Annotated in this window: 41 protein-coding genes and 1 pseudogene; 27 read left to right on the forward strand and 15 right to left on the reverse strand. The window is 67.3% G+C overall.

Annotated elements, in window-relative coordinates:
- Positions 1-153: 153 nt before the first annotated feature.
- From ACVOLJ_RS15090 to ACVOLJ_RS15105, 4 genes and pseudogenes are all read right to left on the reverse strand, one after another.
- Positions 154-534: pseudogene (locus ACVOLJ_RS15090) on the reverse strand (hypothetical protein); the annotation flags it as partial.
- A 108-nt stretch (positions 535-642) separates the two neighbouring features.
- Positions 643-1671, reverse strand: a complete 1029-nt coding sequence (gene adhP, locus ACVOLJ_RS15095) for an alcohol dehydrogenase AdhP (protein WP_475281052.1) — start codon at positions 1669-1671, stop codon at positions 643-645.
- A 131-nt stretch (positions 1672-1802) separates the two neighbouring features.
- Positions 1803-2441 (reverse strand): bifunctional 4-hydroxy-2-oxoglutarate aldolase/2-dehydro-3-deoxy-phosphogluconate aldolase, encoded by a 639-nt coding sequence (eda, locus tag ACVOLJ_RS15100; RefSeq protein ID WP_481564468.1) that lies wholly within the window; start codon positions 2439-2441, stop codon positions 1803-1805.
- Positions 2428-3447 (reverse strand): sugar kinase, encoded by a 1020-nt coding sequence (locus ACVOLJ_RS15105; RefSeq protein WP_475281054.1) that lies wholly within the window; start codon positions 3445-3447, stop codon positions 2428-2430. Before ACVOLJ_RS15105 ends, eda begins: the two co-directional genes overlap by 14 nt.
- A 286-nt stretch (positions 3448-3733) precedes the next feature.
- Here ACVOLJ_RS15105 and ACVOLJ_RS15110 point away from each other — a divergent pair, with 286 nt between their 5' ends.
- Together ACVOLJ_RS15110 and ACVOLJ_RS15115 are read left to right on the forward strand one after the other, a co-directional pair.
- Positions 3734-6496, forward strand: coding sequence for a TonB-dependent receptor (locus ACVOLJ_RS15110; protein WP_481564469.1), 2763 nt, complete (start codon positions 3734-3736; stop codon positions 6494-6496).
- 135 nt (positions 6497-6631) lie between these two features.
- A complete protein-coding gene (locus tag ACVOLJ_RS15115; protein ID WP_481564470.1) occupies positions 6632-10429 on the forward strand; it encodes a LamG-like jellyroll fold domain-containing protein in 3798 nt (1265 codons plus the stop codon).
- 37 nt (positions 10430-10466) lie between these two features.
- Here the strand turns inward: ACVOLJ_RS15115 and ACVOLJ_RS15120 are convergent, their stop codons facing one another.
- Genes ACVOLJ_RS15120 through ACVOLJ_RS15130 form a run of 3 tightly spaced genes read right to left on the reverse strand, consistent with a single transcriptional unit; the run spans position 10467 to position 13690 of the window.
- Positions 10467-11054 carry a cysteine dioxygenase family protein gene (locus ACVOLJ_RS15120; RefSeq protein ID WP_481564471.1) on the reverse strand — a complete coding sequence of 196 codons (588 nt, stop codon included), beginning with the start codon at positions 11052-11054 and terminating at the stop codon, positions 10467-10469.
- Positions 11055-11105: 51 nt separating this feature from the next.
- The gene (locus tag ACVOLJ_RS15125) at positions 11106-12728 is read right to left on the reverse strand and encodes a carboxylesterase/lipase family protein (RefSeq protein ID WP_481564472.1); all 1623 of its coding nucleotides are present in this window, start codon (positions 12726-12728) and stop codon (positions 11106-11108) included.
- A complete protein-coding gene (locus ACVOLJ_RS15130; protein ID WP_481564483.1) occupies positions 12725-13690 on the reverse strand; it encodes an alpha/beta hydrolase in 966 nt (321 codons plus the stop codon). Before ACVOLJ_RS15130 ends, ACVOLJ_RS15125 begins: the two co-directional genes overlap by 4 nt.
- 174 nt (positions 13691-13864) lie before the next feature.
- On the opposite strand from ACVOLJ_RS15130, the gene ACVOLJ_RS15135 reads away from it, so the two are divergent.
- The 9 genes from ACVOLJ_RS15135 (at position 13865) to ACVOLJ_RS15175 (ending at position 23355) form a co-directional block, all read left to right on the forward strand.
- The gene (locus ACVOLJ_RS15135; protein ID WP_475281060.1) at positions 13865-14692 is read left to right on the forward strand and encodes a 2-keto-4-pentenoate hydratase; all 828 of its coding nucleotides are present in this window, start codon (positions 13865-13867) and stop codon (positions 14690-14692) included.
- Between the two features lie 39 nt (positions 14693-14731).
- Complete coding sequence (locus ACVOLJ_RS15140; RefSeq protein ID WP_475281061.1) at positions 14732-15736, forward strand: TRAP transporter substrate-binding protein; 1005 nt, start codon at positions 14732-14734, stop codon at positions 15734-15736.
- A 10-nt stretch (positions 15737-15746) separates the two neighbouring features.
- Entirely contained in the window at positions 15747-16280 is a 534-nt protein-coding gene (locus ACVOLJ_RS15145; protein ID WP_475281062.1) for a TRAP transporter small permease, read from the forward strand.
- Between the two features lie 3 nt (positions 16281-16283).
- Positions 16284-17567, forward strand: a complete 1284-nt coding sequence (locus ACVOLJ_RS15150) for a TRAP transporter large permease (RefSeq protein ID WP_475281063.1) — start codon at positions 16284-16286, stop codon at positions 17565-17567.
- A 17-nt stretch (positions 17568-17584) separates the two neighbouring features.
- Positions 17585-19174 (forward strand): family 43 glycosylhydrolase, encoded by a 1590-nt coding sequence (locus ACVOLJ_RS15155; RefSeq protein ID WP_481564473.1) that lies wholly within the window; start codon positions 17585-17587, stop codon positions 19172-19174.
- Between the two features lie 38 nt (positions 19175-19212).
- Entirely contained in the window at positions 19213-20271 is a 1059-nt protein-coding gene (locus tag ACVOLJ_RS15160) for a LacI family DNA-binding transcriptional regulator (protein ID WP_100461729.1), read from the forward strand.
- 199 nt (positions 20272-20470) lie between these two features.
- Positions 20471-21319, forward strand: a complete 849-nt coding sequence (gene kduI, locus ACVOLJ_RS15165; protein ID WP_481564474.1) for a 5-dehydro-4-deoxy-D-glucuronate isomerase — start codon at positions 20471-20473, stop codon at positions 21317-21319.
- A gap of 81 nt (positions 21320-21400) precedes the next feature.
- On the forward strand, positions 21401-22156 hold the full coding sequence (gene kduD / locus ACVOLJ_RS15170) for a 2-dehydro-3-deoxy-D-gluconate 5-dehydrogenase KduD (RefSeq protein ID WP_475281067.1): 756 nt from the start codon (positions 21401-21403) through the stop codon (positions 22154-22156).
- Between the two features lie 101 nt (positions 22157-22257).
- Positions 22258-23355 carry a GDSL-type esterase/lipase family protein gene (locus ACVOLJ_RS15175; RefSeq protein ID WP_475281068.1) on the forward strand — a complete coding sequence of 366 codons (1098 nt, stop codon included), beginning with the start codon at positions 22258-22260 and terminating at the stop codon, positions 23353-23355.
- A gap of 29 nt (positions 23356-23384) precedes the next feature.
- Here ACVOLJ_RS15175 and ACVOLJ_RS15180 read toward each other — a convergent pair whose 3' ends face one another.
- Together ACVOLJ_RS15180 and phhA are read right to left on the reverse strand one after the other, a co-directional pair.
- Complete coding sequence (locus ACVOLJ_RS15180; RefSeq protein WP_481564475.1) at positions 23385-24035, reverse strand: DMP19 family protein; 651 nt, start codon at positions 24033-24035, stop codon at positions 23385-23387.
- A 31-nt stretch (positions 24036-24066) separates the two neighbouring features.
- Entirely contained in the window at positions 24067-24960 is an 894-nt protein-coding gene (gene phhA, locus ACVOLJ_RS15185) for a phenylalanine 4-monooxygenase (protein WP_475281070.1), read from the reverse strand.
- A 125-nt stretch (positions 24961-25085) separates the two neighbouring features.
- On the opposite strand from phhA, the gene ACVOLJ_RS15190 reads away from it, so the two are divergent.
- The 4 genes from ACVOLJ_RS15190 to ACVOLJ_RS15205 all read left to right on the forward strand — a co-directional run bounded on the left by ACVOLJ_RS15190 (position 25086) and on the right by ACVOLJ_RS15205 (position 29985).
- Positions 25086-25568 (forward strand): Lrp/AsnC family transcriptional regulator, encoded by a 483-nt coding sequence (locus ACVOLJ_RS15190; RefSeq protein WP_475281071.1) that lies wholly within the window; start codon positions 25086-25088, stop codon positions 25566-25568.
- Between the two features lie 104 nt (positions 25569-25672).
- Positions 25673-27676: a hypothetical protein gene (locus ACVOLJ_RS15195; protein WP_475281072.1), complete on the forward strand. Its 2004-nt coding sequence runs from the start codon at positions 25673-25675 to the stop codon at positions 27674-27676.
- A gap of 93 nt (positions 27677-27769) precedes the next feature.
- Positions 27770-28624 (forward strand): hypothetical protein, encoded by an 855-nt coding sequence (locus ACVOLJ_RS15200; protein ID WP_481564476.1) that lies wholly within the window; start codon positions 27770-27772, stop codon positions 28622-28624.
- Positions 28621-29985, forward strand: a complete 1365-nt coding sequence (locus ACVOLJ_RS15205) for an XVIPCD domain-containing protein (RefSeq protein WP_481564477.1) — start codon at positions 28621-28623, stop codon at positions 29983-29985. Before ACVOLJ_RS15200 ends, ACVOLJ_RS15205 begins: the two co-directional genes overlap by 4 nt.
- 61 nt (positions 29986-30046) lie before the next feature.
- Here the strand turns inward: ACVOLJ_RS15205 and ACVOLJ_RS15210 are convergent, their stop codons facing one another.
- Positions 30047-31039, reverse strand: coding sequence for a patatin-like phospholipase family protein (locus tag ACVOLJ_RS15210; protein ID WP_475281076.1), 993 nt, complete (start codon positions 31037-31039; stop codon positions 30047-30049).
- Positions 31040-31220: 181 nt separating this feature from the next.
- Positions 31221-32222: a TIGR00266 family protein gene (locus ACVOLJ_RS15215; RefSeq protein WP_481564478.1), complete on the reverse strand. Its 1002-nt coding sequence runs from the start codon at positions 32220-32222 to the stop codon at positions 31221-31223.
- Positions 32223-32379: 157 nt separating this feature from the next.
- Here ACVOLJ_RS15215 and ACVOLJ_RS15220 point away from each other — a divergent pair, with 157 nt between their 5' ends.
- A complete protein-coding gene (locus ACVOLJ_RS15220; protein ID WP_481564479.1) occupies positions 32380-34650 on the forward strand; it encodes a TonB-dependent receptor in 2271 nt (756 codons plus the stop codon).
- A gap of 145 nt (positions 34651-34795) precedes the next feature.
- On the opposite strand, the gene ACVOLJ_RS15225 is transcribed toward ACVOLJ_RS15220, so the two are convergent.
- The gene (locus ACVOLJ_RS15225) at positions 34796-35635 is read right to left on the reverse strand and encodes an acid phosphatase (RefSeq protein WP_481564480.1); all 840 of its coding nucleotides are present in this window, start codon (positions 35633-35635) and stop codon (positions 34796-34798) included.
- Between the two features lie 235 nt (positions 35636-35870).
- On the opposite strand from ACVOLJ_RS15225, the gene ACVOLJ_RS15230 reads away from it, so the two are divergent.
- Both ACVOLJ_RS15230 and ACVOLJ_RS15235 read left to right on the forward strand, forming a co-directional pair.
- Positions 35871-36749: a hypothetical protein gene (locus ACVOLJ_RS15230; RefSeq protein WP_475281080.1), complete on the forward strand. Its 879-nt coding sequence runs from the start codon at positions 35871-35873 to the stop codon at positions 36747-36749.
- An 11-nt stretch (positions 36750-36760) separates the two neighbouring features.
- Positions 36761-37969, forward strand: coding sequence for a DUF4785 domain-containing protein (locus tag ACVOLJ_RS15235; RefSeq protein WP_475281081.1), 1209 nt, complete (start codon positions 36761-36763; stop codon positions 37967-37969).
- A 129-nt stretch (positions 37970-38098) separates the two neighbouring features.
- On the opposite strand, the gene ACVOLJ_RS15240 is transcribed toward ACVOLJ_RS15235, so the two are convergent.
- Positions 38099-38857, reverse strand: coding sequence for an ABC transporter ATP-binding protein (locus ACVOLJ_RS15240; protein ID WP_481564484.1), 759 nt, complete (start codon positions 38855-38857; stop codon positions 38099-38101).
- 214 nt (positions 38858-39071) lie between these two features.
- Here ACVOLJ_RS15240 and ACVOLJ_RS15245 point away from each other — a divergent pair, with 214 nt between their 5' ends.
- From ACVOLJ_RS15245 to ACVOLJ_RS15275, 7 genes are all read left to right on the forward strand, one after another.
- A complete protein-coding gene (locus ACVOLJ_RS15245) occupies positions 39072-40274 on the forward strand; it encodes a DesA family fatty acid desaturase (protein ID WP_475281082.1) in 1203 nt (400 codons plus the stop codon).
- Positions 40271-40603 carry an EF-hand domain-containing protein gene (locus ACVOLJ_RS15250; protein ID WP_475281083.1) on the forward strand — a complete coding sequence of 111 codons (333 nt, stop codon included), beginning with the start codon at positions 40271-40273 and terminating at the stop codon, positions 40601-40603. The genes ACVOLJ_RS15245 and ACVOLJ_RS15250 overlap by 4 nt, the downstream gene beginning before the upstream one ends.
- 229 nt (positions 40604-40832) lie before the next feature.
- Positions 40833-41627 (forward strand): hypothetical protein, encoded by a 795-nt coding sequence (locus tag ACVOLJ_RS15255; protein WP_475281084.1) that lies wholly within the window; start codon positions 40833-40835, stop codon positions 41625-41627.
- A 71-nt stretch (positions 41628-41698) separates the two neighbouring features.
- Positions 41699-42511: a bifunctional DNA-formamidopyrimidine glycosylase/DNA-(apurinic or apyrimidinic site) lyase gene (gene mutM, locus ACVOLJ_RS15260; RefSeq protein WP_481564481.1), complete on the forward strand. Its 813-nt coding sequence runs from the start codon at positions 41699-41701 to the stop codon at positions 42509-42511.
- Between the two features lie 67 nt (positions 42512-42578).
- Complete coding sequence (locus tag ACVOLJ_RS15265; RefSeq protein WP_475281086.1) at positions 42579-43145, forward strand: ECF-type sigma factor; 567 nt, start codon at positions 42579-42581, stop codon at positions 43143-43145.
- Positions 43146-43165: 20 nt separating this feature from the next.
- Positions 43166-45631: a serine/threonine-protein kinase gene (locus ACVOLJ_RS15270; protein WP_475281087.1), complete on the forward strand. Its 2466-nt coding sequence runs from the start codon at positions 43166-43168 to the stop codon at positions 45629-45631.
- A gap of 48 nt (positions 45632-45679) precedes the next feature.
- The gene (locus ACVOLJ_RS15275) at positions 45680-47284 is read left to right on the forward strand and encodes an OpgD/OpgG family glucan biosynthesis protein (RefSeq protein ID WP_475281088.1); all 1605 of its coding nucleotides are present in this window, start codon (positions 45680-45682) and stop codon (positions 47282-47284) included.
- A 42-nt stretch (positions 47285-47326) separates the two neighbouring features.
- Here ACVOLJ_RS15275 and ACVOLJ_RS15280 read toward each other — a convergent pair whose 3' ends face one another.
- Positions 47327-48031 carry a sel1 repeat family protein gene (locus tag ACVOLJ_RS15280; RefSeq protein WP_475281089.1) on the reverse strand — a complete coding sequence of 235 codons (705 nt, stop codon included), beginning with the start codon at positions 48029-48031 and terminating at the stop codon, positions 47327-47329.
- Between the two features lie 96 nt (positions 48032-48127).
- Positions 48128-48748 carry a thymidine kinase gene (locus ACVOLJ_RS15285; protein ID WP_475281090.1) on the reverse strand — a complete coding sequence of 207 codons (621 nt, stop codon included), beginning with the start codon at positions 48746-48748 and terminating at the stop codon, positions 48128-48130.
- A 102-nt stretch (positions 48749-48850) separates the two neighbouring features.
- Here ACVOLJ_RS15285 and ACVOLJ_RS15290 point away from each other — a divergent pair, with 102 nt between their 5' ends.
- Both ACVOLJ_RS15290 and ACVOLJ_RS15295 read left to right on the forward strand, forming a co-directional pair.
- Positions 48851-50827 (forward strand): UvrD-helicase domain-containing protein, encoded by a 1977-nt coding sequence (locus ACVOLJ_RS15290; RefSeq protein WP_475281091.1) that lies wholly within the window; start codon positions 48851-48853, stop codon positions 50825-50827.
- Positions 50828-51086: 259 nt separating this feature from the next.
- Entirely contained in the window at positions 51087-51611 is a 525-nt protein-coding gene (locus tag ACVOLJ_RS15295) for a GNAT family N-acetyltransferase (RefSeq protein ID WP_481564482.1), read from the forward strand.
- Positions 51612-51711: the final 100 nt, after the last annotated feature.

Below are 51711 nucleotides of genomic sequence, written 5' to 3' on the forward strand. Positions count from 1 at the left end.
GTTCGTGTGGGTGCGCGTGGGGGGGGTTGTTGTGTCGCTCGTTGCCCCCGCGCCGCGGGGGGGGGGGGGGGGGCGGGGCGGTGGCGTGTTCTGGGTGGGCGGCCCCGCCCCCCCCCCCCCCCCCCCGGCCCTACCTGCAACCGGTCCGCACCGATCGCGCGACGCGCGGCGGCCGAACCACCAGCCCAGCAGCAGCTGCACCGGCAGCGATGCCAGCAGACCGATGACGAACCAGCGCGGGAAGTCGCCGCTGGTCATCCACAGACCATAGCCGGCGCCCAGCAGCAGCAGCGACCAGATCGAGAAGCCGTGCGAGCGCGGCCAGCACGGTGCGTAGTAGGTGGCGAAGGCAATGCCGGCGATGCCGCCCAGCGTGGTGAATGCCAGATCCCAGCCGAGCTGGGCTTCGCTTCCCGGTGACATGCCCAGCAGCGACGGTAGCCAGCCGCCGGCACTGCTGACCAGCGCCAGCGCGAGCAGGCCGCCGATCAGGGCGACGATGGACAGGAACGCAGTCTTGAGCATCTCGGGCATGCGCGCATTGTACGGCGGCCTGAGGCGGGAGGCGTCGCGCCTGGGTCGGCATGGCCGCCGCCGCCGTGGGAGTGAGGGAAACGGCGGCGGCGGCCATGCACAGGGGGGTCAGGCCGCGAAGTCGAGCACCACGCGGCCTTCGATGGTGCCGGCACGCATGCGCGCGAACACGTCGTTGACGTTCTCCAGGCGGTCGGTGCTGACGGTGGCGGCGACCTTGCCTTGCGCGGCGAACTGCAGCGATTCCTGCAGGTCCAGGCGGGTACCGACGATCGAGCCACGCACGGTCACGCCGTTCAGCACCATGCCGAAGATGTCCAGCGGGAAGTTGCCCGGCGGCAGGCCATTGAGCGACACCGTACCGCCGCGGCGGACCATGCCCAGCGCCTGTTCGAACGCCTTGGGCGAAACCGCCGTGACCAGCGCACCATGGGCGCCGCCGATCTCCTTCTTCAGGAAGGCGGCCGGATCGGTGGTGCGCGCGTTGACGGTGACCTGCGCGCCCAGACGCCGGGCCAGTGCCAGTTTGGTGTCGTCCACATCCACCGCCGCCACGTTCAGGCCCATCGCCCGCGCGTACTGCACGGCCATGTGGCCGAGGCCACCGATGCCGGAAATGGCGACCCAGTCACCGGGCTTGGTATCGGTGACCTTCAGGCCCTTGTAGACGGTCACACCGGCGCACAGCACCGGCGCGATCTCCACGAAGCCCACTTCCTTTGGAAGCAGGCCGACATAGTTGGCATCGGCCAGTGCGTACTCGGCGAAGCCGCCGTTGACCGAGTAACCGGTGTTGCGCTGCGTCTCGCACAGCGTTTCCCAGCCACCCAGGCAGTGTTCGCAATGGCCACACGCCGAGTACAGCCAGGGGATGCCGACCCTGTCGCCTTCCTTGACATGCCCTACCCCGCCTCCCACAGCCACGATGTGCCCCACGCCCTCGTGGCCGGGGATGAATGGCGGGTTCGGTCGCACCGGCCAGTCGCCCTCGGCGGCGTGCAGGTCGGTGTGGCAGACACCACAGGCCTCGATCCTGACCAGTACCTCGCCCGCCCCCGGGCGCGGTACCAGGACTTCCTCGATGACCAGCGGCTTGCCGAACTCACGGACGACGGCGGCCTTCATGGTTCTATTCATGCGTGGATCTCCGTAGTGCGCTTGGATTGAAGGATGGCGCCGGCGTGCAGCCGCCGCCTTGATTCCGATCAATCCGCAGGAGAATCCAGACATCCGCAGCGCCGGGCAGCACCCGGCGCCACGGGGGCAGTTCAGCTGGCCAGCACCGAAGCTTCCCGCGCCAGGCGCTCGACGGTGTCCCAATCGCGGGTCTGCATCAGCGCGGCCGTGGTCAGCCAGGAGCCGCCCACGCACAGCACGTTGGGCAGGTGCAGGAACTGGCTGGCGTTCTGCACGCTGATGCCGCCAGTGGGACAGAAACGGACGTCGCCGAACGGGCCGTGCCACGCCGACAACATCGCCGCACCGCCGGCCTGCACTGCCGGGAAGAACTTGAAGGTATCCAGGCCATGTTCCAGGCCGAGGATCAGCTCCGAACCGGTGGCCACGCCCGGCAGGTAGGGCAGATCCGCATCGCGTGCGGCGGCATACAGGCGCGGCGTTGCTCCGGGCGACACCGCAAAGTGCCCGCCGGCCTGTTTCACTGCCTGCATCTGTGCGGCGTCGAGCACCGTACCGGCACCGATCACGGCATCGGGTACCGCCTCGACCATGGCCTTGATCGCGTCCAGCGCACGCGGCGTGCGCAGGGTCACCTCGATCACCGGCAGGCCGCCGCGGAACAGCGCCTGTGCGACCTGTACCGCATCGTCGACGTCATCAGGGGTGAACACCGGAATCACCGGTGCCAGTTTCAGTACCGCACGAACGCGTGGATCAGCGCCGGACATCGAATCGCTCCTCGCCCATCAGGGCCAACACATCAGCTTCGCTGACGGGATTGAAATCGCCGGGAATGGAGTGCTTCAGGCCCCCGGCGGCCAAGCCGAAACGCACAGTGGCATCGGCATCGAAGCCAGACAGGATGCCATGCAGGATGCCGGCCGCGAAGGCATCACCGCCGCCGATGCGGTCGACGATACCCTGCAGCTGGCGCACCGGCGCCTGTGCGCGGGTGCCATCGCGGCCGAGCAGCAGTGCGCCCAGTGCATGGTGGTCCACGCTCAGTGCCTGCCGCTGGGTGCAGGCCATCCACTGCAGCTGCGGGAAGGCGGCGAAGGCGGCTTCGGCCGCTGCTTCCACCCTGGCCACCGCCTCGGCCTGTTCGAAGCGCAGGCCGAGAATCACCTCGATGTCGCGGTAATCGGCGAACACGATATCGGCCTGGGCGAACAACTCGTGCAGGATCGCCTGCGCGTCGCCGCCCCAGCGCTGCCAGAGTTTGGGCCGGAAATTGCCGTCGAAGGAGACACGCACACCGAGTGCGCGGGCCGTGCGGGCTGCCGCCAGCGTCGCCTGCGCCACGTCCGCGCCCAGCGCCGGGCTGACCCCGGATAGGTGCAGCCACTGCGCGCCCTGCAGCAGTGCCGGCCAGTCATGGTCGGCTGCGGTGCTGTTGGCGAATGCCGAATCAGCGCGGTCGTAGACCACTTCGCTGGCGCGCTGCACCGCGCCGGTGGTCAGGAAGTACAGGCCCATGCGGCCTTCGGGATCCTCGCGCACACCCTGCGTATCGACCCCGTGCCGGCGCAGTTCGGCCACCGCATGGGCACCGAGTGCGTTGCCGGCCACGGTGCTGACCATGGCCACGTCATGTCCGAAACGGGACAACGAGACAGCCACGTTCGCCTCCGCCCCGCCCACGTGAACCTGCAGCTGCGGCGACTGCAGCAGCAGCTCGCGACCGGGCGCACCCAGCCGCAGCAGCAATTCCCCGAAACACACGATACGACCCATTTCCGCTCCTTCACGCTTGCCGCCGGCATGTGACACTGCACGGCGGGGTTGGGGACCACGCGTGGGGCGTGGCGGTTGACTATCGGTGTCATTCCAGTCGACACCGCGCTTGGCTGTAGCCTATCAAACTGTTGGAAGCATTGTCCTGCAAGCGTCTTGGAGACATTTCAGATCTGTTGCGGTGCAAGATGCCGGATCCGGAACGTGCTGTTAACGTCCGCCTTGACCAGCGGTGTCATAACGCTGAAACAGCCGCGATACCAGACCTTTGGGAGAGGGGAAAGGCATGCATTCTCGGAACCATGGAAAAAAGACACCGGTTACCTTGCTCGCGTTGGCCGTCGGATTGGCCCTCTCGGCCACCGCGACCGCCCAGCAGCAGACCGACCCGGCCAGTGCCACCAACCTGGACACGGTGAACGTCACCGGCTACCGCGCCAGCGTGGAGAAGGCGCTGGACATCAAGCGCAGCGAATCGGGCGTGGTCGATGCCATCGTTGCCGAGGACATCGGCAAGTTCCCGGACCTGAACCTGGCCGAATCGCTGCAGCGCATCCCGGGCGTGGTCATCACCCGGGAAGCCGGCGAAGGCCGCAACATCTCGGTGCGTGGCCTCGGTCCCGACTTCACCCGCGTGCGCATCAACGGCATGGAAGCGCTGACCACGGTCGGTGCGGGTGACCAGAGCGGCGGCACCAACCGTGGCCGTGGCTTCGACTTCAACGTGTTCGCTTCGGACCTGTTCTCGCAGCTGCTGGTGCGCAAGACCGCCTCGGCCGATGTCGAGGAAGGCTCGCTGGGTGCCACCGTCGACCTGCGTACCGCGCATCCGTTCGACTACGACGGCCTCACCTTCGCCGCCAGCGGCCAGGCCAGCTACAACGCGATGGCCGAGAAGGCCGACCCGCGCGTTGCCGCACTGATCTCCAACACCTTCGCCGATGGCACCTTTGGTGCGCTGCTGTCGGTGGCCTACTCCGAGCGCCAGGCGCTGGAGGAAGGCTCCAACACCGGCCGCTGGGCCAACGGACCGAGCAACGGCAACTTCGCCGCGTCCTCGCCCTTCGCTGCCGCTCGCGGTGCCAACGTGTTCCACCCGCGCTTTCCGCGCTACGTGCAGATGCAGCACGAGCAGAAGCGCCTGGGCGTGACCGGTTCGCTGCAGTGGAAGCCGACGACAGCCACCGAGATCACCCTGGACGCGCTGTACTCGAAGATCGACGCCACCCGCGACGAGAACTACATCGAGGCGATTTCCTTCAGCCGCGGCGCCAACGCCAGTGCGCGCCTGTCCGGCAAGCCGACCACCATCGTCAAGAACGGCGAGATCCGCAATGGCGCGCTGGTCTACGGTGAATTCGACAACGTCGACATCCGCACCGAGAACCGCCACGACGAGTGGAGCACCGAGTTCAAGCAGATCAGCCTGAACGGCCAGCACCGCTTTGGCGACGATTTCACCCTGTCCGGCAAGGTGGGCATCTCGCGTTCCAAGCATGAGAATCCGGTGCAGACCACCGTGATCATGGACAAGTACGACGTCAAGGGCTACAGCTACGATTACCGCGGCAACGACCGCGCGCCGACCCTCAACTACGGCATCGATCCGACCAATCCCGCAGGCTGGGAACTGGCCGAGATCCGCCTGCGTCCGCAGTACGTGGACAACGACTTCGACACCGGCCAGATCGACTTCAACTGGAACATCAGTCCCGGCTTCCGCCTGAAGGGCGGCGTGCTGGCAAAGGACTACACCTTCAAGACCACCGAGCTGCGCCGCGCCAGCGAACTGGCCGTGCCCAACTTCGCCAACGGCAGCAAGATCGTGCCGGTGGACATGACCACCCCGGCAGGCCTGAAGGGCATCGCCGGCAGCCCGTCCACCTGGGTGGTGCCGGACCTGGATGCGATCGCCGAGCAGTTCGACATCTACAGCAACAGCGGCACCTTCGCCGTCGCCCCGCGTGCCAACAACGTGCGTACCGTCGAAGAGAAGGATCGTGGTGCCTACCTGATGGGCGAATTCTCGACCGAACTCGGTTCGCTGCCGCTGTCGGGTAATTTCGGCGTGCGTTATGTGCGTACCAAGCAGTCGTCCACCGGGCAATCGACGCTGGCCAGCGGCACCGTCGAAACCACGGCCAACCGCACCTACAACGACACTCTGCCCTCGTTCAACCTGGTGGCCGAAGTCACTCCGGACTTCCTGATCCGCCTGGGTGCGGCCAAGGTGATGAGCCGCCCGGGCCTGGGCAGCCTGACCCCCGGCGCGACCGTGGCCGTTGCCGGTGGCGCGCGCACGATTTCCAGCGGCAATCCGGCGCTGGACCCGATCCGTGCGACCAATGTCGACCTGGGCTTCGAGTGGTATTTCGCCGAAGGCGCGATGGCCGGCATCGGCCTGTTCTACAAGGACATCGAGAGCTTCGTGCAGACCACCCGCGAAGTGCGTCCCTACAGCGACAGCGGGCTGCCGGCTTCACTGCTGGTCGGGACCGGCGCATCGGCAACCGACGACTTCACCTACAGCAAGCCGGTCAACACCCCCGGCGGCGAACTGCACGGCGTGGAAGCCAACTACACCCAGCCCTTCTCCTTCCTGCCGGGCAAGTGGTCGAACCTGGGCATGCAGTTGAACTACACCTGGGTGGAATCGAAGATCCAGTACATCAACGCCGCCGGCCAGCCGGTAATGAAGACCGACCTGACCGGCCTGTCGAAGTCGTCCTGGAACGCCACCCTGTTCTACGAAGGCGAAAAGTTTGCCGGCCGCGTATCGGCTACCAACCGCGACGACTACCTGACCCAGGCACCGGGCCAGGAAACCGGCTTCAACCTCGATGGCTACCACGGCATGACCGGCACCACGGTGTTCGATGCTTCCATCCGCTACAAGATCAGCGACCAGCTGGAACTCAGCCTGGAAGGCATCAACCTGACCAACGAAGCTTCGGACGAATGGGTCTACTCGCCGCTGACCGGTCGCCTGCCGCTGCAGTACACCGAAACCGGCCGCCAGTACCTGCTGGGCCTGCGCTACAAGTTCTGAGCAACGCCGGCGGCGTGCACCTGCACGCCGCCGCTCGCCACGACCGCTGTTGCGCCGCAAGGTGCCGTCGCGGCGTGGCCTTGCTACGGTCCGGCGGCCCTACGCCGGCTGTCGCCCGTTGAAAGGAAACACCCGATGCCGCATCGCTCGACCCTGTCCCGCTGCCTGTTGCCGATCGTGGCCCTCGCCGCTGGCCCCGCTGCTGCGCAAGCGCCCACGCTGCTGTTCCATGTGGATGCCAACCACGGCCTGCAGGCCACGGTAGCGCAGGGCGAGGCCACGCCGAACTTCCGCGACAAGGTGGAGATCGTTGACGACGGTGCACGTGGCAAGGCGATCCAGTGGCAGGATGACGGCGTGCTGGCGTGGGATGCACCGGGCAACATCCTGGCCCAGCGCGGCACCCTCGCCTTCGACTGGCGCGCGCGCTACGCGGTGGGCGAAGCACCGTTCGTGATCTTCCGCGTCGGCTACGCCGACCACAGCAGCTGGGACATGGCGTGGCTGCGCATCGACTGGAACGGCCACGGCTTTGATGCGTTCGTCACCGACGCCAACCTCGCACGCACCCGCGTGTCGTTCCGCATGGATGCACCGCCGCGCCCCGACCAGTGGCTGCACCTTGCCTTTGCCTGGGATGAAGACCAGGGCGTACGCCTGTTCGTGGATGGCCGCGAAGTCGCACGTGCACAGGCCAGCGGCGATTACGATGCTGCGCTGGACCAGCTCGGCCTGGCCGGGCGGGTGATGGCGCCCTACCAGGTACAGAGCCGTTACAACTTCCTGCGCGGCAGCGATTTCCAGCACATCCGTGTCTACGACCGCATGCTTGATGCAATGGCCGTCAGTGCGCTTGCGCGCGGCAGGCAAGCACAGAGCGCTGTTGCCAGCGGCGCCGATGATCGCGCCTGGCGCCATCGCTTCGGCTGGGAAGGTGCGCCGCCGCCGGCGCTGGCCGCCGCGGGCACGCGCATCCGCAAGATTGAATTCGCCGACAGCCGCGACCTGAAAGCGTGGATGTGGAAGGCCACAGACGGCATCGCCGAAACCACCTGGCCCGGTGTCTACAACCGCTCGCGCCTTCCCGGCCGCAACGACTATTTCCAGCTACCGGACTGGAATACCTACGTGCAGGGCGGCCAGCACCTGGACCTGACCCTGCCAGCGCAGGAGCGCGTCAACCGGGTGGAGATCCGCGGCGCAGCATTCGGCACGCTCGCCCACGGCAGCGACGCGGCGCATGCCACGCAGGTGCTGGCCACGCGCGCACGCGGTGTGCTGCGCAGCGTCGATGACATTCCCGCGCAGAGCGGCGGCGTCCTGCGTTTCAGCAACGTTGAACAGGAAACGCCGATCCAGGAAATCTGGGCCTACAACGTGAGCGAAGGTGCCGAACCCGATGGCACGGTGAAGCAGACCTACGTGATCGACAGCCAGGCCCTGCCCGATTACACCAACCTGGACGCGCTGCGACGCTACATCAATGGCCGCTACCCGGCCGCCGAACGCAGTACGGTGATGGCCCTGCCGAAGGGCGCCGGCTCACGCCGCCGCACTGCCGATTCACTGCCCGCGCAACCCCGCCCGATCGTGCACGTGCTGATTCCCTCCGGCGTCGGCGATGCACCGGCCAACCAGCCGTTGATCCGCAGCTGGGCCTACAGCTGGGAAAACATGCACGACGGCCTGGATGGCGTGGCCATCGATATCCCCGCACTCGATCTGCCGGCCACGCACGATGGCCTGATCCCGTTGAACCTGCGCATCAAGGATCCGATCTGGCCGGCGCGCGACATGATCGATGTTTCGGTATCGGTGCAGCCCGGCCAGAAGCGTACGCTGTGGCTGGATCTGCGCGACCGCATCCTTACGCCTGACAGCCTGTGGTTGAGCATCGCCTCGGCCGCACCCGGCTTCGACGCCAGGGCCCTCGATGGCGCGCAGATCCGCCTGGTATTCAAGCCACGCGCAGAGGCAATCAGGGAACACGTCGCCGATCGCTTCAACCAGGTGCGCGACAACTGGGGCTTCCTGGTGGAAGAACACACCACCTCAAAGCGCCAGCGCCTGTACGCGCGCGTGTACGCCGACCTGAGCGATCTGCTGCGGGTGGACCCGGACCACGAACTGGGCCGTCTGTACTGGAACTACATCAGCTACAACAGCCAGGGTCGTCCGCCGTACACCGCGCCCGACGTACCGAAGGGGGTGCCGGCGTGGGCCTTCCACCAGGTGCAGGATCTGGCCCAGGTGCGCGCGTTCGTCGACTGGTGGATCGACCAGCGACAGGTGGCCTACGGCGACTTCGGCGGCGGCATCTCCGACGATTCCGACCTGACCCAGCAATGGCCGGGACTGGCACTGATGGGCGTGCAACCGCAGCGGCTGAACGCCTCGCTGACCGCACTTTCCGACGCGGTGTACCGCAACGGCATGTTCAGCAACGGGCTGAGCACCATCGAGACCGACGAACTGCACGCCTACGAGGAAGGCATCAATACCAACAGCGCGATGCTCTACCTCAACTGGGGCGACCCGTTGACGCTGGAGCGCCTGATGGAAACGGTGAAGGCCTTCGACGAACGCATCATCCTGCGCAATCCCCATGGCCATGTGCTGTTCTCCAGCAACTGGTTCGGTGGCAACAAGGTGTACCGCGAGCCGAACTGGCAATGGCAGAAGCCGTATTCGTTCCCGGTACTGCATCCGGCGTTCCTGCTTGGGCAATACAACGCCGACCCCACCGGCCGCCGCCTGGTGATTGGTCTGGCCGACGGGTATCTCGCCCATGCCGGTACCGATGACAAGGGCCGGTTCACCCTGCCCAACGAGATCAACTGGGCCACCGGCGCAACCCGTGGTGGCGAGCTCAACAACGGTTCCGGCGGCGGTGACACGATGCACACCTTCTGGGCCGCGTGGCGCTGGACGGGCGATGCGAAATACCTGCAGGCACTGGACTACCGCGTGGCGCGTGGGGGGCCGGGTGCGCTGGCCAACCTGGGTGAGAACTATGTGGATGCACTGGGCCGGCAGCAGGACTGGTATCCGCAGCTGACCGCCGAAGCCGACGCCGGAAAGACCGGCTTCGCCAGCCTGATGGCATGGCAGGCCAGCGGCGATCTGAAGTACATCGATGCACTGCACGCCGATGGCCTGCAGGCCAAGGTGCAGCGCGCCTACATGAATACCGAAGGCCACTGGTGGTCTGACCGCGTGGAAGCACCGAGCGAATTCCTGCAGCGTGCGCGGCTGGGTGGCATTGCCCTGAAGCGCAACCAGAGCTGGCCCGGACATACGGTCAGCTGGCGCTTCGATCGCGACGGTGCCGCCGAACAGGTCGCGCTGCTGGTGCATGCGCCCTCGCGTGAGCGCTTCACCGTGACCAGCTACAACCTCGGCGCGCGGGTGATCGCCGCCGACATGACCGGTTGGAATGTGGCCAGTGGTACATGGCGCGTGCGCAGCGGCGTCGATGCCGACGGTGATGGCCGCATCGACGGCACCGCACGCGAACGCACGGTGCAGCTGGAAACCAGTCTGTCGGTGCCGATGCAGTTCCAGCCCGGGCGCACCGAGCGGTTCGAGTTCGAGCGCGTGTCTGCCGGAACACCGGTGGAATCGCGCGCGGATCTGGGTGTGGGTCGCGGCGACGTGCGCCTGGATGGGCGGCAGGTCCACGTGACCGTACACAGCCTGGGGCATGTGGGCACGGGCGTGGGTGTGGCAGTGCTGGAAGATGCCGGCGGGCGCGAGATCGCGCGTACCGAGGTGCCAGCGATGGCAGCGCCGGCCGATCTGCTGCCGAAAGCAGTGGAGGTATCGTTGCCCTTGCCTGCCGGCAACCGCAGCGGCCTGCGTGTGCGTGTGGCACTGGCCGATGGTGGCGAGGAAGTCACACGGCTCAACAACGTGGTGGATGTGCCGCGTTGATGCGTGTGTGCCGCCCGGCCATGCCCGGCGGACGTGCCTACGCCGCGTCGGTCTCCATCAGCTTCACCCGCCGCTGGTACCAGCCATCGCCCAGCGGGTCGAACACCGCGCTGCGCTCCATCACGCCCTGGTAGACATGCACCGACACCGCCACGTCCTCCTCGCTCGCATTGCGCAGCGTGTGGTACTCGTGCGGCGGGATCAGGCTGCCGGCACTTCCGCGGTGGCCATACAGTGTTTCCTGTGCGGTGAAGCGATGGCGCTCACCCTGTTGTTCCTGCAGCGCATACGGGGTGACGATCAACTCGCCCTGCCACACGCCTTCCACGCACCACATCGCATCGTGGTCGTGCAGTGGCGTGCCCTGCCCCGGGCCCCAGCACATCGCGATCACGCTGTAGCCCAGCGTGGCGCTGCGATACAGCTCGCGACGGGCGTAATGGCCCTGCACCGGATGCCGCACGCACGGCGGCAACTGGATCATCGGATCGGTGATGGCCTCGCGCAACGCACGTTGAAGTGCGGCGGTGATGGCCTGTGGATCGGCCAGGCAGACCGCACCATCAATGGCCGCAAGCAGCTGCTCCCGACCCGGAAATGGCAGTGGTGTGAACATCCTTCCCATGGCCCGACTCTAGCCGAGCGGGGTTAACAGAATGTTTGCGCTGCGGTGTCATCACAGGGTGCCACGCTGCACAAAAGGTACTTTTGCATAGAGCGCACGCTCACCTGCGCGCGGATCATCCACGACGCCGCTGTGTCGATCGAACAGCATCGTCTGCCGTCGTGGCAGCGTATACGGGGCCCATTGCGACATATCGCGATGATTGGGATTGCCGTGGCGCGCGAATGCAATGAGGGCATCGCTCATCGTCGCTGCCAGCCGATGGGCATCTTCACCGGCGCCGGTACGCGCACCGGGCAGGCCCGCGTTGTCGAACACCAGCGGGATATCCAGGGTATGGAAGGCGCGCATGCGTCCGTCTTCCACCGGCGAGCCCCAATCGAGCTGGTAGGCCCATGTCGGCGCTGCGCCGGCCACCTGTCGCGCGCGCGCCTCCAGTTCCTCCACCGCGCCGCGCCAGGAACGGCCGGCGGTGGTGGCGGCGAAGAACACCTCGGAAGGCGTGTAGTGCGGGTACAGGCGACGGTACTCTGCGATGACGGTGGCCGGCAGCAGATCGACGAACTGCTGCTTCTGCAGTTGCGCCGGCAGCGTGTCCCAGGTCAGCGAGAAGTTGGCAGGATCGTTGCCGAGAAACGCGCGCGTTTCATCCCGGGTATTGCCGATCACCATCGGAATGCCGGCTGATTGCAGGGGGGCCTGCGGCCAGAACGGATGCACCGGCAGGCTGACCCCGTCGAGCACGGGACCGAAGTACAGCGCGGTGTCCTCCACCGGCGATGGATCACGTGCGCGGGTTGCCGCCAGCAGGTCGGCAGCGGGCAGGCGCAGCAGTGCATCGATGTCACGCGCGCCCACCGCCGCCATCGCGATGGCCGCGCGCTGCGCCGCCGCTCGCGGGCCCGCTGCGGTGACCTGCTGGCCGCTCATCGTCCATGCGCGCTGGAACAGCCCTCTCGCCGCGGGCATGGCCATCAGCGTGGCGATCTTGGCGCCGCCACCGGACTGGCCGAACACGGTGACGTTGCCTGCATCGCCGCCGAACGTGGCCGCGTGTTCGCGCACCCACTGCAGCGCCTGCACCAGATCAAGCTGGCCGATGTTGCCTGACGCGGCATAGCGCGGGTCGCCCAGTGCGCCCAGGTACAGGTAACCGAAGGTGTTCAAGCGATGGTTCACCGTGACCACCACCACGTCGCCACGACGGCACAGTGCGCTGCCGTCGTACAGCGGGTCGCTGCCCGAGCCGTTGTTGAAGCCGCCGCCGTGGATGTAGACCAGGACCGGCCGTCGGCGGCCATCACCCAGTGCCGGTGTCCACACGTTGAGGCACAGGCAATCTTCGCTGCCCGGCCCTGCGGTCCCGCCCTGCGGCGCTGACGGGCCATGCTCCCGTGCATCGGCGATGCCGTGCCAGGGCACTTCCTTGCGCGGTGGCTGGAAGCGGAACGCAGCGGTGTCGGCGCCATAGCGCAGGCCGCGGAACACCAGCACGTCCTGCGCGCGCTGGCCCCGCACACGCCCGCCGCGTACGCGCGCCAGCACCGGCGTACCCGCACGGGGGCCTGGCGCCGCCCACGCAGGCAGCGATGCCAGCGTGGCGGTAGCCAGGGCCCAGCGCGCGCTGTCACGCAGGAACCGGCGGCGCTGCTGGTTGGCGGGCGTGTCGGTCATCGTGGGGCCGTGCCCGCCTGCAGCCAGCGCTGTGCCAGCAACGGCCACACCGCCAAGGTGGAATCGGCCGGCATACGCATGCCGAAGCCGTGGCCGCCGTGCGCGAACAGATGCAGCTCGTGCTCGACACCGGCGTGGGCCAACGCCTGCGCCATCGCCTCACTGTTGTGCACGCTGACCACGCGATCATCGTTGGCGTGGATCAGCAGGGTCGGCGGCATGTCCGCACGCACCTGCTGCTGCATCGAGTAGCGTGCGGCCAGTGCGGGGTCGGCATGGCCACCGATCAGGCGTGCACGCGAACCACTGTGCGCGTGCGCGCCCATGTCGATCACCGGGTACACCAGCACCGCCCGGGCCGGTCGCGCACTCAGGTGATCGATGGCATCGCGCGCCGGATAGGCTGCCACATCGAATCCGGTGGCCAGCCGCGCCGCCACGTGGCCGCCGGCGGAGAAGCCCATCACCGACACGCTGTCGGCATCCAGCCCGCGGCCTGCCGCCTGCCCGCGCACCATGCGCAACGCACGCTGTGCGTCGGCCAATGCGGCCTGCGGGTCGCGCCCGGGCTGCGGCAGCCGGTAGCGCAGCACGAACAGGGTGTAGCCGGCGCGGTCGACCCAGTCGGGCACCAATGCGCTGTCTTCCTTGTCGATCACCACGCGCTGGTAGCCGCCGCCGGGAATCACCAGCAGCGCGTGGCCATTGGGATGGGCCGGCGCATGCACCAGCAGGTAGGGGGCATCGATCTGGTCGACGAAGCGGTCAGGGTGCGCCGGGTCGGTACTGCGCTCGACCACCCGCGCGGGCCGCGCGGTGCCGGTTTCGCCAGGCACCTGCCCGGCCGGCCACAGCAGCAGGCGCTCGCCAGCCAGTTCCCGGCCCAGCCGCTCGCCCGCGCGCAGCGGCACATCGCCGGCGGCAGCGGGTGCGCTCGGCAACAGGCAGGTCAGCAACAGCAATACACAGGGCAGACGCATGGCAGGCAAGGCTCCGACGGGGTGCAACAGGGTGGCCGAGGTCACCGGCAAGCGCTTGTGATGCGCTGCGGCTTGCGCGATGACACCGGTTTACCATATACACCTCCTGCAGACGCTGTCGATGGGCAGTGCAACAACGCCAGAGGGAGACCGTTCTTGAGCAACGAACACGGCACACATGGGCAGACGCCGCCGCCGGACGATGCGGCCGCGATCGCCCACGCTTTCACCACCGCACGCCGCGCCGGGCAGGCGCTGCCAGCGTTCCCGGGCCTTGTGCCGCCTGACCTGGTGGCCGCTTACCGGGTGCAGGATCTGGCCATCGCCGGCTGGGACGACCAGGTGGTCGGCTGGAAGGTCGGCTACATCGCCGCCGAGCGCCGCGACGCTTCCGGGGATGATCGGCTGCTGGGCCCGGTTTTCTCCCGCCAGCTGAAAAATGCTACCGGTGGAACAGTTGATATCCCGGTGTTCGTCGGCGGCTTCGCTGCGGTAGAGGCGGAGTACGTGCTGGAGCTGTTGGAGGACGCTCCGGCCGGGCAACTGCACTGGTCGCCTGAACAGGCCGAGGCCTTGCCGGCGCGCTTGTACATCGGCGTGGAAGTGGCCAGCAGCCCCCTGGCAACGATCAATCAACTGGGCCCGCGCGTGGTGGTGTCCGACTTCGGCAACAACAACGGCCTGGTGCTGGGGACGGAGATCGTTGACTGGACCGCGCGCGACGAAACCGCGCTGCGTGCTGAAACGCTGATCGAGGGCGACGTGGTCGGCACCGGTGGCGCCACCCGCCTGCCCGGCGGCCTGCGCGCGGCGTACGCCTTCGCGCTGTCCCGTTCGGCCCTGCGCGGCCGGCCATTGCAGCGCGGCGATCTGATCGCCACCGGCAATGCGACCGGCATCCACGACATCAGCGCAGGACAGACGGCGCTGGTGCGATTTGCCGGCTTCGGCGAGATTGCCTGCAGGGCTGTGCCGGCCGGGTAACCGCCGCACGCTCCGGTGAACACGCGCGGGAGGGCGCAGATGATCACACGACGACATTTCCTGGCCGGCGGCGCTGCTGCGCTGGCCACCCCGCTGCTCACGGCCTGTGGCCGCGGGCCGGCTGACGCCATCGACGGCGCCACCTTGCTGACCGCCACCGATGTGCACGTGGCCGACTACCCGACCGTGACCGCGGTGAAGTGGATCGGCGAAACACTGCAGCGCGAAACCCAAGGTCGCCTGCGCCTGCGCCAGTATCATTCCGGCCAGCTCGGCCGCGAATCGGAAGCGATCGACATGGCGCGCTTCGGCGCCATCGACATCACCCGCGTCTACGCCGGTGCGTTGAACAACGCATTCCCGTTGACCCAGGCGCTATGCCTGCCCTACGTGTTCGATTCGGTGGCGCACCAGCGTGCCGCACTCGATGGCGGCATCGCCGAGGCGGTGCTGCGCGGCTTTGAAAGCCGTGACCTGGTGGGCCTGGCGATCTACGATTCCGGCGCCCGCTGCTTCTACAACACCAAACATCCCATCGTGCAGCCCAGCGACCTGCATGGACTGAAGCTGCGTGTCGCGTCATCGGACATCTTCATCCAGCTGATGCGCCTGCTCGGCGCCAATCCGACGCCGATGTCGCTGGGCGATACGTTCTCCGGCATGGAGACGCACATGATCGACGGCGCCGAGAACAACATGCGCAGCTTCCATTCCAGCCGCCACTTCGAGGCCGCGCACTACTGGTCGCAGAGCGATCACTCGTATGCGCCGGACGTGCTGTTGATGTCGCGCGCCAGTTTCGAGCGCCTGCAGCCGGCCGACCGCCAGCTGCTGCTGGAGACCGCGCGCGCCTCGGTGAAGGTGATGCGCGCGCAATGGGATGCGTCCGAAGACGCCGCGCGCCGCGCGGTGCTGGCCTCGGGCGTGAAAGCCAACGAGGTGGACCTGCCCGCCTTCCGCGCCGCCGCCCAGCCGCTGCTGCAGCAGTACCTGCAGCAACCCGAGCTGGCTGCGCTGGTCGCCCGCATCCGTGCCGCCGCCTGAGGACACTGCCATGACCGAGACGACGATTTCCACCGTACCCGGCCCCGGCCAACGGCTGCTGGACCGCATCGCCGACATTGCCATCCATGTTGCCGTGGGCGCGCTGCTGGGGCTGGTGGCGGTGCAGGGCTGGCAGGTGTTCGCCCGCTACGTGATCAACGATTCGCCCAGCTGGACCGAACCGGTGACCCTGCTGCTGCTGGCCACCGCCATGAGCCTGGGCGCGGCCTGCGGCGTGCACACCAATCGCCACTTCGGGTTCTTCCTGCTGCACGCCTACATGGGCGAGGGCCTGCGCCGGGCGGTGGATGTGTTCATCCAGCTGGTGGTGGCCGTGCTGGGCGGCTTCATCGCGTTCTGGTCGGCCGACCTGCTGCTCGATGGAATGGACATCAAGACCGCAGGCGCCAACCTGCCGCAGAGCATCAACTACCTGCCGCTGGCCGTGGGCGGTGCGCTGATGCTGTTGTTCGCGCTGAACCGTGCGTGGAAAGCGCTGCATGCCACGGCAGCCGGTGCCGACGACGCTGAAGGAGATCGTTGATCCATGGGCATCACCATCCTGTTCTCTGCTTTTGCCGCGCTGCTGCTGTTGGGCGTGCCGGTGGCCTACGCGCTGGCCGCCGCCGCGCTGGCCACCCTGCTCTACCTGGACATTCCCAGCATCGTGCTGGTCCAGCAGATCTCCGCAGGTACCGGTTCGGCCTCGCTGATCGCCATTCCACTGTTCATCTTCGCTGGCGAGATCATGATGCGTGGCGGCATCTCCGAACGCCTGATCGCCCTGGCGTCATCGCTGGTGGGGCGCATGCGCGGCGGCCTGGGCCAGGTCTCGATCCTGTCCTCGCTGTTCTTCGGCGGTGTATCCGGCTCGGCCATCGCCGACGTGTCGGCGGTGGGGGGCACGATGATTCCGCAGATGGTCAAGCGTGGCTACGACCGCGATTTCGCGGTCAACGTCAGCATCACTGCGGCGCTGGTGGCGCTGCTGGTGCCGCCGTCGCACAACCTGATCCTGTTCTCGGCTGCCGCCGGTGGTGGCCTGTCGATTGCCGACCTGTTCGCCGCCGGCATCGTGCCGGCGCTGCTGATGACCCTGGCGTTGATGATCACCGGCTACGTGGTCGCGCGTCGCCGTGGTTATGGCGTGGAAGTGTTCCCGGGCTGGCGCGCGGTACTGCTGCGCATCGTCTCTGCCCTGCCCGGCCTGGGCCTGGTGGCGCTGATCTTCGTGGGTATCCGCGCCGGCATCTTCACTGCGGTGGAAAGCGCGGCCATCGCCGTGGTCTACGCCCTGCTGGTCACCACCGTGCTGTACCGGCAACTGCGCTGGCGCGAGTTCTTCGACACCGTCATCCATGCCGCGCGCAGCACCGGCGTGATCCTGTTCGTGATCGCCACCGCAGCGGTGTTCGGCTGGCTGCTGGCCTACCTGCAGGTGCCAGCGGCGGCGGTGGACTTCCTGCAGTCGTTCGCGCACAGCCAGTTCATGGTGCTGCTGATGATCGTGGTGATGCTGCTGCTGCTGGGCACCTTCATGGACCTGGCACCGATGATCCTGATCTGCACGCCGATCTTCCTGCCGGTGGCCAAGGCCTATGGCATCGATCCGATCCACTTTGGCCTGGTGCTGGTGCTGACCGGTGGCCTCGGCCTGGTCACACCGCCGGTGGGCTCGGTGCTGTTCATCGGCACCGCCATCGGCAAGATCAGCGTCGGCCAGAGCATGCGCACGATCTGGCCGTTCTGGTTCGCCGCGCTGGGCGTGCTGCTGATCGTCACCTTCTTCCCGTCGCTGTCGCTGTGGCTGCCCGCCGCGCTGCGCGCCTGACCGCCGGAGGCCACGTGATGAAACCCGTGTTCCGCACCACCGTCAGCGCCGCCCTGCTCGGCCTGCTGCTGGCCGCCGTGCCGGCGCAGGCCGCCGAGCACGCGCCGGCTCAATGGAAGCGTGGCATCGAGCACCAGCGCCAGGGCGACCTCGGCGATGGCAGCTTCCTCAACCCGGTGCTGGCCGGCGACCGTCCCGATCCATCGGTGCTGAAGGACGGCGACGACTACTACCTCACCCTGTCCTCGTTCGACGCCTACCCCGGCCTGCCGATCTGGCACTCGCGTGACCTGGTCAACTGGCAGCCGCTGGGCCATGCAATCACGCAGAACGTGGGCGCGATCTGGGCGCCGGACATCGTCAAGCACCAGGGCCGCTACTTCATCTATTTCCCGGCACGCACCGGCGAGCGGCGCAGCAACTTCGTGGTCTGGGCCGATGACATCAAGGGCCCGTGGAGTGCGCCGATCGACATCGGCCTGGGGGGTTACATCGACCCCGGCCACGCCGTGGGCGAGGATGGCAAGCGCTACCTGTTCCTCAGCGGCGGTGACTACGTGGCGCTGGCCGATGATGGCCTGAGCGTGGCCGGCAAGCCGAAGCATGTGTACGACGGCTGGCGCTATCCGGAAAGCTGGGATGTGGAGGCCTATGCGCAGGAAGGGCCGAAGATCCACTTCCGCGATGGTTGGTACTACATGACCACCGCCGTGGGCGGTACCGCCGGCCCGCCGACCGGGCACATGGTGATCACCGCGCGCTCGCGTTCGATCCATGGCCCGTGGGTGAATGCGCCCAACAACCCGATCATGCGCACGCAGTCGGCTGCCGAGCCGTGGTGGTCGCGCGGTCACGCCACGGTGATTGAAGGCACCGACGGCCGCTGGTGGATGATGTACCACGGGTATGAGAACGGCTTCTGGACGCTGGGCCGGCAGGCGCTGCTGGAACCGATCGAATGGACCGCCGATGGCTGGTTCGTGGCCAAGGGCGGTGACCTGGCGCAGCCGTTGCGCAAGCCCTCCGGCGATGCACTGGTGCCGCATGGAATGGCGCTGTCGGATGATTTCAACGGCCACGTGCTCGGCGCGCAATGGGCCTTCTTCAATCCGGCCGCGGATGAATACCGGCGCCTGCGCTTCAGCGGCGACGGCCTGGTGCTGCAGGGCAAAGGCAGCACCCCGCGCGATGCCTCGCCGCTGACCACCATCGCCGGCGACCCGGCCTACCAGTTCGAAGTGGAGCTGGAGATCGCGCCCGGCGCGGTCGGCGGTGCCCTGTTGTTCTACAGCGACCGCCTGTACGTGGGCGTGGGCAGCAATGGCGAGCAGTTCGTCATGCACCGCTATGGCGAGGAGCGCCCCACCCGGCTGGCGGCCAGTGCCACCGGCGGCCGGCTGTGGCTGCGGGTGACCAACAACCGCCACATCGTCACGGTCCATTCCAGTGCCGATGGCCAGAACTGGCAGAAGTATCCGGTTCAGATGGAAGTGTCCGGTTACCATCACAATGTGGCTGGCAGGTTCCTGGCACTGAAGCCGGCGCTGTATGCGGCCGGCAACGGTGCGGTAACCTTCCGCAGCTTCCGCTATCGCGCGCTGGATTGAGCGCGCGCTGGAATTCCCAGGCTTATCGGGTTCACTACATGTCAGTGCGCAACAAGAACGATGCCGCCACGCCGGCATTGGCGAAAGGCAAGGCAGCCACGATCAACGACATCGCGCGACTGTCGGGTGTATCCAAGAAAACGGTTTCACGGATCATCAACAACTCTCCCCTGGTGCGCAAAGACACGCGCGACAAGGTGGAAGCGTTGATGCGCGAGGTCGGCTACACCCCCGATCCGCTGGCCCGTGGCCTGGCCTTCCGCCGCTCGTTCCTGATCGGCATGGTCTACGACAACCCGACCGCCCAGTACATCGTGGACATGCAGTACGGCGCGCTGGACGCGCTGCGCGGCTCCAGCTTCGAACTGGTGGTGCACCCCTGCGACAGCCGCAGCCCGGGCTACATCGACGGCGTGCGCCGTTTCGCCCAGCAGCAGAAGCTGCACGGGGTGATCCTGGTGCCGCGCGCGTCCGAAGACCAGGCGCTGGCGGACATGCTGGACGAGATCGGCTGCCGCTTCACCCGCGTGGCTGCGCTGCCGCTGGATGAAACCTCGCAGATGGTGGTCACCCACGACCGCGACGGCGCCGCCGAAGCGGCCGACTACCTGCTCTCGCTCGGCCACCGCGATATCGCCCTGGTGACCGGTCCGAGTGCTTACCGGTCGGCGCATGAACGCACTGCCGGCTTCATCGAAGCACTGTCGCAGCGGGGCATCGAGCTGCCGAAAGACCGCATCATCGAGGCCGGCTACACCTTCGAATCCGGTGTGGCCGCCGCCGAGAAACTGCTGCTCGGCAAGCGCCGGCCGACGGCGATCTTCACCGGCAACGATGAAATGGCCGCCGGCATCTACAAGGTCGCGCTGCGTGCCGGCATCAACATCCCGCGCCAGTTGTCGATCGTCGGCTACGACGACAGCCCGCTGGCCTCGCGCCTGTGGCCTTCGCTGACCTCGGTACGCCGGCATACCCGCGATACCGGGCGCACCGCTGCGGCGATGCTGATCCAGCCCGATGGCCAGCCTGCGCTGCAGATCGCCAGCGTGCGGCCGCACCTGATCGTGCGCGATTCCTGCCAACCGCCGGAGGATTGATCCCGCAGGGATCACTCCTGCAGGTCGGTGGGTCACGACCGTTGGTCGTGACACCTCTCCCGCCCCCATCCACCTCGCCCTGCCCGGCCAGCCGCGCTATCGTGCGACGCAAAATGACACCGGTTACCAACCTCGCTAGAATCGACCGTGAACCGCGCCGGGGCCGAACCATCGGCCCGCCCCCAGCTCTGGAGAAGCCATGTACTGCAAGACCCACTACGCCACCCATCCCGACGCCATCAAGGGCGCAAGCAACGACCAGCTGCGCGAGCTGTACCTGCTCGACGGCCTGTTCAACGCCGATGCGGTGACCCTGAAGTACACCCACTACGAGCGCTTCGTGCTGGGCGGTGCGGCCCCGGTCAACGGCCCGCTGGCCCTGCCGGCACAGACCGAACCGGCCTCGGCCGCCGGCCACCCGTTCCTGGAGCGTCGCGAGCTGGGCGTGATCAACGTCGGCAACGGCACCGGTACGGTCACCGTCGATGGCACCGTGTACACCCTGGGGCCGAAGGACGGCCTGTACGTGGCGATGGGCAGCAAGGAGGTGGTGTTCGCTTCGCAGGATGCCGCCAACCCGGCGCAGTTCTACCTGGCCTCGACCCCGGCGCACGCGCGCTTCGAGACCAAGGCGCTGTCGATCAAGGATGCCGTGGCACTGGATCGAGGTGCGCTGGAAACCAGCAACGAACGCACCATCTACCAGTACATCGTGCCGGCCACCTGCCAGTCCTCGCAGCTGCTGCTGGGGCTGACCGTGCTCAAGCCGGGCAGCGTCTGGAACACCATGCCGCCGCACCTGCACGACCGCCGCAGCGAGGTCTATTTCTACTTCGACCTGGGCGACAACGACCGCGTCTATCACTTCATGGGCGAGCCGGACGCGCAGCGTCATATCGTCATCCAGAACAATGAAGCGGTGGTGTCGCCGCCGTGGTCGATCCACATGGGTGCCGGCACCAGCAACTACGCCTTCATCTGGGCGATGGGTGGCGAGAACCTGGATTACACCGACATGCACGTGCTGGACATCTGCCAGCTCAAGTAAGCCCTGCCGGGCCACCGCGCACGTCGTGCCGGTGGCCGCTTGCCTGCATCACGCACGCCTCTACCAAGGAACGCATACGCAATGGCCAATCCCTTCAGCCTGGAAGGCAACGTCGCTCTGGTAACCGGTGGCAATACCGGTCTCGGTCAAGGCATCGCCGTGGCGCTGGCCGCCGCAGGCGCCGATGTCGCCGTGGCCGGCATCGCCCCGCCCACCGAAACCATCGAGAAGATCACCGCGCTCGGCCGCCGCTGCCTGGCCATCGAAGCCAACCTGATCAGCATCGAGCCGGTGCAGCGCGTGGTGCGCGAAACCATCGAAGGCCTGGGCAGGCTGGATATCCTGGTCAACAACGCCGGGCTGATCCGCCGCGCCGATGCCGTGGATTTCAGCGAGCAGGACTGGGATGACGTGATGAACGTGAACATCAAGTCGGCGTTCTTCATCTCGCAGGCGGCCGGTCGCCACTTCATCGAACAGGGCCACGGCAAGATCATCAACATCGCCTCGATGCTGTCCTTCCAGGGGGGCGTCCGGGTGCCGTCGTACACCGCCAGCAAGAGCGGCATCGCCGGTATCACCCGTCTGCTGGCCAACGAGTGGGCCGGCAAGGGCGTGAACATCAACGCCATCGCGCCGGGCTACATGGCCACCGACAACACCGCTGCACTGCGCGCTGATGCAGACCGCAACAAGGCCATCCTCGAGCGCATTCCGGCCGGCCGCTGGGGCACGCCCGATGATCTGGCAGGCGCCGCCGTGTTCCTGGCGTCGTCGGCGTCGGACTACATCAACGGCGCGGTGCTGCCGGTTGATGGCGGTTGGTTGGCGCGGTAACGCGTGATCCAGGGTAGTGCCGGCCGCTGGCCGGCATCCAGGCGATGCTTCCACCGTTCATGAGGTTGCCGGCCCGCGGCCGGCACAAGCAGAGACCGGCCATGCGCAACCTGTTGCTGCTGTTGCTGCTGTCATGCACCGCCGCGCAGGCCGCGCCGATGCGGGTGTTCATCGTCGGCGATTCAACTGCCGCCGCGTATGGCCCCGAGCGCGCGCCGCAACAGGGCTGGGGGCAGGCATTGCAGAGCTATCTGGACCCGGCACGCGTCGAAGTACACAACCACGCCAAGGGTGGGCGCAGCACACGCAGCTTCATCGATGAAGGACGGCTGGATGCACTTGCCGCTGAGCTGCGCCGCGGTGACGTGCTGCTGATCCAGTTCGGCCACAACGATGCGAAGTTCGAAGATCGCACGCGCTATGCCGATCCGGACAGTGACTACCCGCAGTACCTGATGCGTTACGTACAGGCAGCGCGCGACAAGGGTGCCACGCCGGTACTGATCACCCCGGTGGCGCGGCTGCTGTACGACTTCGGCTCGCTGCTGGACACGCATGCGCGCTACACGCTGGCAATGCAACAGCTGGCCGCACGCGAGCACATCGCGCTGATCGAGCTCAACGACCGCAGTACACGCTGGATCCGTGCGCTGGGCGAGCAGGGCGCGCGCCCGTACTTCCTGTTCGTGCCCGGGCAGAACAAGGCCGACGGCACCCATTTCAGCGTGGCGGGTGCCAACGCGGTGGCGTGCCTGGTGCTGCGCGAGGCGGTGCCGCTGCTGCCTGCGCTGCAACCGGCGCTGGTGCGTGATATCGACTGTGACGTGATGGATGCAGGGCAGGGCGCCGATCCGGCACGGCCCTCGCAGGTGGTGCACGAAGACGCGCTGGCACGCGCGCAACCGGGCCCCCATGGCGGTGCCGGGCCGACCACGGCGTATCCGTTCTTCGCTGATGCGCAGGACCTGCCGTTCGTGCTGCGCAAGCGCGTGCTGCACAAGGGGGCGGGCATTGGCCTGCATCCGCAGCACAAGGACGAGATCTATTACATCGTCAGCGGGCAGGGCAGCTATGTGCTGGATGGGAAGCCGCATGACGTGCGCGCGGGTCACGCGTTGCTGACGCGCACGGGCAGCACGCATGCGCTGCAGCAGGTGGGCGAGGAGGATCTGGTGGTGCTGCTGGCCTACCCGCGGTGATTGAAACGCAGCCGAGCGTGGGCTCGGCTCTACATGGGCTCCGGACCGAAGTGCTGCAGGCCCAGCCGCGCCAGATCTTCCGGTCGCTCGAAATAGGCTTCATCAAAGGCGTGCAGCGCCTCCTGCTCCTGTTCGGTCATCGCGCCGTACAGGTCGGTCAGTTCCTTGATCTCCGGGTCGTCCTCCAGCCGGTCCATCAACCCGCGCATGCCAGCCAGGATTGCGTGGGTCTGCACCGCACCCATCGCCTGCAATGCGCGCAGCGCCAGCTGGCAGGTCGGGTCGCCCCAGTTGCACAGGAACTGCATGAAACCGCCGTTGTTGATGTCCGCTTCCATGCGCCACAGCGCAGCCAGTTGCTGGTCTTCATCGGACAGTGCATCCAGCGACCACGCGGCCGCTTTCAGCCGCGCCAATGCCGCCTCGTAGCGGTCGTCCCACACCTGGTTCGGAACATCGACCACACCATGCTCCTGCGCCGGCAGCAACGCCGGCCAGTTCACGCCCAGCCCGTCGGTCGTGAGCACCCACTGCGCGCGCTGCTCTGCGGTCGCCTCAAACAGCGCGGGTGCCCAGCGCAGCGGCTGGCGGGTACGGCGGCCATCGGCCAGGGTCAGCAGGACGAAGTCGTCGTCGAAGGCGACGGCGGCGACACGCAGGGAAGCAAAGACATCGGTCATGCAGGTCAGGATACCGGACCGGCATCTGCGCTCACACGTCACCACCCTCTGCCCAGCCTTCACCCGTACCGGCCTGGAACACGCGGTCATCGGCCTGCACATCGCCGGCCGGCAGGTGCGGCTGGTCGGCCAGGGAGGCGTAGATCGGCGTGAAGTCCGGCGAGGTCGCCTGCATCAGCTGTTCGAAGCTGTCGATGACGAAGTAGGTCTTCTGGAAGGTGTCGATGCGGTACTTCGTGCGCATGATCCGCCGCAGGTCGAAGCCGATGCGGTTGGGCGCAGCCGATTCCAGCGAGTACAGCGATTCGCCCTTGGACGAGACAATGCCGGCGCCGTAGATGCGCAGGCCTTCGGGCGTGTTGATCAGGCCGAATTCCACCGTGTACCAGTACAGGCGCGTGAGGTTCTGCAGCGCCTCTGGGCCGACTGCGTGGGCTTTGACGCCGCCACGACCGTAGGCCTCCATGTAGTTGGCGAACACCGGGTTCATCAGCAGCGGCACGTGGCCGAACAGGTCATGGAACATGTCCGGTTCGGCGATGTAGTCGATCTGGTCGGGGCGCCGGATCCACCACGTCACCGGGAAGCGGCGATTGGCCAGGTGGTCGAAGAAATCCAGCTCCGGCAGCAGGCCTTCCACGCCCACCAGGGTCCAGCCGGTGGCGGCGCCCAGCACTTCATTGAGCTGGTCGAAGCGCGGGATCATGTGCGCGCTCATGCCCATCTCGTCCTGCGCATCCAGGAATTCCTGGCAGGCGCGGCCGACCAGCAGCTCGCGCTGGCGCTGGTACAGCGTGCTCCAGGTGGCATGGTCGTCGGCGCTGTAGGTGTCCCACGGCTGCTCGACGAGCGCGGTGGTGTACACCGGCACGTAGCCCTTGTCGGTCTGCTGGTGTTCGACGCGGCGGGGCTGGGCGAGGTCCATGGCGGGTTCCTTGACGGGATACCGTTGATGCTAGGGCAGGGCGCGCGCAACAGGGTTGCAAAAGTTGCGCGGAATGGGCTTGCTGGCGCAATATCCTTGCGTACTCACCATGTTGCGGGGCAACAATGGCCGGAGAAGTCCAGTTCGATCGCACGGATATACGTCTGTTGGCTGAAATCCAGCGGGATGGTCGCGCCACCAACGCCGAGCTGGCGACACGGGTGAACCTGTCGCCGTCGGCCTGCCTGCGCCGGCTGCAGCGGCTGGAAAGCGAAGGGGTGATCGTCGGTTACGGCGCGCGCCTGGAGCCCCGCCGTCTCGGCCTGGGCCTGCAGGCCTTCGTACGCGTGCAGCTGGAAAAGCATGACCAGGCCGCGATCGGGCACTTCGTCGACAGCGTGCAGGCCTGGGATGAAGTGGTCGCCTGCCACGCGCTGACCGGCGACATGGACTACCTGCTGCACGTCTATGTACGCGATCTGGAGCATTTCTCGCGCTTCCTGCTGGACCAGCTGCTGAATGCCGGTGGCGTGGCCGATGCCAATTCCAGCTTCGTGCTGCGTACGGTGAAGGGGTTCCAGGCCTTGCCGCTGTCCCAGCTGGAATGAACGGGCGGCGGTGATGTTTGACGGCGCGCGCTTGCTGGCCGAGCATCGTGGCCCGCGCTGGCCGTCAACACGCAGCCATCGCAGTGATTCTTCCTGGCTCCGGCATGTCTGATACCCCATCCCCAACGTCTTCCCTGGTGTTCCTTCCACTGCGCGAGCAGAGCCTGCTGCGGCACCTGAGCGAAGGCACGCCGCCGGACACGCCGCTGGAGCAGGCCGGCCTGCTGGTGGCGATGCTGTGCCGGCGCCAACGGCAACCGGCCACCGCGCTGCAACGGCTGCTGCACGATGCCTGCGTGCTGTTCGCCGCCGATGACGGCCACGCCGCGCGGACGCAGCTGGCGGCCGTGGCCGGGCAGGACGGGCGGGCGCTGGAAGCCTGGCTGGGTGTGCTGGCCGCGCAGGATGTGCTGCTGGCGCCGGACGAGGTAATGGACGCGGTGCTGGCCGCCTCGCCGGAGCGCTACCCCGGCGCGGACTTCCAGGACGCCTGCCTGGTCACCCTGGAACCTCACACCGTCCACTTTCCGGCGACCTCGCTGGCCGAGGGCGATGACGATGACGCCGCCGTTGACGAAGAGACCGCACGTGCCACCCAGCACAACGGCCTGTTCACTTCCGAACAGGCGCGGGTGCTGCGTGCGATCGCGGCCAATCCCGATGAACTGATCGACCTGGAAGGTTATGCCGGCACCGGCAAGGGCCATCTGGTGCTGGCGCTGCTGCAGGCGCGCCCGGGTCGCTACACCTACGTGGCGCCTGCGCGTGGGCAGGTGGAGGCGTTCCGCGCACGGCTGCCGGCCGATGCCGGCACGCGGCTGCTGACCCAGATCGAATTTGCCAACACGATTGCCCGGCATGCTGCCAGCCAGGGCCTGACCGGCGGCTTCGTGCCCACCTACCGGCAGAGCACGCTGAGCCTGCGCGAGGCCGCTGCACGCCTGGGCCTGCCCGCCATCGGCGTGCGCCGGCCGGACCAGGTGCTGATGATTGCCCTGGAAGCGATCAACCGTTGGTGTGCATCGTCGGCGCCGAAGCTGCAGGCCTGGCACTTCCAGCGCTCGCTGGCGGCGGCGCAGCTGGAGGCGACGCCGTACATTGCCGCAGCCGAGTTCGTGTGGCGCTGCATGTTCGATCCGGTGGTGCAGAAGGGCGGTTGCCTGCGCCTGGATGCCGGCCATATCGGCAAATGGCTGGCACTGCGTGGCGTGCCGCTGCCGGTTTCGTTGGGCATGGTGCTGGTGGATGAAGCGCACGACCTCAGCCCGGCATGGAAGCAGCTGCTGGCCACCCATGCACCTGGCGTGGTCAGCCTGGGCGATCCGCACCAACGGCTGAGCGGGCGCGTGCAGCGCTGGTCATCGGCCAAGGTGCTGGAGATGCACCAGTCGGTCCGCCAGGGGCGCCAGGTGGATGCACTGGTGAACCAGTCGCTGGCGCTCGACGACCTGGGCGAAGCGGCACCGTTCATGGGGGCCAGCGACCGTGCGACCGGCCTGCGCCGCTACGACGACTGGTCGGTGGTGCCCAGCAGCGGAGCGCGCCTGTATGGCAGCCTGTGGCGGATGCTGCTGGAAGCCAGTGAACTGCTTGCGCGTGGTGCGCGCGTGCACCTGCATCCGGCGTCGCGGCAGGTACTGCTGAAAGAAGTGCACGGGCCGATCGATGCCTGGCGCAGCGCTCGCGATGGTGGACCCGGGCAGCGCTGGGAGAGCTTTGTGCAGGCCTGTACCCGACGCGGTCAGGCCGATGTTCCTGCGCTGTTTGCCAGTGGATTCGATGCCGCCGCGTTGGACCGCCTGCTGTCGCAGCTGGTGGATGCGAACGAGGCCAGCATCGTGCTGTGCCTGGCCCAGCATGCCAAGAACCTGCAGTTCGACACGGTGTCGATGGCACCGTGCTGCTTCGACAGCGGCCACGATGCGCGCGCGCAGCACAGCCCTGTGCGTGCAGCCTACGTGGCGATCACCCGTGCCCGGCAGCAGCTGTGGCTGCCGGGGGACGCGATGGAACAGCTGCAGTTGAGTGCGCAGCGGCATGGGCAGGCCGTGGAAGAGCGGCGCCGCCAGCGACGCTTGGCCAGTGGCTATCCGCTGCCGCGGCGTTGATTGGTGTGACCCGCAGCACATGATGCTGTGGGGGGCAGGCGACCGAACTGCGACATGGCGTATCGTTGTCCATGTCTCACCGCAAGGATTGCAATGCACACACTCAGACCTCTGTTCGCCAGCATCGGCCTGATGACGGTGCTTGGCGGCTGCGTCCAGGCGGAGACGCCGCGCAAGCCCCCCAGGCTGTTGACGAACGAGCAGGGCTGTTCGATCACGATCGACAATCAGCCCATCAATGCCTATCAAACTCCTGCGCCAATCGAGCGTGCCTGCGTCGGCCCCTATCAGCTTGAGTTGCCGCAGAACTACTTCAGCACGCAGATGGGCCCGGAGCATGACGGCAGCTTCTCGCTGGCGCTGGAGTATCCGTCCCTGGAGCCGTTCAAGCCGGGAGAGCGGATGAATCTGAGCGTGGATGTTTCCGTACGCACTGTGAGAGTCAGCTATTCCTACATCAGTCGAATCACGGTGCAGCAAGCCATGCGCAACGTGCTGACGCCAAGTGAAAGTCGAAAGGATGATCCGGCGAAAACACTGGAGGATCGTACAGAGGGGAAAGCGGTTCATGGCCTCTCGCCGTACTACATCGACATGGAAAGAGTCCGCGCCTACCAACGTGCAAGAGGGCTTCCCGAAGCCGCACCGGTGATGAAGCCTGGATATCACTACGATTGGTTTGTGTCGCGTGATTCATCAGGTGAAATCAATCAGATCATCGAATGCACGCCACGCGAGATCACCGAATCTGGCGTGGAGTACCGCGATGGAAAAATGGTGAAGAAGCGCGTCACCGGATTCGCCGAATGCAAACAGTCCTTCGCCATCGAAGACTTGGGCATCATCGTCCGGGTGAACTATCCCCGCGAGGGATTGGCGAACTGGAAGCGCATTAGGGAGCGCACCCGCGCGCTGCTGATTGATAACGTCAGGGAGAGCAAAAGATGACCGCCGCCAGGGAAGGTTTGACGCAGAAGGAAATGGATGTCCTCGAAGCATACGCGGACGCGGGTAACCGTGAGCTCTACTTCAACTACCTTGCGCAGAAGCCGGGAAACGACGGCTACGGTCTGCTTGCATTGGGAGTTGTACGGAACGACAACGCCCCCGGCGCAACCGCAAACAGTTTCGCCGATCGCCAGGCGAGCCAAGACGGTATTCATTTCGATGAAGGCAAGTGGCAGGCATTCGGCGTCGAGTTGATCCAGCGCGATTTTGCTCTGCGTCGACAGCAGTTCGAGGATCAAAGGCCAGATCTGGCCTTGAATCTTCCTGTGGGCGATGTGCAGGCGGCTCACGATGAAGCCTTCAAAGCACGCGGCATCGACCCCTCTGCCTGGACCCCCTACAAGCTTCTGCAGGCCGCACGCGCGCACGGAGGTCGCGAGGAAGCCGAAGCCGTATGGACCATGCTGCTGGACAACAGGAATCTGGGCGTGGATCGAGCGCAGGACACCACCGCGCTGGTGCTTGGCAAGTACCGCGAACTGATCGACAACCCGGCAGGCTACCTGCAGGACATGGCCCTCGCGCGTGGTCCGCATGGGGTGAATCCCATCTCCAACCTCGACGCCGATCGGATCTCCCACCAGGGCGCGATGTACGTGCACGACAATGCCAGCGGCCACTGGCGCAGGGAAGTCGCGGTGCCGCTGCACGCGCCGGTCGTGCCGGTGCCGATCGGCAGGTTGCCGGTGGGCAGCCACGAGGTGACCGACCCACAGACGCTGCGCTATCTGGATGACGCACGCGAGGTGCGTCAGCTGCGCGAGGAACTGCGTGGGCAGTTCCAGCCGGATGATGTGAACAAGGGGCGGCCGATCATGGCCAGTCCCTTCGTGCTGAGTGATGCAACCTCGCCGCAGGTGCAGCCCGAACGGCAGCTGGCTGCGGCCGATCCCACCGCGCCTGGGCACGCCCGGCACGATCTCTACCAGCAGTGTGCAGCCGGCGTGCGCGGCGTCGACGCCGGGCTGGGCAAGCCGTGGGATGCGCAGAGCGAGTGCCTTGCGGCCAGCCTCACCACCCTGGCCGCCGGCAGTGACCTGCGACGGGTGGATCATGTGCTGGTGGGGCGCCCGCTGGCCGCTGCAGCAGAGGGACCGAATGTCTTCGTGGTGCAGGGCGAGCTTGCCGATCCCGCGCAGCTGCGCGCGCAGATGCCGCTCGCGCAGGCGTTGGCAACACCGGTGGAGCAATCCTTCCAGCAGCTGGCGGTGAACGACCTGCGCCAGGTGCAGGAGCAGTCGCTGCTGCGCGATCAGGAACAGCAGCTGCAGCAGGCTCGCAGCGCGCCAGCGATGGTCTGAGCCGGCGGGCTCATGCGCTCACGCGTGCGGACCGCTGGCCGCACGCGGAAGCCGCATCAGCTCAGCACTTTTCCTTGCGGCCCATCAGCTTGCCCAGGCGCGAGGGTTCATCGCACTTGGGTGCGGCCACAGGAGCCGGTGCCAGCGCGGCAGCACGTGCCTTCTGCAACTGCTGGATCTTGGCGCGGATCTGCGGCATCGCCGCCATCGCCGCTTTCTCGCCTTCCAGGATGGCCGTTCCACGCTGGCTGAAATCGGCCGCACCGATGTCCAGCACCTTCGGCCGGATCACGATGTCGGCACGTGCCAGTTCCTGCTCACCCAGGCGCTGGCCCATGATCGAGATCGACTGGTTGACGATGCCCAGCATGCCGGTCGGCGCCTTGCCGCTGGCCTTGCTGGAGATGTCCACGGCGATCACGAACTCGGCGCCGAGCTGGCGTGCGGCGTCGACCGGCACCGGGCTGACCACGCCGCCGTCGATGTAGTTGCGGCCACCGATCTTCACCGGCTCGAACACACCGGGAATGCTGCTGGAAGCACGGACGGCCTGGCCGACGTTGCCACGCACGAAGATCGAGCGTTCACCGGTTTCCAGCTGGGTTGCCACCGCGGCGAACGGCTTTTTCAGGCGTTCGGCCGGCCGGTTGGCGACCTGCTCGTTGACGTAGTCCTGCAACTTCTGGCCCTGCACCAGGCCGCCGGAGAACAGGCGCACGTCGCGGATGCTGGCTTCATCCAGCGCCACGGCCTTGCTCTGCATCTGGAAGGCGTCCATGCCGCTGGCATACAGGGCACCGACCACGCTGCCGGCGCTGGTGCCCGATACCACCACCGGCTCGAAACCGTTTGCCTCCAGCATCTTGATCACGCCGATGTGGGCAAAGCCCTTGGCCGCACCACCGCCCAGCGCGATGCCGATCTTCACCGGCTTGGCCTGCGGCACCAGCGTGGGCTGCGGCGGCGGGGTGGGGCGGACCTCTTCACCGCCGCAGCCGGCCAGCAGGCCGAGCAGGGCGACGGACAGCAGCACACGGGGGCGGAACAGGCTCATCGGCAGTGCGCTCGGGGCGCCGGATTCAGGAAAGGGCGCCAGCATACCGAAGGCGCAAAATTCGTGGGTAGCGCCGGGCCATGCCCGGCGGATGGTTCAGCTGCCGCTGTGCTCCCCGGGCATGGCCCCGCGCTACCGGTACGATGTGGGTCCAGTACGCCCCTCAGCCCCGCAGCGAACATTAGCCGCGGCGCTTGCCGCCCCCCTGCGGCGCGGCCATACACATGCGCCCGGCCAGGCGCGAGAACGGCAGGGATTGCAGCCAGACCTTGCCCGGTCCGGTCAGGGTGGCCAGGAACACGCCTTCGCCGCCGAACAGCATGCTCTTGATGCCCTTGACCCGGCGCACGTCCATATCCACGGTCGGGTGGTAGGCCACGATGCAGCCGGTATCCACATCCAGGCGTTCGCCTGCGGCCAGCTCACGCTCGACCACACAGCCGCCGGCATGGATGAACACCCAGCCGTCGCCCTCCAGCTTCTGCATGATGAAGCCCTCGCCGCCGAACAGGCCGGTCATGATCTTGCGCTGGAACTGCACTCCGATCTGGACCCCGCGTGCGCCGGCCAGGAAGCTGTCCTTCTGGCACACCAGGCGACCGCCGTGCTGGTCCAGCTTCATGGCCAGTACGGTACCGGGGTAGGGCGCAGCGAAGGCGACCGTGCCGCGGCCCGCGCCGGTCTGGGTGTAGACCGTGGCAAACAGGCTTTCGCCGGTCAGCACGCGCTTGCCGGCCGCCATCACCTTGTCCATGAAGCCACCATCCTGGCCGCCGCGTGCGCCGCCGCCGAACACGCTTTCCATCTGCACCGACGCATCCTTGAACATCAACGCGCCGGCTTCGGCCACCGCACCTTCGCCCGGGTCCAGCTCAATCTCCACGAACTGCATCTCATGGCCGACGATGCGGAACTCGATGGTGTCTGCGCGGCCACTGGCGCGACCGGCCTGCGCCGCAGCAGGCGCGCGCGCTGCGCCTGCCGAGGGCATCGGTGGCGGGCTCGGCTGGCCGGTCGGCCCGCCGCGCAGGTCGGCCACTTCGGCCACCGGCGTCCAGCCGCTCATGCCCTGGCACCAGGCCAGCGCGCCCGGATGGGCCTGCGCATGGGCGCGTGCGGCCGTATCGTCGAGCGGGCCGACGCGCTCAGCCTGGCCGGGGGCATGGAAGTACCACTGGGTCATTGCAGCAGGTCCGTCGCTGGGAAAACCCGAGTCTAGCGGCAGCATCGGGGCATGAACGAAGCGGCCATGAACGGGCGGCATTTGCGGGCGAGGTGCTGTATTGCAACAATTATCTGGTAGCGCCGTTTTACCACCCCTCCAAACACAGCCTACCGCCATGTCCCCGACCCGTACTTCCCGTGGCCGCCTTCCGGTCGCGCGCCCCCTCGTTGTCGCTCTTTCCGCCCTGCTGCCGCTGGTAGCCGCCGCCCAGGAAACCCCCGCTGCCAAAGACCCGGTCGCCCTCGACGCCCTGCAGGTCACCGCGCAGCGTCGTGTCGAGAACGCCAAGGACGTGCCGGTCGCCATCAGTGCGATCCAGGGCGAGAAGCTCGATGTGCTCGGCTCTGCAGGCGATGACATCCGCTTCCTTGCCGCGCGCGTGCCCAGCCTCAACATCGAGTCGTCCTACGGCCGTGCCTTCCCGCGCTTCTACATCCGTGGCCTGGGCAATACCGATTTCGACCTCAATGCCTCGCAGCCGGTGTCGCTGGTGTACGACGACGTGGTGCAGGAAAGCCCGCTGCTGAAGGGCTTCCCGCTGTTCGACCTGGCAGGCGTGGAAGTGCTGCGCGGCCCGCAGGGCACCCTGTTCGGCCGCAACACCCCGGCCGGCGTGGTCAAGTTCGATTCGGCGCGTCCCTCGCAGGATGCTGACGGTTACGTGCGCGTGGGCTACGGCAGCTACAACAGCTGGAACGTGCAGGGCGCCTACGGCGGTCCGCTGACCGACCGCTGGTCCGCACGCGTGTCGGCCATCTACCAGCGCCGCGACGACTGGGTCGACAACACCCATGCCGGTGCGCCCAACAGCGGTTTTGAAGGCTATGACGAAGCCGCCGGCCGCGTGCAGTTCCTGTACGAAGGCGATGACTTCGAAGCGCTGTTCAACCTGCACAAGCGCAAGCTCAACGGTACCGCCCGCCTGTTCCGCGCCAACATCATCGAAAAGGGTGGCAATTCACTGGTCGAGAACTTCGACCGCGACAAGGTCGCCAACGATGGCGTGAATTTCTCCGACCTGGAAACCTGGGGCGGCAGCGCACGCCTGCAGTGGAATCTCGGTTCGGTGACCCTGCACTCGATCACCGGCTATGAAACCGCCGAATCGCTCAACCGCGGCGACATCGACGGTGGCTACGGTGCCGCCTTCCTGGGCGCGGGCAATTCCGGCCCGGGCCTGATCCCGTTCTCTTCCGAGTCGGCCGACGGCCTGCCGCACCACCGCCAGTGGACCCAGGAATTCCGCGTGGAATCCAACGAATGGGGCCGTTTCGACTGGCAGGCCGGCGTCTTCTACTTCGATGAAGACGTGACCATCAACAACTTCAACTACGACTCGCTGGCGCCGGGCAACCCGCAGACCGGCCACGTGGTGCAGAACCAGCGCAACAAGGCCTGGGCGGTGTTCGCCTCCGGTGACTTCGATGTGACCGATCGCTTCAAGCTGCGTGCCGGCGTGCGTTACACCCAGGACAAGAAGGACTTCAACGCCAGCGTGCTGCAGGCCGTGCCGTTCGGTACCCCGGTCAGTGGCCCGTATGTGGCCAACACCGACGTCAACGACGTCAGCTGGGATGTCAGTGGCGTGTACAAGCTGACCGACAACGTGAATGCCTACGCCCGCGTGGCCAAGGGCTTCCGTGCGCCGTCGATCCAGGGCCGCCTGGCCTTCGCGCCGGGCCTGTCGCAGGCCGATTCGGAGAAGGTGATCTCCTACGAGGCCGGCATCAAGGCCGACCTGTTCGAACGCCGTGCGCGCCTGGGCCTGAGCGTGTTCCGCTACGACGTTGACGGCCAGCAGCTGATCGCCGTGGGTGGCACCAACAACACCGCCACCCTGCTCAACGCCGACAAGACCATCGGCCAGGGTGTCGAGCTGGACCTGGAAGCCTACCTGGCCGACAACGTGCTGCTGACCTTCGGCAGCAGCTACAACGACACCGAGATCAAGGAAAAGAACCTGGCGGTGGCGATCTGTGGCGGCGGCTGCACCATCACCGACCCGACCACGATCATCAACGGCGGCACCTACGCCCTGGTGAACGGCAATCCGCTGCCGCAGGCGCCGAAGTGGATCCACAACGCCACCCTGCGCGTCGGCTTCCCGCTCAGCGATGGCAGCGAGCTGTACGCCTACACCGACTGGGCCTACCGCAGCGCGGTGAACTTCTTCATCTACGAGTCGCCGGAGTTCCGCGGTCGCAGCTCGCTGGAAGGCGGCCTGCGCCTGGGCTACAACTGGGATTACGGCCAGTACGACGTGGCGGTGTTCGGCCGCAACCTGACCAACCAGACCCGCGTGGTCGGTGCGATCGATTTCAACAACCTGACCGGCTTCCTCAACGAGCCGCGTACCTGGGGCGTGGAGTTCACCGCGAAGTTCTGATGCGGTTGATCGCGTGATGCAATGAAGAAGGGCCGGCGTAATGCCGGCCCTTCTGCGTTCGGCGTCCGCCGGGCATGGAACGGCGCTACCGGGTTCGACGCGTGGGTAGCGCCGGGCCATGCCCGGCAAGCGCAGCGGCGATGGCTTACAGCGCGCTCTGCGGGCGCACCTTCAGCACCGCGTTCTCGGTGCTGCAGTCGCGGCTGGAATGCAGGCCGGCCCTGCGCGCCGCAGCGATCTCTTTGCGTGCGGCCAGCAGATCCTTGTTGAACGCCGCGTTGTCGTGCAGGCGGGCCACGGCGGCGGCGCCCATGAAGCGGCCTTCGAGAATGTCGCTCTGCCAGTGCACGTTGCATACCAGGCGGCTCTCGCCGTAGTTGCGGCCGCGGGCCTGGATGGCATCAGCGCGGTCCGGGGCGATCTCCGACAGGATCAACGCCCAGGCCCAGCCGATGGAGGTGTGGCCGGACGGGTAGGAGCCGTTCTTGCGCAGGCCTTCCTCATCCTGCGGCGAGCAGGTCGGTTCACCATTGACCATGAACGGACGGGGCCGCTGGTACTGGTTCTTGGCGGCCTTGGTGGCGGCGCTGGCGTCGATCCGGCTGCGCTCCAGCAGGCGGTACAGGGCGGGGGTCTTCACTGCATCGACGTCGATGTCGATGGCGCAGGAGAAGTGATTGGCGCCCTGCGGGAAGCCGAGGTCGGCGTCCACGCCGGCCTGGACGAAGCGGGGGCTGCCGCGCAGCGCGCGTGCCTCGCGGCTGACCTGCTCATCCAGTGCGAAGGCAGCCGAACCGGCGGCCGGTGGCGCAGGCACCAGGTCGATGCTGGCCGGCACCGCTGTCTTTTCCAGGTAGCCCACGGCCTTGGTGGTGATGTTGGCTTCGACGGCGGTGGGCTTGGCCGGCGTGGCGGCGCAGCCGGCCAGTGCAACGGCGACGGCGATGCCGAGCAGCGGGCGGGTGGGAAGGGGAATCGGGAACATGGGCGGGCTCAAGGCAGGAAAACTCGCCAGCAATGATCGCAGCCCCGATCCGCAGCCGCAGCGTCCATCGGTCATACGGCCAGACCCGGCATGGTCGACCGAAGGCTTCCAGGACCGTCGTGCAGTGTCGGCAATATCCTGAATCCGGGCGCAGCGCACGGACTTTCACGCGCTGTCGCAGTGAGCATCCAAGCACAGCCGGGCCGGGGGGATCCGCTGACGAGGGAGAGACGCGATGCGCAGCACCGCAACAGGAAGTACCGTGCTGGCCCTGCTGTTGGGGCTGGCGATGCAACCGGCGCAGGCCGCCGAGGTCTACGGCGTGGCCTTCGTACACGGCACCGGCGCGCAGACCAATGCCACCCAGGACTACTGGCAGCCCGCCATCATCGACACCGTGCGCCAGGGCCTGCCCAACAGCAGCAACTACGTGGTCATCAACTGCGACTTCACCCAGTACATGTGGAAGCCGGAGGCCGCCGGCTGCCTGGCCAACCAGCTGACCGGCTTCATCGACAGCCGTGGCATCACCCAGCTGGTGGTGATCACCCATTCCAACGGCGGCAACGTGATGCGCTGGATCCTGTCCAACCCGACCTACGACAGCCGCTATCCGAAGATCATCAGCCGGGTGCGCAAGGTCACCGCGCTGGCACCGTCCTCGGCGGGTACGCCGCTGGCCGATGCCGTGCTCAACGGCAACACGTTTGAAACCTCGCTGGGCTGGCTGCTGGGCTACAAGAACGATGCGGTGCGCATGCAGCAGGTCGGCCACATGGCGACCTACAACGCGCAGAACCTGTACGGCACGGCGGGTCGTCCGGCGTTGCCAAAGCCCTTCCGCGCGATGGTCGGCAGCGATGTCGAATCGGCGGTGTGGGACAGCAACAGCTACTGCGGCGGGTATGCCGCCAACGTCGGCCTGGAATTCACCCAGAACTGGTTGTCGTCCTGCTCCGATGGCTTCCTGGAATGCAGCAGCCAGAAGGCGGCCGGCACAGTGTGGTTCACCGACAAGGCGCGCACCCAGGGCGCCGAGCCGCTCAGCCACAACCAGAGCCGCCGCGAGTGCTTCGGTCTGGGCACCCTCCTGCGCAACGACCTGACCCAGTAAGGGAGAACACGATGACCCGTTCGATCCATTCCACCCTGCTGGCTGCCGCCGTGCTGGCGGTGCTTTCCACCGCGCCGCTGCAGGCCGCGCAGCCACTGCAGGTCGCCGCTGCCGGCGACCAGATACCGGCGGCGCTGGTTGCCGCCCCCCTGCCTGCCGAGCAAAGCGAGCGCGCGCCGTTGGCCTTTGCCTGGGCGTTGGACCCGGCGCAGCCACTGCAGACCCCAGGCCCCCAGGCGGCCGTCAGCCGCAGCTACTGGCAGCAGGTGGATGCGGCGCAGCTGCAGCGCGGCCTGGACCTGCCGCTGACCGCCGCCGACGCCGTGATCCAGATCAGCCCGGCCGCCGGTGCACAGGTGTTGCCGGCCAGCGCACTGCAGGTGCGCGATCCGGCCGGAAACAGCAGTGTTGCGCGCAGTGTCGATGCCCGCCAGCTGCAGGCTGCCGGCATGCCGGTTACCGATGGCAGCAGCATGCTGCGCACCGGCGCCAGCAGCGTGCCAGGTGCCTATCGGTTGCAGAGCGCGCAGGCGAAAGGGCGCTATGTGGTGCAGGTGCTGGAGCCCAACAGCCCGCTGCGGATGGAAGTGCAGGCCAGCCAGGCGCAGGTGCTGGCCGGTGGCAGCCTGCAGGTACAGGCGCGGTTGCTGGAAGACGGTGCCAGTGCGGCGGCGTTGCGTACACGCCGTGGCAGCCTCGGCGGTGAAGCGCTGCTGGTCGCACCCGACGGCCGCAGCTGGCCGCAGCGCCTGCTGCGCACCACCGATGGCAGCCTGCGCGCGCAGGTACGCATTCCGGCGGAGGCCAGCAACGCACAGGGCCTGTGGGAACTGCAGGTATTTGCCCAGGCCGAGGGGGTGCTGCGTGATGGCAAGGTCGCCTTTGCCGTCGCCCGACCCACGGCCCGCTTCATCGGCCAGGCCACCCCGGATCCGGCCAGTCGCCAGGTCAGCCTGCCGCTGCAGGTGGCCGCTGCCGGTCGCTACGAGGCGCGCGGTACGTTGTATGCCACCGCCGCCAATGGCCAGTTGCAGCCGGTAGCACAGGCGCATGCGGCGGCATGGTTCGAAGGCCCGGGTCGCGGTGAGCTGGTGCTGCCGTTCAACCAGGCCGCGCTGCCGGCCGGCTTCGGCGCACCCTACGAACTGCGTGACCTGCAACTGCAGGACCAGAGCCGGATGGCACCGATCGAATCGCGCGCGCTGGCACTACGGTTCTGAGGGAAGGTGTGGTGGGCCGGAACATCCGGCCCGCTGCATTGCTTCCTGTTGAGCCGAGCCCATGCTCGGCGGCCGTTTGCCGTGATCAGGAGCAGCCGAGCGTGAGCTCGGCTCTGCAGTGGCGTGTCGTCACCCCGCGTACGCGGTCAGCCGACCTTCCTGCTCGACCACCGTGATCGAACCACCGAACACCGCCGACAGCGGCTCATCGCGCAGCAGCTCCGCGCGCGCGCCATCGGCCAGAACGCGGCCGTCGCGCAGCAGCACCACCCGTTCGATCTCGGGAATCACTTCCTCGATGTGGTGGGTGACCAGCACCAGGGTGATGCCCTGCTGCGCCAGCACACGCATGGTGGCGATCAACTGCTGGCGGGCCACCAGGTCCAGCCCGGTGGAAGGTTCATCGAGCAACAGTGCCTGCGGTCGGTTGACCAGTGCACGGGCGATCAGCACGCGGCGGGTCTCACCGGCCGACAGCTCGGCGTAGGCACGCCCACGCAGGGCCTGGGCCCCTGTCATGGCCAGGGTCTCGCCAACGCGCGCAAGCATGTCGGCGGTGACTTCGCGGAACGCCGGCACCACGTAGCTTGCGAAGAAGCCTGACAGCACGGCTTGTTCCACGGTCAGCCCCGGCATGTCGGACAGGTTGCTGCTGAGGTCGCCGGTGACGATGCCCAGCTGCGAGCGCAGCCGGTCCACCTGCCAGCGGTTCTGCCCCAGCACCTTCACCGCCACCCGGCCATCGGCCTGTGCCAACGGATACAGCTCGCGGGTGATCAGCTTGATGAAGGTCGACTTGCCGCAGCCATTGGGGCCCAGCAGAGCGGTGTGCTGGCCCTGCGCGATGCGCAGGCTGAGGCCGTGCAGGACCTTCACCTGGCCGCGCATCACGCTGGCCTGGTCCAGTTCGATCAATGGCGGCTCGCTCCGGGCGGGCAGGGCAGGGTCTACGGCGCGGGTGCGCGGATCAAGGCTCGACAACACGGTTCCCCAACTGTGAACGAAGCCACGGAATGGCGCGGCCAATCCAGCGGTGCAGGGTGCAGTTTGCAACGCAAGCGCCCATCATGTCTGCCACCCTGCGTCGATCTGGAGAGCCGTCATGTCCGATGTCCTGATCTCCCTGCTGAGCGGTGGCGTGCTGGGCCTGGGCTGGTGGCAGCTGGCGCTGGTGCTGCTGGTCTTCACCCAGCTGACGATCTTCTCGGTCACCCTCTACCTGCACCGCAGCCAGGCCCACCGGGGCGTGGACTTCCACCCGGCGGTCGCGCATTTCTTCCGCTTCTGGACCTGGCTGACCACTTCGATGATCACCAAGGAGTGGGTGGCCATCCATCGCAAGCATCATGCAAAGGTGGAAACCGAGGATGACCCGCACAGCCCGGTCACCCGCGGCATCGGCCAGGTGTTCTGGCGTGGTGTGGAGCTGTACCGCGAAGCCCGTGGCCTGCGCGCGGACATCGAGCAGTACGGCCGCGGCACCCCGGAGGATGCGATCGAGCGTCGGCTGTACACCCCGTATGCCACCTTCGGCCCGGTCCTGCTGTTTGCCATCAACACGGTGTTGTTCGGCCTGCCGGGCGTGGCGCTGTGGGCGATCCAGATGGCCTGGATTCCGTTCTGGGCCGCCGGTGTGGTCAACGGCCTGGGCCACTGGTGGGGCTATCGCAACTACGAGTCGGCCGACACCTCCACCAACCTGACCCCGTGGGGCGTGTGGATCGGTGGCGAAGAACTGCACAACAACCATCATGCCTTCCCCAGCTCGGCACGCTTTGCGATGCGCCGCTGGGAATTCGATATTGGCTGGAGCGCCATCCGGCTGCTGCAGATGCTGCGCCTGGCCAAGGTACTGCGCGTGGCGCCGGCCATGGACGTGCGGCCCAACATCGCCGTGCCCGACGCGGACACCCTGAAAGCCCTGCTGTCGCACCGCTTCCAGGCCATGACCGATTACCAGCGCAACGTGTTCATGCCGGCACTGCGCGAAGAGGCCCGGCTGGCCGGCGCCAAGCTGCGCCGCATGCTGCCGCGGCGGTTGCGCCGTGGCCTGGTCAACGACGGTCGTTGGCTGAAGCCGGACAGTCGTGCCCAGCTCAGTGACTGGGTTGCGCAGCGCCCGCGCATCCGGGTTCTGGTGGAATACCGTGCGCGCCTGGCGACGCTGCTGGAGGCGCGTGGCCACGATGCCGCCGAGCGCCTGCGGCACCTGCAGGCCTGGTGCCGCGAAGCCGAGGAAAGCGGCATCGCCGCACTGCAGGCCTATGCCGCGCGGCTGAAGGGCTACACGCTGGTGGGTGCATGAAGGCAGCCAGCGCGGCACTGCTGGCCCTGCTGGTGGCACCGGCCGCCCTGGCCCAGGTCAGCGACACCGCCAGCTATCTGCAGCGCATGGACAGCGACGGTGACGGCAAGGTCAGCGAAGCTGAGTACGTGCAGTGGATGCTGTACGCCTTCGATCGCATGGACCGCAACAGCGACGGTGTGCTGAGCGCTGACGAACTGCCCGGCGGCAAGGGCAGGGCGATCACCCGCGAGCAGCAGCGGCAGGTGATCGTGCAGCGCTTCCACAAGCAGGATGCCAACGGTGATGGCTTCCTGGATGCGCGCGAACTGTCGGCGCCGCCGCGCTGACGTGGGGCGGCCGCGCGGCCGCCCGGGCTAAAGTTTCCGACTGCACGGCCGATGCTGTGCACGACTCGATCCCGGCGCGCCGGTCGATCAGCAGAGACAGTGCGGGCTTGGCATGTCGACCGTGAGGGAACGCGGTCGTGGGGACATGGAGGTTGAAGCAGTGCCGTTGCGATGATCGATGCCTGTTGGGGTCGCCCGTGCTGGCCTGACCGATGCCCTAGGACCCCCCATGAAAGCAAATCCTGCCCTTCTCACTGCCACCCTGCTTGGCGGCCTCGTGTTCGCCGCACCGGCGCTGGCCGATGAACCGGCGGCCGCGGTGACCGCCGCCTCCGAGCCGCAGCAGGCTGCCGACGCCGCGACGGTGGCACCGGCGCCCGCCTGGGAACACCGGGTTCCGACCAGCACCAAGCTGGAGACCAATGCCGACGGCCAGCCGATCGGTGACCGCGCGCTGCGCCTGGTACAACGCTCCACGACGGGCAAGGTCGTGGCGGCACAGGCGGCCGTATCGCTGTTTGCCGGTGTCATCGGTGGCCGCGGCTTCAGCAAGGATCAGTTGAAGGGTACCCGTGTGGACACCGTGCCGAATCCGGCCTTCAGTTCGATGGAGCAGCAGGCACGCGCGGCCCTGGCGGCGTACTTCAGCACCCATCCTGGCGCCATCCCCGAGCAGTCGCGGCCTGTCCAGGTCACCGTGGGTGACTTCACCCTGATCTACAAGGAACTCGGCAACGCCGAGACCGAATACGAGCTGCGCCAGAACGTGGATCTGGGCTTCCCGTACCGGCGCAAGCTGCCGACCATGCGCCTGACCGGTGGCGAAGGCGCACATTGCCGCATTGCCGAGCCGGTGTCGGCGTCGCTGGAAGCGTGGCAGGCCGACGACTACGCCCTGGTCAGGCAGACCGCCGAGCGCTACGCCGAAGCCTGCGTGGCCAGCTTTGTGGAGACGCTCCCCACATTGTTTCCCGACACCGCCCCGGTAGCCATCCAGGCACCCGCTGAAGGCCAGGAAGCCTGACGCCCCGCGTGACCGCGGCCAGGCCGGGCGCGGTCACGTCTGCGCATGGGCCGGGGCGCTAGAATCAGCGCATGCCCGAACTGCCCGAAGTAGAAACCACCCGTCGCGGCCTGGCGCCGCACCTGCAGGGGCGCCGCGTGCATGGGGTGATCCTGCGCCGCGCCGACCTGCGCTGGCCGATCCCGCCGGAAGTGGCCGGGCAGCTGCCTGGCCAGCGCATCGAAGCGGTGCGCCGCCGTGCCAAGTACCTGTTGCTGGATACCGCCGCAGGCAGTGCCGTGCTGCACCTGGGCATGTCCGGCAGCCTGCGCGTGCTGCCGGGTGACACGCCGCTGCGCGCGCATGACCACGTCGACATCAGCCTGGACAACGGCCGTCTGCTGCGCTTCAACGACCCGCGCCGCTTCGGCAGCCTGCTCTGGCAGCCGGCCGGCGAGATCCATCCGCTGCTGCAGGGGCTGGGCCCGGAACCGCTGGACGACGCCTTCGACGGCAATTACCTGTTCGCGCGCAGCCGTGGCCGCAGCGCGCCGGTGAAGACCTTCCTGATGGACCAGGCCGTGGTGGTCGGCGTGGGCAACATCTACGCGGCCGAAAGCCTGTTCAAGGCCGGCATCAGCCCGCTGCGCGAGGCCGGCAAGGTGTCGCGCGAACGCTACCAGCGGCTGGCCACGGCGGTGAAGGAAACGCTGGACTACGCCATCACCCGTGGCGGTACCACCCTGCGCGATTTCATCAGCCCCGATGGTGCCCCCGGCTACTTCGAGCAGGAGCTGCTGGTCTATGGCCGCGATGGCCTGCCCTGCCCATCCTGTGGCCGCGTGCTGAAGCACGCCACCATCGGCCAGCGCGCCAGCGTCTGGTGCAGCCACTGCCAGCGCTGAACGTCTTCATGCGCTGCACACCGGCAGCGCTATAGTCCAGCCAACATCCGCTGCGGGGGCGTTGGCGATGGATGAGGGACCGGATATCACCGTCTGGCTGGACGCTGCGCGCAGCGGCGACCGCGGTGCGCTCGACCGCGTGCTCACCACCCTGTACCAGGAACTGCACAGCATGGCCCGGCGACAGCTGGCCGGGCAGCAGGGGCGCACGCTGGATGCAACCTCGCTGGTGCACGAGTCCTACCTGAAACTGCTCGGCAGCCGGGGTGCGGCGCGCTTTGAAGACCGCGCGCACTTCTTCGCCTACGCCGCCTCGGCAATGCGCAGCGTGGTCGTGGACTATGCGCGCAACCGCTTGGCGCGCAAGCGCGGCGGCGATCTGAAGCGGGTCGCCGAGATTCCCGAGAACAGCAGCAGCGGCGTGCGCCTGGACGAAGACCTGCTGGCGCTGGACGTGGCCCTGGAGCGCCTGCAGGCCGTGGACGCGCATCTGGCACGGGTGGTGGAACTGCGCTACTTCGCAGGTCTTTCCGAACTGGAGATCGCTGAGCTGAGCCAACGCTCGGAACGCAGCATCCGCCGCGACTGGCAGAAGGCCCGGTTGTTCCTGCTGGCCGCGATGCGCAGCGACTGAGCCGGGCACCGAGCACACCGATGGACGCCGCCCGCTGGCAGCAACTGTCGTCCTGGCTGGACCAGTTGCTGGAACTGGCCCCGGCAGCGCGCCAGTTGCGCCTGCAGCGGCTGAGTGCGCAGGACCCGACCTTGGGCGAGGAGCTGCGGCACCTGCTGCAGCAGGAAGCGGACAGCCATGACTTCATGGCCCAGCCGCTGTGGACCGCACCGCCACCGGGTCGCGCCGGCAGTGAAGTCGGCCCCTACCGGCTGCTGCGCCCCCTGGGTGAAGGGGGCATGGGCGAGGTGTGGCTGGCAGAGCGCTGCGACGGCCTCTACCAGCGCCAGGTCGCGCTGAAGCTGCTTCGCAGCGGCGTTGCCGATCCCGGCCTGCGCCAGCGCTTCGGCCGTGAGCGGCAGATCCTGGCCCGTCTCCAGCATCCGCATCTGGCCCAGTTGCTGGATGCGGGCGTGGACCAGCACGGGCAACCCTACCTGGCACTGGATTATGTGGAAGGCGAACCGATCAGCGACTACTGCCGGCGCCTGCAGCCGCCGCTGGAAACGCGCCTGCAGCTGATGCTGCAGGTCTGTGCGGTGGTCAGCCATGCGCATGCCAACCTGGTCGTGCACCGCGACCTGAAGCCGTCCAACATCCTGGTGCGCGCCGATGGCACGGTGAAGCTGCTCGACTTCGGCATCGCCAAGCTGCTCGACCACGAGGATGCGAACACGGCACATCCGGCGACTGAAATCCGCGCCTTCACCCTGCACTACGCGGCACCCGAGCAGGTCCGTGGCGAAGCGATGACCACCCTGACCGATGTCTATTCGCTGGGCGTGGTGCTGTTCGAGGTGGTCACCGGGCACAAACCCTACCGCCTGCGCCGGCACAGCGATGCCGAATGGGAACGTTCGATCCTGGACGTACAGGCACCGCGCGCGTCGGCGCTGCTGAAGCGCCTGGCAGCCGAGCCGGGGGCTCCCCGGCGCGCCTTGCAGCGGCAGGCACGGCGGTTGCGGGGCGATCTGGACGTACTGCTGGAGAAGGCCCTGCAGAAGGATCCCGCGCAGCGCTACGCCTCGGCCGAAGCGTTGGCTGGCGATCTTCGCCGCCACCTGCAGGGGCAGCCGATACTGGCGCGGCCCCCGGGCGTTGGCTACCGGATGCGCAAGTACGTAGGCCGCCACCGCTGGGGTGTGGCACTGGTCACGGTATCGGTGCTGGCACTGCTGCTGGCCACCTCCACCGCCCTGTGGCAGGCACGTCAGGCGCGGGTGGAAATGGCACGTGCACAGGCCATGCAGGATTTCACCGTCGGCCTGTTCGACAAGGCGGCCAGCCAGCGTCACGGGCATTTCGATGTGCCACAGCTGCTGGCCACCGGGCAGCAGCGTGGCGAAGCCGAGCTGGCCGATCAGCCGCTGGCGCTGGCCGAACTGGAAGGCGTGATCGGCCGCCTGCGCATCGGCCTGGGGGATTACCAGCTCGCCCTGCAGACCCTGGACCGGCAACGCCAGCTGCTGCAGCAGGTCGGGCAGGTGCCGCCGGCCCTGCAGATCGAAGCGGTGACCCAACGCGCGCGCGCGCTGCGCATGCTGGGGCGTGACCGTGACTGCCTGGCCCACCTGCAGCCAGTGCAGGCCCTGGCCGCCAGCGAAGCTGCGGCCCTGCCGGCGGCAGTTGCCGAGTTCCACAGTCAGCTCGGCCGCTGCCAGGCCCAGCTGGGCAATGGCGATGCTGCGCGGCTCGCCTTCCAGCAGGCGTTGGCCCTGCGCCACCAGGGCATCGTCGAGCGCTTCGGCCGCGCCGAATCACTGGCCGACCTGGCGGCCCTGGATGCAACGGCCGGGCGCCTGCCAGCGGCGCTGGCCGGCTATCGGCAGGCGCTGGCACTGCTGGGCCAGCCCGCCGACGCGCGCAGCCCGCAGGTGATCAGCCTGCATCGCCAGCTGGGTGACGTGCTGGCCCGGCAGGGCAACACGCAGGCCGCTGCGGCCGAACTGGAACTGGCCTGGCAGGCGGCGCAGGAAGCGTGGGGACCGCGCCATCCCGAGGCGCTGGTGGTCCGCCGTGCACGGGCCCTGCTGGCCCTGCAGCGGGGCCAGCGCGCGCTGGCCGGGCAGGAACTGCGGCAGGTGCAGGCGCAGCTGCTGGGTGCGCTGGGGCCGCGCCACCGCGAGATCGGCCACGGTGAATTCGCGCTGGGCAAATGGGCCAGCGCCAGCGGCGATCCACTGGCGGCTGCCGCGCACTACGCCCGCGCAGCGGAGATCTGGCGCCAGCCCGACCACGTTGCATTGCTGCCGCAGGCCCTGCTGGCGCAGGGCGATGCCCTGCAGGCAGCAGGCCAGGTTGCCGCGGCGCGCAGTGTCCTGGCCGAAGCGCGGCAGCTGCTGCTGGCCCAGCGGGGGCCGCGGGCGCCGGTCCTGCGTGACCTGGACGCGCGGCTGGCTGCACTGGCGCAGGCTGAACAGCCGATTGATTCCACCGCTGCCCGTTAACGTTTGTCTGCCTATGATGGCCGACCTTCCCCTTGCTTCCGCGCCTGCATGCAACGACGCGATTTCCTCCGCAATGCCTCCCTGGCCCTGGCCGCCTTCGGCCTGCCGTCACTGCCGGCCTGTGCGGCCAGCAAGAACGGCCAGCTCGGCCTGCGCCGGCTGGGCCAGCCGCAGCCGTTCGATTTCGCCACGCTCAAGGGCCAGGCGCGCGCGCTGTCCCAGGCGCCCTACAAGAGCCACAAGCGGGTACTGCCAGGGCGCCTGGAGGCGCTGGACTGGGACCAGTACCAGTCCATCGGCTATCGCCAGGACCATGCCCTGTGGGCCGACCAGCCCGGAAAATTCCAGGCCAAGTTCTTCCACCTGGGCCTGTACTTCCATTCGCCGGTGCGCATGTTCGATGTGGTCGATGGCAAGGCGCAGGAGCTGGCCTATGACGGCGCCGCGTTCAATTACGGCAAGAGTGGCCTGAAGAACGGCGAGCTGCCGGCCGACCTCGGTTTTGCCGGCTTCCGCCTCAACACCCGCAAGGATACCGATCGCGATTTTGCCGCGTTCCTCGGCGCCAGCTACTTCCGCGCGGTGGGCAAGGAAGGCCAGTACGGGCAGTCCGCGCGTGGCCTGGCCATCGATACCGGCATGGGCAAGCCGGAAGAATTCCCCGACTTCATCGCCTACTACCTGGAACAGCCGGCCGCCGATTCGGACACGATCATCGTCTATGCGCTGCTGGATTCGCCCAGCGTGGCCGGCGCCTACCGCTTCGCGGTCACCAACGGCGATGTGCTGCTGATGGACATCGACAGCGCGCTGTACCCGCGCACGACCATCGAGCGGCTGGGCATCGCCCCGTGCACCAGCATGTACCAGGTGGGCGAGAACGATCGCCGCATGGGCTGGGACTGGCGCCCGGAGATCCACGATACCGATGGCCTGTCACTGTGGACCGGTGCCGGCGAATGGATCTGGCGCCCGCTGTGCAACCCGCGCAACCTGCGCTTCAACATGTTCGTCGATCGCAACCCGCGCGGTTTCGGCCTGCTGCAGCGTGACCGCAACTTCGACCACTACCAGGACGACGGCGTGTTCTACGAGAAGCGCCCGTGCCTGTGGGTGGAACCCAAGGGCGAGTGGGGCGAAGGTTCGGTGCAGCTGGTGGAGATTCCCACCGTCGATGAAACCTTCGACAACATCGTGGCGTTCTGGAACCCGAAGGAAAAGCCGCAGCCGGGCCAGGAACTGCTGGTCGGCTATCGTCTGTACTGGGGCGCGCAGCCACCGGCGCATACGCCGCTGGCCCATTGCGTGGCCAGCCGTACCGGCCTGGGTGGGGTGATCGGCAAGAAGCGCGAGTATTTCTCCTGGCGCTTCGCGGTCGATTTCGAAGGCGGCGAACTGGCCAGCCTGATCGACAAGGGCGAGGTGGAAGCGGTGGTTGAAACCAGCCGTGGCCGGGTCGAGATCGTATCGGCGCGACCGCTGCGCGAGATCAAGGGCTACCGCGCGATGTTCGACCTGGTACCGCCGGACGGCAGCACCGACCAGATCGACATCCGCCTGTACCTGCGCAGTGGTGGCAAGACCCTGACCGAGACCTGGCTGTACCAGTACAGCCCGCCGCCGGCCGGCGCGCCGGAGCGCACGCTGTACTGAACCGATGCGGTGCGGTGCCGGCTACACGCCGGCACCGTCGTTTCAGGGCTTGCCGTCGGTGGCGTGCGACTGGGTCGGCACGCCCACTTCCACCGTGCCCCGGCGGATCTTCATCCAGGTTTCGTCCTGCCAGCGCTCGTACTGCTTCGGGTCCCAGTACTTGGGGTCGTACAGGCGGTCGGCCTTGATGGTGCGTGAGATTCCGCCGTCCATGTACACGATGTCGACGTTGTTGGACATCGAGCCGACGCGGCTGCCGGTCATCTCGCGGCGCCCCTTCCTGAGCACTTCGGCCATGCGCGGGCGCGCGACCTCGTCGCCATACTCGGCGCGCAGCGCGCTCACCTGCGCACGCGCCGCATCATGCTGCTCCAGCGGCAGCGTGGCCCAGTACTCGTTGCGCAGCTCGACGAACAACGGGTAGCCACGTTCGGCCGCGACCTCCATCCAGGCGTAGGCCATGACCGGATTGCGTGGCTGCTGCACGCCGTACCAGTACATCTCGCCGAGGTAGCCCTGGGCTGGCTTGTCGGCATACCGCGCAGCCAGCCGGAAGTTGTCCATCGCGCCGTTGACATCGTTGCGTCGCAGGGCATTGACACCCCATTGCCGGTACATCATGTCCGGGTGGCTGTCCATGAATCCGGCGCCCATTACCGTCGCATCGTCTTCACCGGACGGGCGCTCGGCCGCGGTGGCCAGCAGGGGCAGGAACAGCAGCGGCAGCAGCAGGAGGGCGGGACGCATGTCGGACTTCCAGTTCGGCAGCAGGGGAGCCGCAGCCTAGGCGCGACAGCGCGCGCTTGTAAACCGCTGGAGGTCACGGCGCACCGGCGCAACCCCTTACAACGGCAGCGGTGCCTGCGCCGGGTCGATCCGCCCTTCGCCGCGGGTGATCTTCTTGAACTCGGCGCGGCTGACCGACACGTAGCGGTCGTTGCCGCCGATCTCCACCTGCGGGCCGTCCTGCACGGCATGCCCATGCGCGTCCACACGCACGGTCATGGTCGCCTTCTTGCCGCTGTGGCAGATGGTCTTGATCTCCTGCATCTCGTCGGCCCAGGCCAGCAGGTACTGGCTGCCTTCGAACAGCTCGCCGCGGAAATCGGTGCGCAGGCCATAGCACAGCACCGGAATGCGCAGCTGGTCGACCACCTCGCTGAGCTGCCAGACCTGGGCGCGGCTGAGGAACTGCGCCTCGTCCACCAGCACGCAGCCCAGCGGGCCGTTGGCCTGCAGGTCCTGCGCGACCCATTGCTGCAGGTCGGTGTCACCTTCGAAGGCCATGCCCTCGGCGCGCAGGCCGATCCGCGAGGCGACCACGCCGGCGCCGGCCCGGTCGTCCAGGCGCGGGGTAAGGATGGCCACCCGCATGCCGCGCTCGCGGTAGTTGTGCGCGCTCTGCAGCAGGGTGGTGGTCTTGCCGGCGTTCATCGCCGAATAGTAGAAATAGAGCTTGGCCATCGGCCGATTGTACGCCGCCGTCCGGCGCCGGCCGAGGCTGTTCAGCAAGCCCACCGGCCAGTGGCTGTGGCCGCCATCAACGCCCGCTACAATCCCCACCCAATGCACGGTCTCAATCCCCCCCAAGCCGCCGCCGTCCTGCACATCGAAGGACCGCTGCTGGTGCTCGCTGGTGCCGGCAGCGGCAAGACGCGCGTGATCGTGGAAAAGATCGCGCACCTGATCGGCTGCGGCCGCTACCCGGCCCGCCGCATCGCCGCGATCACCTTCACCAACAAGTCGGCCAAGGAAATGCGCGAGCGCGTGGCCAAGCGCCTGCGCGAGCAGGATGCTGACGAAGTCACCATCTGCACCTTCCATGCGCTGGGCCTGAAGTTCCTGCAGATCGAGCATGCGGCGGTTGGCCTCAAGCGCGGTTTCTCGATCTTCGATGCCGATGATGCCGCAGCGCAGATCAAGGATCTGATGTACGGCGCCAAGCCCGACGACATCGAGGACATGAAGAACCTGGTGTCGCGTGCGAAGAACGCCGGGCTGTCGCCGGAACAGGCGATGGCCGCCGCGCGCAGCAACCGCGAGAAGGAAGCGGCCGGCATCTACGAGCGCTACCAGCTGCGCCTGAGCGCCTTCAACGCCGTCGATTTCGACGACCTGATCCGGTTGCCGGTGCAGATCCTGGAAGAAAACCCGGAGATCGCGCTGGCCTGGCGCGAACGCATCGGCTACCTGCTGGTGGACGAATGCCAGGACACCAACGATGCGCAGTACCGCCTGCTCAAGCAGCTGGCCGGTGACAAGGGCAATTTCACCTGCGTGGGTGATGATGACCAGTCGATCTACGCCTGGCGCGGTGCCAATCCGGAAAACCTGCAGCAGATGGGCCGCGATTACCCGGCGCTGGAAATCATCAAGCTCGAGCAGAACTACCGCTGCTCCAACCGCGTGCTGCGCGCGGCCAACGCGCTGATCGCCAACAACCCGCACGAGCATCTGAAGAAGCTGTGGAGCGACCAGGCCGACGGCGAGCGCATCCGCGTGTGGGAATGCCGCAACAGCGAACACGAAGCGGAGAAGGTCGCTGCCGAGATCGCCTTCGTCGCGCAGACGCGCAAGGTGCCGTGGAGCGATTTCTGCATCCTGTTCCGTGGCAATTTCCAGTCGCGTCCGCTGGAAAAGGCGATGCAGCTGCTGCGCATTCCCTACCACCTGACCGGTGGCACCATGTTCCTGGAACGCCAGGAAGTGAAGGACACGCTGGCCTGGCTGCGGCTGCTGGTGAACCCGGACGACGACACCGCGTTCCTGCGTGCGGTGCAATCGCCAAAACGTGAAGTCGGTGCCGGCACCCTGGCAAAGCTGGCCGAACTGGCCTCGGAAAAGGACATGCCGATGGCGCAGGCCGCCGAGGCGATCGGTGCGCTGCAGCAGTTGCCGCCACGTGCGGCCAACAGCCTGGCGCGCTTCACCGATATCCTGCGCGACCTGCGTGCGCAGACCCGGCAGATTTCCTCCGGCGACATGATCCGCAAGGTGGCCAAGGAATCCGGCCTGCTCAGCGAACTGCGCCAGCAGGCCAAGGAAGAAGCCAGCTACCAGCGCCGTGCCAACAACATCGAAGAACTCGCGCAGTGGTTCGAAGGTGGCCCGCGTGGCGCCACCGCGGCCGATCTGGCGGGTCAGCTGGCGCTGCTGTCGCGCAGCGACAAGGACGAAGGCGGCAACCAGGTGCGGATGATGACCATGCATGCCTCCAAGGGCCTGGAATTCCCGTACGTGTTCATCGTCGGCTGCGAGGACGGCGTACTGCCGCACCAGGTCAGCCTGGACGAGGGCAACCTGCAGGAAGAGCGGCGCCTGCTGTACGTGGGCATCACCCGTGCCAAGATCCAGCTGTGGATGAGCTACAGCAAGCTGACGCGCAAGTTCGGTGAGCATGTGCGGCTCAAGCCCAGCCGGTTCTTCGAGGAGATACCGGCCGAGGAGATCCAGCGCGACGGTGCCGACCCGGTGGCCGATGCGGTGCGCAAGAAAGAGCGCGCGACGGCGGGGTTGGCGGCGATCGAGGCATTGTTCGACTAAGGCGCTCCAGCGGCGCCGCCCCTCCGTGGTGGAGGCGGCAGTGTCTGGGATCTGGCCGGGTGGATGGGCTGCGCAGGGGGCGCTGCAAGTACGTCCCTGTAAGCTCGGTCGCCGCATCCATGCGGCTCACGCCCCTGCGCAGCCCATCCACCCGGCCTCTGACAGTTTTCGGGCGCGTCCTCCCACGGCAATGCAAAGAAAATCAAATTCAACAGCCGGGGGCTGGGGCACAATCAGGCTTTCTGCTGGAGGTCTGCGCATGCATCCCATCGAAAGCGAACGCCTGCGCCTGCGCGCGATTGAACCCGACCGTGATGCGGCGCCGATGCTGGCGCTGCTCAACGATCCGGGCTTCGTGCGCTTCATCGGTGACCGCAATGTGCGCAGCGAGGAACAGGCGCGCGAGTACATCGCCCTGCGCGTGCTGCACAGTTATGCGTTGAATGGCTTTGGCATGTACGCGATCGAGCGGTTGTCCGATGGGGCCTGGCTGGGCAATGCAGGACTGGTGCGCCGCGATGGCCTGCCGGCGCCGGACATCGGCTACGCCGTGCTGTCGGACTTCGCCGGGCAGGGCTATGCCGGCGAGGCGTCACGCGCGGTGTTCAACCATGCGCGCACCGTGTTGGGCGTGCAGGACCTGTATGGCATTACCGATCTGGACAACGTGGTGTCCGGGAAGATCCTGCTGGGCCTGGGCATGCAGGAACGCGGGGTGATCCAGTTGCCGGGTATCGACAGCCCCAGCCGCCTATACGCCACGCTCGGCGCGGCCGAGGTTTGATCGTGGTGGGTGGCGCCCGCCCGGTGGGGCCCGGTTAAAACTCAGCACCAACCACCCCCGCCCCCCCCAGGCCGGTATATAACGTGCCGGCTGGCCCGAC

This window comes from Stenotrophomonas sp. STEN046 (assembly GCF_056759755.1).

Excerpts from the sequence above, each read along its gene's own strand:
- ACVOLJ_RS15290 (WP_475281091.1), top strand. The coding sequence starts at position 48,851 with ATGCACGGTCTCAATCCCCCCCAAGCCGCCGCCGTCCTGCACATCGAA.
- phhA (WP_475281070.1), bottom strand. The coding sequence starts at position 24,960 with ATGGACCTCGCCCAGCCCCGCCGCGTCGAACACCAGCAGACCGACAAG.
- ACVOLJ_RS15220 (WP_481564479.1), top strand. The coding sequence starts at position 32,380 with ATGTCCCCGACCCGTACTTCCCGTGGCCGCCTTCCGGTCGCGCGCCCC.
- ACVOLJ_RS15255 (WP_475281084.1), top strand. The coding sequence starts at position 40,833 with ATGAAAGCAAATCCTGCCCTTCTCACTGCCACCCTGCTTGGCGGCCTC.
- ACVOLJ_RS15190 (WP_475281071.1), top strand. The coding sequence starts at position 25,086 with ATGGCCGGAGAAGTCCAGTTCGATCGCACGGATATACGTCTGTTGGCT.
- ACVOLJ_RS15265 (WP_475281086.1), top strand. The coding sequence starts at position 42,579 with ATGGATGAGGGACCGGATATCACCGTCTGGCTGGACGCTGCGCGCAGC.
- ACVOLJ_RS15230 (WP_475281080.1), top strand. The coding sequence starts at position 35,871 with ATGCGCAGCACCGCAACAGGAAGTACCGTGCTGGCCCTGCTGTTGGGG.
- ACVOLJ_RS15110 (WP_481564469.1), top strand. The coding sequence starts at position 3,734 with ATGCATTCTCGGAACCATGGAAAAAAGACACCGGTTACCTTGCTCGCG.
- ACVOLJ_RS15145 (WP_475281062.1), top strand. The coding sequence starts at position 15,747 with ATGACCGAGACGACGATTTCCACCGTACCCGGCCCCGGCCAACGGCTG.
- ACVOLJ_RS15210 (WP_475281076.1), bottom strand. The coding sequence starts at position 31,039 with ATGAGCCTGTTCCGCCCCCGTGTGCTGCTGTCCGTCGCCCTGCTCGGC.
- ACVOLJ_RS15195 (WP_475281072.1), top strand. The coding sequence starts at position 25,673 with ATGTCTGATACCCCATCCCCAACGTCTTCCCTGGTGTTCCTTCCACTG.
- ACVOLJ_RS15295 (WP_481564482.1), top strand. The coding sequence starts at position 51,087 with ATGCATCCCATCGAAAGCGAACGCCTGCGCCTGCGCGCGATTGAACCC.
- ACVOLJ_RS15155 (WP_481564473.1), top strand. The coding sequence starts at position 17,585 with ATGAAACCCGTGTTCCGCACCACCGTCAGCGCCGCCCTGCTCGGCCTG.
- ACVOLJ_RS15245 (WP_475281082.1), top strand. The coding sequence starts at position 39,072 with ATGTCCGATGTCCTGATCTCCCTGCTGAGCGGTGGCGTGCTGGGCCTG.
- ACVOLJ_RS15275 (WP_475281088.1), top strand. The coding sequence starts at position 45,680 with ATGCAACGACGCGATTTCCTCCGCAATGCCTCCCTGGCCCTGGCCGCC.
- ACVOLJ_RS15285 (WP_475281090.1), bottom strand. The coding sequence starts at position 48,748 with ATGGCCAAGCTCTATTTCTACTATTCGGCGATGAACGCCGGCAAGACC.
- ACVOLJ_RS15140 (WP_475281061.1), top strand. The coding sequence starts at position 14,732 with ATGATCACACGACGACATTTCCTGGCCGGCGGCGCTGCTGCGCTGGCC.
- ACVOLJ_RS15175 (WP_475281068.1), top strand. The coding sequence starts at position 22,258 with ATGCGCAACCTGTTGCTGCTGTTGCTGCTGTCATGCACCGCCGCGCAG.
- ACVOLJ_RS15240 (WP_481564484.1), bottom strand. The coding sequence starts at position 38,857 with ATGCGCGGCCAGGTGAAGGTCCTGCACGGCCTCAGCCTGCGCATCGCG.
- ACVOLJ_RS15150 (WP_475281063.1), top strand. The coding sequence starts at position 16,284 with ATGGGCATCACCATCCTGTTCTCTGCTTTTGCCGCGCTGCTGCTGTTG.
- ACVOLJ_RS15235 (WP_475281081.1), top strand. The coding sequence starts at position 36,761 with ATGACCCGTTCGATCCATTCCACCCTGCTGGCTGCCGCCGTGCTGGCG.
- ACVOLJ_RS15120 (WP_481564471.1), bottom strand. The coding sequence starts at position 11,054 with ATGGGAAGGATGTTCACACCACTGCCATTTCCGGGTCGGGAGCAGCTG.
- ACVOLJ_RS15200 (WP_481564476.1), top strand. The coding sequence starts at position 27,770 with ATGCACACACTCAGACCTCTGTTCGCCAGCATCGGCCTGATGACGGTG.
- adhP (WP_475281052.1), bottom strand. The coding sequence starts at position 1,671 with ATGAATAGAACCATGAAGGCCGCCGTCGTCCGTGAGTTCGGCAAGCCG.
- mutM (WP_481564481.1), top strand. The coding sequence starts at position 41,699 with ATGCCCGAACTGCCCGAAGTAGAAACCACCCGTCGCGGCCTGGCGCCG.
- ACVOLJ_RS15205 (WP_481564477.1), top strand. The coding sequence starts at position 28,621 with ATGACCGCCGCCAGGGAAGGTTTGACGCAGAAGGAAATGGATGTCCTC.
- kduD (WP_475281067.1), top strand. The coding sequence starts at position 21,401 with ATGGCCAATCCCTTCAGCCTGGAAGGCAACGTCGCTCTGGTAACCGGT.
- ACVOLJ_RS15115 (WP_481564470.1), top strand. The coding sequence starts at position 6,632 with ATGCCGCATCGCTCGACCCTGTCCCGCTGCCTGTTGCCGATCGTGGCC.
- ACVOLJ_RS15250 (WP_475281083.1), top strand. The coding sequence starts at position 40,271 with ATGAAGGCAGCCAGCGCGGCACTGCTGGCCCTGCTGGTGGCACCGGCC.
- ACVOLJ_RS15270 (WP_475281087.1), top strand. The coding sequence starts at position 43,166 with ATGGACGCCGCCCGCTGGCAGCAACTGTCGTCCTGGCTGGACCAGTTG.
- ACVOLJ_RS15105 (WP_475281054.1), bottom strand. The coding sequence starts at position 3,447 with ATGGGTCGTATCGTGTGTTTCGGGGAATTGCTGCTGCGGCTGGGTGCG.
- ACVOLJ_RS15180 (WP_481564475.1), bottom strand. The coding sequence starts at position 24,035 with ATGACCGATGTCTTTGCTTCCCTGCGTGTCGCCGCCGTCGCCTTCGAC.
- ACVOLJ_RS15280 (WP_475281089.1), bottom strand. The coding sequence starts at position 48,031 with ATGCGTCCCGCCCTCCTGCTGCTGCCGCTGCTGTTCCTGCCCCTGCTG.
- ACVOLJ_RS15215 (WP_481564478.1), bottom strand. The coding sequence starts at position 32,222 with ATGACCCAGTGGTACTTCCATGCCCCCGGCCAGGCTGAGCGCGTCGGC.
- ACVOLJ_RS15125 (WP_481564472.1), bottom strand. The coding sequence starts at position 12,728 with ATGACCGACACGCCCGCCAACCAGCAGCGCCGCCGGTTCCTGCGTGAC.
- kduI (WP_481564474.1), top strand. The coding sequence starts at position 20,471 with ATGTACTGCAAGACCCACTACGCCACCCATCCCGACGCCATCAAGGGC.
- ACVOLJ_RS15225 (WP_481564480.1), bottom strand. The coding sequence starts at position 35,635 with ATGTTCCCGATTCCCCTTCCCACCCGCCCGCTGCTCGGCATCGCCGTC.
- ACVOLJ_RS15160 (WP_100461729.1), top strand. The coding sequence starts at position 19,213 with ATGTCAGTGCGCAACAAGAACGATGCCGCCACGCCGGCATTGGCGAAA.
- eda (WP_481564468.1), bottom strand. The coding sequence starts at position 2,441 with ATGTCCGGCGCTGATCCACGCGTTCGTGCGGTACTGAAACTGGCACCG.